At 68.1% G+C, this 44440-nt stretch carries 23 protein-coding genes and 5 pseudogenes; 13 read left to right on the top strand and 15 right to left on the bottom strand.

Annotation, left to right across the window (positions count from 1 at the left end):
- The first annotated feature begins 1056 nt into the window (after positions 1-1056).
- From AB0D85_RS49995 to AB0D85_RS49970, 6 genes and pseudogenes are all read left to right on the top strand, one after another.
- Positions 1057-1227: a BsuBI/PstI family type II restriction endonuclease gene (locus AB0D85_RS49995; RefSeq protein WP_362337574.1), complete on the top strand. Its 171-nt coding sequence runs from the start codon at positions 1057-1059 to the stop codon at positions 1225-1227.
- 290 nt (positions 1228-1517) lie between these two features.
- Positions 1518-2702: a cytochrome P450 gene (locus AB0D85_RS49990; protein ID WP_362337571.1), complete on the top strand. Its 1185-nt coding sequence runs from the start codon at positions 1518-1520 to the stop codon at positions 2700-2702.
- 412 nt (positions 2703-3114) lie between these two features.
- A pseudogene (locus AB0D85_RS49985) lies at positions 3115-3941 on the top strand (transposase family protein).
- A 393-nt stretch (positions 3942-4334) separates the two neighbouring features.
- Positions 4335-5057, top strand: coding sequence for a hypothetical protein (locus AB0D85_RS49980; RefSeq protein ID WP_362337568.1), 723 nt, complete (start codon positions 4335-4337; stop codon positions 5055-5057).
- 473 nt (positions 5058-5530) lie between these two features.
- Positions 5531-6517 (top strand): AraC family transcriptional regulator ligand-binding domain-containing protein, encoded by a 987-nt coding sequence (locus AB0D85_RS49975; protein WP_362337565.1) that lies wholly within the window; start codon positions 5531-5533, stop codon positions 6515-6517.
- 13 nt (positions 6518-6530) lie between these two features.
- On the top strand, positions 6531-7925 hold the full coding sequence (locus AB0D85_RS49970; protein ID WP_362337562.1) for a cytochrome P450: 1395 nt from the start codon (positions 6531-6533) through the stop codon (positions 7923-7925).
- Positions 7926-8192: 267 nt separating this feature from the next.
- On the opposite strand, the gene AB0D85_RS49965 is transcribed toward AB0D85_RS49970, so the two are convergent.
- Positions 8193-9767: an ISL3 family transposase gene (locus AB0D85_RS49965; RefSeq protein WP_362337559.1), complete on the bottom strand. Its 1575-nt coding sequence runs from the start codon at positions 9765-9767 to the stop codon at positions 8193-8195.
- A gap of 206 nt (positions 9768-9973) precedes the next feature.
- Here AB0D85_RS49965 and AB0D85_RS49960 point away from each other — a divergent pair, with 206 nt between their 5' ends.
- Complete coding sequence (locus tag AB0D85_RS49960; RefSeq protein WP_362337557.1) at positions 9974-11050, top strand: ISAs1 family transposase; 1077 nt, start codon at positions 9974-9976, stop codon at positions 11048-11050.
- 215 nt (positions 11051-11265) lie between these two features.
- Here AB0D85_RS49960 and AB0D85_RS49955 read toward each other — a convergent pair whose 3' ends face one another.
- The 3 genes and pseudogenes from AB0D85_RS49955 to AB0D85_RS49945 all read right to left on the bottom strand — a co-directional run.
- A complete protein-coding gene (locus tag AB0D85_RS49955; RefSeq protein WP_362337554.1) occupies positions 11266-11748 on the bottom strand; it encodes a hypothetical protein in 483 nt (160 codons plus the stop codon).
- Between the two features lie 1647 nt (positions 11749-13395).
- A pseudogene (locus AB0D85_RS49950) lies at positions 13396-13650 on the bottom strand (ATP-binding protein); the annotation flags it as partial.
- A gap of 1747 nt (positions 13651-15397) precedes the next feature.
- Positions 15398-15619 (bottom strand): annotated as a pseudogene (locus AB0D85_RS49945) (transposase family protein); the annotation flags it as partial.
- Between the two features lie 13 nt (positions 15620-15632).
- On the opposite strand from AB0D85_RS49945, the gene AB0D85_RS49940 reads away from it, so the two are divergent.
- Positions 15633-15788: a hypothetical protein gene (locus tag AB0D85_RS49940; RefSeq protein ID WP_362337551.1), complete on the top strand. Its 156-nt coding sequence runs from the start codon at positions 15633-15635 to the stop codon at positions 15786-15788.
- A 53-nt stretch (positions 15789-15841) separates the two neighbouring features.
- Here AB0D85_RS49940 and AB0D85_RS49935 read toward each other — a convergent pair whose 3' ends face one another.
- From AB0D85_RS49935 to AB0D85_RS49915, 5 genes are all read right to left on the bottom strand, one after another.
- Positions 15842-16819 carry an aldo/keto reductase gene (locus AB0D85_RS49935; protein WP_362337548.1) on the bottom strand — a complete coding sequence of 326 codons (978 nt, stop codon included), beginning with the start codon at positions 16817-16819 and terminating at the stop codon, positions 15842-15844.
- Between the two features lie 76 nt (positions 16820-16895).
- The gene (locus tag AB0D85_RS49930) at positions 16896-17816 is read right to left on the bottom strand and encodes an LLM class F420-dependent oxidoreductase (protein WP_362337545.1); all 921 of its coding nucleotides are present in this window, start codon (positions 17814-17816) and stop codon (positions 16896-16898) included.
- 135 nt (positions 17817-17951) lie between these two features.
- Entirely contained in the window at positions 17952-18713 is a 762-nt protein-coding gene (locus AB0D85_RS49925) for an alpha/beta fold hydrolase (protein ID WP_362337542.1), read from the bottom strand.
- 37 nt (positions 18714-18750) lie between these two features.
- Positions 18751-19989 carry a cytochrome P450 gene (locus AB0D85_RS49920; protein ID WP_362337577.1) on the bottom strand — a complete coding sequence of 413 codons (1239 nt, stop codon included), beginning with the start codon at positions 19987-19989 and terminating at the stop codon, positions 18751-18753.
- Between the two features lie 2 nt (positions 19990-19991).
- A complete protein-coding gene (locus tag AB0D85_RS49915; RefSeq protein ID WP_362337539.1) occupies positions 19992-25784 on the bottom strand; it encodes an acyltransferase domain-containing protein in 5793 nt (1930 codons plus the stop codon).
- A gap of 705 nt (positions 25785-26489) precedes the next feature.
- Here AB0D85_RS49915 and AB0D85_RS49910 point away from each other — a divergent pair.
- Positions 26490-26629 (top strand): annotated as a pseudogene (locus AB0D85_RS49910) (IS5/IS1182 family transposase); the annotation flags it as partial.
- 219 nt (positions 26630-26848) lie between these two features.
- Here AB0D85_RS49910 and AB0D85_RS49905 read toward each other — a convergent pair.
- Positions 26849-27263: pseudogene (locus AB0D85_RS49905) on the bottom strand (ISKra4 family transposase); the annotation flags it as partial.
- A gap of 178 nt (positions 27264-27441) precedes the next feature.
- Between AB0D85_RS49905 and AB0D85_RS49900 the strand changes: the two are divergent.
- The gene (locus AB0D85_RS49900; RefSeq protein ID WP_362337537.1) at positions 27442-28611 is read left to right on the top strand and encodes a hypothetical protein; all 1170 of its coding nucleotides are present in this window, start codon (positions 27442-27444) and stop codon (positions 28609-28611) included.
- A gap of 983 nt (positions 28612-29594) precedes the next feature.
- A complete protein-coding gene (locus AB0D85_RS49895) occupies positions 29595-29915 on the top strand; it encodes an IS30 family transposase (RefSeq protein WP_362337534.1) in 321 nt (106 codons plus the stop codon).
- A gap of 112 nt (positions 29916-30027) precedes the next feature.
- On the opposite strand, the gene AB0D85_RS49890 is transcribed toward AB0D85_RS49895, so the two are convergent.
- Positions 30028-30903 (bottom strand): 2-dehydropantoate 2-reductase N-terminal domain-containing protein, encoded by an 876-nt coding sequence (locus AB0D85_RS49890; protein ID WP_362337531.1) that lies wholly within the window; start codon positions 30901-30903, stop codon positions 30028-30030.
- Positions 30904-30967: 64 nt separating this feature from the next.
- Between AB0D85_RS49890 and AB0D85_RS49885 the strand changes: the two genes are divergently transcribed.
- Both AB0D85_RS49885 and AB0D85_RS49880 read left to right on the top strand, forming a co-directional pair.
- Positions 30968-31603, top strand: coding sequence for a TetR family transcriptional regulator (locus AB0D85_RS49885; RefSeq protein ID WP_362337528.1), 636 nt, complete (start codon positions 30968-30970; stop codon positions 31601-31603).
- A 414-nt stretch (positions 31604-32017) separates the two neighbouring features.
- Positions 32018-32974: an SDR family oxidoreductase gene (locus AB0D85_RS49880; RefSeq protein WP_362337525.1), complete on the top strand. Its 957-nt coding sequence runs from the start codon at positions 32018-32020 to the stop codon at positions 32972-32974.
- Between the two features lie 1517 nt (positions 32975-34491).
- On the opposite strand, the gene AB0D85_RS49875 is transcribed toward AB0D85_RS49880, so the two are convergent.
- The 4 genes from AB0D85_RS49875 to AB0D85_RS49860 all read right to left on the bottom strand — a co-directional run bounded on the left by AB0D85_RS49875 (position 34492) and on the right by AB0D85_RS49860 (position 43568).
- A complete protein-coding gene (locus tag AB0D85_RS49875; RefSeq protein WP_362337522.1) occupies positions 34492-34677 on the bottom strand; it encodes a transposase in 186 nt (61 codons plus the stop codon).
- Between the two features lie 160 nt (positions 34678-34837).
- The gene (locus AB0D85_RS49870; RefSeq protein ID WP_362337519.1) at positions 34838-35890 is read right to left on the bottom strand and encodes an NAD(P)-dependent alcohol dehydrogenase; all 1053 of its coding nucleotides are present in this window, start codon (positions 35888-35890) and stop codon (positions 34838-34840) included.
- A 21-nt stretch (positions 35891-35911) separates the two neighbouring features.
- Complete coding sequence (locus tag AB0D85_RS49865; protein ID WP_362337516.1) at positions 35912-41899, bottom strand: thioester reductase domain-containing protein; 5988 nt, start codon at positions 41897-41899, stop codon at positions 35912-35914.
- Between the two features lie 88 nt (positions 41900-41987).
- Entirely contained in the window at positions 41988-43568 is a 1581-nt protein-coding gene (locus tag AB0D85_RS49860; RefSeq protein WP_362337513.1) for a methyltransferase, read from the bottom strand.
- Positions 43569-44440: the final 872 nt, after the last annotated feature.

Genomic DNA, 44440 nt, shown 5'->3' with positions numbered 1-44440 from the left:
GCCTCAACGAACTCGGCTACCGGGTCACCCTCGACCCCATGGAGGCCGCCGGATGAACCAACCGGAACGAAACCCGGCGGGAACGGCCCCGCTGGGATCACCGTCGTGCCCGAAATACCACCCACCTGCAGTTATTTACACGTCAGAGTCGCTCAATGGGTGACGCCTTCGGCACCGGTCACGTGGATCGGGCAAGGTCGCCGGCCGGGACGGCAGGTCGGCGATCACGCGGTGCTGACGCGAGGGCGGCGTGGTAGGCCACCGGCATCAACCGGAACTTCGTTGCACGTGTGGCGGTCCACCACCACATCGTCGTGATGCGTGACCAGCACAGGTCCTCGATCGAAAAGACTTGGAAACCGCCCTGCCCCCAGAGAGAAGACGTCGGCAGTCCCAACCGACTTTGAACCACTGAGAGGGCGAGCACGTTGTGGAGACCAAGGAGGAGGATCTAGTCAAGGCTCTCCGTCCCAAAAATCGGAGGCCGTCATACCGAAAAATTTTAAAAAATATTCCGACGAGGAAGTTCAGGATGCGCTGGAGTGGGCCGCCGAAAATCCGCAAAGTAGTGCACGGCAAATTGCGGAACATGCAAGGGAAGTCGAAAACAAGTCGACGAGCCTATAGGGGTCCGAGTGAAGGTCAAATTCAAAATCTACAACTTCGCTTCAGTAATTATGCCACAGAAGAATTGAATAGGAGGCGGCAGGGCGCAACGGAGCCCGAGCGAACAACGCAAGACATACACGGTCAATATGACACGCAGGCAAAAACCACTTCCTACAGATATCAGGATCAGCAAATAAAAGAGCTTCTGAGGAACCTTGCCGACAGTGAACTAGAAACTATGGAATTCTGTTCCCGAAATGCTGTCACTGACAGGACCGTTCGAGGTTGGCTGAAGGGGGGCCCGAAGAGCAAGGATATTCTGGATGGTATGGATTATGTTACCCTAGATAAACTGGGCAAAAGTTTCGAGGGAAATAACATTACTCTTACCTAAGGGGGTATCGGAGAAGAGGCAGGCGTCCGGGGAGAGTCTTGGGTCAGTCGTGCATGGGGCGGGGGCTTCACAGTCGGGACCGGACCATAGTGGGGCTATCTACCCACCTCAGGGTTCGGCGGACGACTAAGGACATCGCATGGGAGACGGACGTGTGGTGTGCGGACAATCCCACCCACTTGATCCACTTCAATGGCGAGCGGTTCCTTGGCCCTTACAACTGAGACGGCGGGCAATTGAACGGCACGGTCCGTCCGATCATTTGACTGGGCGGACCCTTGAGTGTAGAGCTCGGCGGCGCCCGAACGGAAGCGGGGAATCGTTGTATTGTGCGTATTTACTGTTCGCGGAAGGTGGGACGGCCTGCCCTGTGGAACGCCGGCGGAATCGATCTTGTCGACGTGATACCTTTTTTGAGAACGCGTGACCTTGGCTTTGCCTTACCCGGTCATGGCGAAGGTCCTGCCTTTTGTGACGGCATATCTGGTAATTCACCAGAAAGGATTGGGGCATTATGAACCCGGCCCGGGAAACGATCCGACTCGACACTGAGTTCCTGCACGAGCCGAACACCCGTCTCGACCGGCTGGGCGTGAGCGCCCCGGTCGCCCGTGCGGTCCTCCCCGACGGTTCGCCGGGATGGTTCGTCACCGGCTACGCCGAAGCCAAGGCGCTGCTGGCGGACCCGCGACTGCGGCACAACTCCCCAGTGCCCCGGCAGGACGAGGCCGGTGACGGCGGTCCCAAGCTCCCCGAGGGGCTCGTGTCGAGCATGATCACTATGGACCCGCCCCAGCACACGCGGTTACGGAAGCTGGTGAACAAGGCGTTCACCACGCGCACGGTGGCGGCACTGCGGCCGCGCATCCGGCAGGTGGCCGATGAACTGCTGGATGCGATCCCCGTGCCGGGGCAGGTGGACCTGCTGACGGCATTCGCGTCTCCGCTGCCGATCACCGTGATCTGCGAACTGCTCGGCGTGCCCGCCGAAGACCGGGCCGACTTCCGCAGGTGGTCCCTCTCGGTCACCTCGGCGTTCTCGGCGCGGACGATAACGGATGCGCACGCCCTGCTCGGCTATCTGGCCGACCTGGTGGCGCACAAGCGCGCGCACCCCACCGGAGACCCGCTTTCGGACCTGGTGCATGTGTCCGACGGCGACGACCAGCTGACCGGGGCCGAGCTGACCTCGATGGCGGCCCTGCTGCTCGTGGCCGGGCATGAGTCGACGGTGAACCTGATCGGGAACGGGATGCTGGCCCTGCTGAAGCACCCCGACCAGTTCGAGGTCCTGCGCCGCGACCCGTCACTGATCCCGGACGCGGTCGAGGAGTTCCTGCGGGTCGCCAGCCCGGCACACATAACGACGACGCGTTTCGCCGCTGAAGCCATACGGGTGGGCGACGTCGAGATCCCCGCCGGCGAGTCGGTCATGGTGTCGCTCCTGGGCGCGAACCACGATCCGGAGCGGTTCGCCGAGCCGCACAGGCTCGATGTCACCCGCGCCGCGGCCGGCCATCTGGCGTTCGGGCACGGCATCCACCACTGCCTGGGCGCGCCGCTGGCCCGCCTCGAAGGCGAGATCGCGTTCCGTGGGCTGCTCGGGAAGTTCCACTCGGTCGAACTCGCCGAGCAGCCGCGGTGGCGGGACACCATGATGATGCACGGTCTCGAGTCGCTGCTGGTCCAGCTGAGCTGAGCCCGCCGTCGCCTCGGATATCCATCGTCCGCGAGCGAGCCGATCGGCGGTCTCGGTGCCGGGACCGAAATAGACAAATAGTTGGGAACCGTCAAATTCTTTGAGGTGGCAGGCTTCAAATGGCTCACCGACCTGGGTCGCTGAACCATCCTCTTGATCAAGAGCTGCTGTCGTTGCGGTGTGCTGGGACGAAATTGATGCGTCCGCGCCCCGATTGAACTTGCTCGCCTGTATCGCCAGCTGCGAGTATCCGCAGGCCCCTGCTGCCACCGAGTCTTTCCCCGTAAGCGCCGGTCGCTCTCTGTGATCGCGATGTTTCCGCTACGGCCCGTGCGGTCCCCAAGTCCGGGCAGGCGTAAGGCCCCTGGTAGGAACGATCTTGCGACGGATTGTTCTGACCGAGGGGCCTCACGTGTCGACCAGCGTCGCATACACCGCGGTGCTCGATGCGAAGCGGTCCACCGCCGAGCACCTGGCCCGGCTGCTGCGCGACCACCGCATCGCGGCCGGAACCCGCAGGGGCAGGCGGGCGCTGGGTCGCTTCCGGCAGGCAGCGCTCGTCCTGCGCTGGTTCATCGACAACGCCCGCCTTTCCCAACTCGCCCGCGACAATGGCCTGTCGGTCTCCACCGCATACCGCTGCCTCCATGAGGGACTGACCGTTCTGGCGGCCGGGGCGCCGGATTCTGCGACTGCGCTGGAACGCGCGAAGGCGGCCGGCTTGACGCACCTGAACCTCGACGGCACCGTCATCCGCACCGATCGCGTCGCCGCTCCCGGTCCCAACGGCGCGGACCTGTGGTGGTCCGGGAAACACCGGCATCACGGTGGGAACGTGCAGGTCATCTCCACCCCGGACGGCTGGCCGATCCGGGTCTCACCGGTCCGTCCGGGCAGGGAGCACGACACCACCTGCGCCCGCCACCATGGTCTGATCGGCGCCCTCAACCGGATCGCCGCCGAGCTGGACATGCCGACCCTGGTCGACCTCGGCCACGAGAGCGCCGGCGACGGCTTCCGCCACCCGCACAAGAAGCCCGCCGGAGGCAAGCCGACGAGGCCCAGCAGACCTACAACAAGGTCATCCGCGGCATCCACGGCGTCTGCGAGCGCGCCAACTCCCTGCTCAAGACCACCTTCCAAGCCCTGCGCAGAGTCAGCCTCGACCCCAGCCGCATCACGAAGATCGCCACCGCAGCCCTCGTCCTGCTCCAGCTCGAGTACGACCGCACCATCTGAACGATCACACAACGTCATGATCCGTTACTGGGAAAGACTCAGTGGGCCGGGGAGGTCATCGGCGGGTGACCGGTGCGACGTCGGTGAGTTGGCCCAGAGGGCCTGGGATGAGCGAGGATGAGCGGGCGGGCACGGTCATCCGTCGTGGTGATCAGGGACTCGACACCTCATGATCACCGGAAGTCCTGCCTGCCTCCGCGTCAGCCCCCGGCGACCACCCCGCGGCCCTGCCTCCCATATGGGATCCATGCGCGGTTCGCGACAGTCAGTTCGACAACGAACGGCACCATTTACCGCGTTCGGTCGCTTGCCCCCGATTCACAGCGGCAAGCGAGATCTTGAACCATTCAGCCAGGCAGCACGTTGCAAGGTGGGAAGAGGAGGATACCCGCTATGACCTCACCGGTGGAACATGACAGGATTCAAGCACGCCAGCGCCTGAAAGGCGTTTTAGGCGAGCTGGAGAAGTGTCTAGAGCAACGCGAGAAACACTTGAAGGAGCGAGCGAAACCTGCGGATTCCCAGCTACGGAGAGAGCAGCGCAATCTCCAGCTGGGAATGGCGGCGCTGACCGACAATCTCATAGAATATGGTGAGCTGTTGGTGAAGCTGACATCGTCGGATGTTTCTCGCCGATTGTTGGAGAGCTTCAGGGATTGGTCACACGATGTAGAGCTACGCGAGTCGCTCTGGCGACTGTGGGAAGAGCAGATGGATCCGGCTCTGCGTGAAGTACGCCCTCCGATACAAATGGGGACGGAGCTGCTACAGGAGGCGGAGAGCCTTCGCCCGTCCATCAGCGGCCTGCAGTGGCAACTGGCTCCGCTGCTGCATTACGAGCGAGAGCTCATCGCGGCCCGGCAGGACAAGGAGGCGCAGGCCGAGGCCATCGCCATGGCCAAAAAAGTCGGCTACGAGCCCTCACGGCTGGCCGCCGCGATCCAGGGCTACAGCGGTCCCGGCTCCACCACCGTTGCCGCAGCGGCCTCTCTTCAACCGCCCGGATCGGAGGGCAGGAAATCCGTTTCGGCAACGTCAGTACCACGGGCGTCCGCCTCGACCAATGCCGCCATGGCGCTCCCTGTCAGCGCAGGCAGCAGTCGACGCCGACGCTGAGCCGAGTGAAGTGACGGTCTTGATCATGCAGTCAGTCTGCGTTCGGTCCAGTAGGTCGTCGGCCGCAAGCGGAACATCGTGACCGACACGCTCGGCCTCCTGCTCGCAGCCCTGGTCACCGCCGACCGCCCCACGGCCCGAATGGACGGCGGTGACCGCAAGCGCCTCGTCGAACACGCCGCCGCCCTCCGCAACGACATGAATATCACCACCCGACCCCCGGGACCAATGAATTCACCCCGATATCAAACACTGGCGATGGAGAGGAATTCGGCGTGCATCACCGCTCGAAACTCTCCGACGGGACGATGGCGGGAACTGCCACAACTGTGGCGCCCTCTGCTACTACCAGGAGTGCGCGCCGCTCATGACTTGGCAAGCACTCCCGAGAAAGGACGGAGTATGTCCTCGCTGACAGGCGACATTCCAGGTCCGAGCGCTCTCGGCGCGGTGACCTGTGTGGGTGTCCGCACGTGACCAACGGCCTCTGCACGGTCAATTCGACGACGGGGGCGTCCCTGGCTGACATCGGCCTGTCGGCCGGGCCGGTGCTACGCGCGGCGGAGCTGCCCGAAGATCTGCTGCTGAGTCCGCAGGCACCCCTCACTCCCGAGCAGTTATACAGGTGCTGGAGCGCCGCTGAGTCGGTTGCCGGGGACCCTGCACTCGGTGTTTCGCCGGCCTCGAAGTTGAGCGTCGAGTCGTTCCAGGCTCCTATCTTCGCCGCGTTGTGCAGTCCCGACCTCAAGCATGCCGCTCGGCGAATGCCCACGGACAAACGCCGGCCCGGTCCGCGGACGCTCGTCGTCGAGGCCGACGGCGTCGGCCTGCATGTGCCGACTGTGATGCCGCCGGAGCCCGAACCGCCGACCAGCCTGGTCGCCTACGGGCTCGCCTGCTGGGTGGCGCTCGCGCGGCTGGGTACCCGTACCCGGGTGATCCCGGCGAGGCTGACCATGCCGAATCCGCCGCGCACCGAGGTGTATGCGGATTACCTGGGAAAGCACATTGATCACGCCCCTTCAGTGACCGTGACCTTCACACCGCCCGGCGCCCAGCACCCCTTCCTGACCGCGAACGATGCCATGTGGCAGGTCTTTGATGCCGATCCGCGGCGACGTCTTTCCGACCTGGATCAGGCGGGGGCAACCGCGGCCCGGGTCCGCGCCGCGCCGTTGGAACTCCTGCCCGCCGGCGCCACCGCTGCGCCGGATGCGTCACGGCGTCTGGCGATGAGCAGTCGGACCCCGCAGCGTCGACTGGCGAAGGAGGGCACAACGTTCCACGCCGTCCTTGAGGACGTGCGGTACAGCCTCGCCCGGCACTACCTGGCGCGGCCCGAGGTCTCGATCACCGAGATCGCGCCCTTGCCGGGATACGACGAGCCAAGCTCGTTCTACCGCACATTCCACAGGTGGTCGGGAACAACGCCGAAGCACGCCCGGACCGAGACGGCTTGACGAGAGGTTTGCGTTGCTCACTTTGACAGGGCCCCGTCCCATTCCGGTCCTCGGCAATCTGCCGGAGTTCGTTCGAGGTGGTGCTCCCCACCGGGTGCTCGAGCGCTGGGCCGACGAGTACGGGCCGACCTACCGCATACGGCTCGGCTCGAGACCCGTGGTCGTCACCGCCGAACAGGCACACGTCGATTACATCTTGCGCCACCGCCCGCACGATTTCCGGCGGTCCCGATCTACCTCAAGCATCATTGACGAGATCGTTCGGCGCGGCGTCTTCACCGCCGAGGGCGAGGAATGGCGCCGTCTGCGCAAGCTGGCCACCCAGTCGCTGCGCATGACCTACCTACAAGAATACTTCACCACGATCACGACAGTGACTGAACGGTTGCTGCGCGGCTGGAACGCTTTCTCCGTGTCCGGTGAACGGATCGACGTTCTCGACCAGATGACCCGATACACCCTGGACGTGACTGCAGGGCTGGCCATGGGCCACGATCTCAACTCGCTGGAAAGCAGCGGGGACGGCCTGCATCGCCGATTGCCGACGCTGCTGTCGGCAATCGCCCAGCGCGCGATGACGCCGATTCCGTACTGGAGATATGTGAAACTCCCACGGGATCGACGGCTGGACGCGACCCTCCGCGAGGTGGAAACGGTGGTGAGAAGAAATTTCGACTCCGCACGAGCCCGCATGAGCGGGGGCGACCAGCCGTCGAACTTCCTCGAAGCGTTGGTGACACCGTTGGAGGACGAGCCAGGAAGCACCGACGAGGAGGTGCTCGGCCATGTCCTCACCATGCTGCTGGCGGGTGAGGACACCACATCGTCCGCGGCCGCGTGGGCCCTGCACTTCCTTGCCGAGCATCCGGACGATCACGAACGGGTCCGCGCGGAGGCCGACGAGGTGCTCGGCGACTGCCGACTGCCCGGTGATGCCGCGATGATGGGGCGGCTGACCTACGCCGAGGCCGTTGTCAAGGAAGCCTTGCGGCTTCGGCCGGTCGTGCCGATGCTCGGCTTCCAGCCGACGCGGAGGTTGACGCTCGACAGCGGCGACGGGCACGAACTGAGCCTGGCCGAAGGCACCGAAGTGATATTGCTGCTGTCCTACGGCGCACGCCGGGACATCGACAGATTCCCGCAGCCTGCCGAGTTCCGTCCGGAGCGGTGGCTACAGGGCGGGCTTCCGGAGGAGACGCTGCCGTTCGTCCCGTTCGGCAGTGGCCCCCGCTTCTGCCCGGGCCGCAATCTGGCCATGATCGAGACCGCCATGGTGACGTCGGTTCTGGCTCGCTCCTTCGACTTTACGCCGGACCGATCCGCCGGTCCTGTAACGGAAGGTTTGAGCTTCGCCGTGGTTCCGAAAAATCTCTACCTCAAAGTCGAGTCGCGCACCGCCCGGAAATGAGCCATGACTCAATTCGAATTCGGTGAACTACGCCCGTGGGGGGGGCAGCAGGCGCTGCGGCAGGGCTGATTCAAAGTCCTGGGGGTCGTGGAAACGTGCAGGTGGCTGGGGTGTGACGATCCGGAGGAAGGCCGTCACGGACACAACGAAGCTCCGGTTGACGGGGTGACCTTGCCAAGTCGCCCTGCTGTCGGCGTACACCTGAACGTGGCCCTGGCATGATTTTCGTGAAGCGGGGGTGTGCTCCCGTGCGCCGATGACGCTCCGTCACGGGTGACGGCGTCGGAGGTGGGCCATGAGGACGACGCGGTGACGCAGGAGCGGGACGCCGGCGCGGCCAGCCATGATTCGTTTCTGGAGCTTCAGGTCCGTGATGCGGCCTTCGTTGACGCCCGAGTTGAACGAGGTGGTGATCCCGTGTACGACTGCCAGCTGGTCTTCGCGAATGGCGTTGGCCAGGCTCGCCAAGGCAGACAGGCCAGAAGCAGCGAGTTGGTCGAGCCAGGCTGACAGCGGGGCGGCGTCGCGGGCATTGAGCATGGCCGCGAACTGCCGTACCAAAGTGTGGGTTCGGTCGAGCTCCGGGCAGTGTTCAAGCAGTCGACGGAGTGCCTCGGTAGGGTGCAGGCCGCGCTTCTGCGGTGTGGTGGTGATCCACCGGGCGACCTGGCGGGGCGATGGTGGCCGCTCGCGCGGTGTGTCGATCGGCAGACCGCGGCGTAGCGGCGCGATGGCCATCTTGACCCGCTGGTAGTGACCGCGGTAGCCCTTGGCGGTGATCTCCTGGTGCAGCACGGTCGCGGTGTGCTCGCCCTCGTCCCACCGTTGCTGCAGGTACTCCAGGTAGGGATCGAGGCTGGTGCTTCGCCGTGGCGGGGTTCGGCGTACGCATTCCTGCCAGGTGGTGGCGCGGGCGTACTTAGCGACCGTGCGCCGGTTCAGGCCAAGCTCGCGGGCTATGGCGCTGCTTGAGCGGCCGGGGCCCGTCGCCGCGTGCACCGCCTCGAACAACCGCTTCGCGTGCCGCCGGGCCGGAGTGTCGGCCTGCTCCGGCGATGCAGCCGGGCTCGCCGGAGCCGGTTCAGGATCGGGAACCGAGGCGGGCAGGCACCGACGATGAGCAGCGGCCACGTCCGACACCCGCTTGGAAAGTCCCTGCCACAAATGAAAACGATCACTGACCTGTACCGCGTCCGGAGCGCCCTCAGTGATGCCCTGCCGGTAGACCAGCGAGCCGTCCCTGCACACCACGCGGACGCCGGGATGCGCCCGCAGCCAGGAGGCTAACTGCCCGGCATCGCGGCCCGCCCACAACTCGATCGGCAGCCGGGACTCAGCGTCCACCAACAGCGTGCCGTAGGTGTTCGCGTACAGCGCGAAGTCGTCCACACCCAGCACCTGCGGCGTCGGTGCCGGCGGAAGCGGCATGCGCATCAACTGGAACAGCACACTCGTCCGCGACAACGGCGCCTTCAGGATCCGCAGAAGCCGGGCACCACCACGGCCCGCCAGCAGCACCCCGGCCATCTCCACCAGGTGCTGCAACAGCGGACTGCGACGCTGATAACGCACAGTCAGCCCCTCGACCTGCTCGGCGAACGTCCGCCGACCACAGCCAGGAGCGTCACAGAACAGCCGCCGCACCGACAGCCCGATCAGCACCGGACGCCCACCGACCGCAACGTCGGCAAGCGTGCGGCAGTAACGACTGTGCACGCGCGTCGACCCGCGACTGCAGTCCGGGCACGCCACCGGCAACTCACGGGTGCGAGCCGCGATGCGGACCACGCCGCCCGTCGACCACACGCGTTCCACCCGCACCACATCCAGATGCGGAGACACAGTTCGTACGAGGTCATCACACTCGCCGACCATGCCGTCACCCGTGACGGAGCGTCATCGGCGCACGGGAGCACACCCCCGCTTCACGAAAATCATGCCAGGGCCAGAGAAGCCCGTACGCCGACACATGCCCGTCCGGAGCTTCGATGTGCCGCCAGTCTGCCACTGTCTGCCTGACCAAGTCGCCCACTGCCGCCCAGCGGAGCGTGAGCGGTGTCGCGGAACGGCTGGCCATTCTTCGCGATCCGCGGGATCGACGGGGACGGCGCCATTCGCTGGTATCGGTCCTGCTCACCGCCTGCTGCGCGGTGCTGGCCGGGGCTCGCTCCTATCTGGCCGTGGGCCAGTGGGCCCGCCACGCGCCCCTGGACGCACTTGCCCGCCTCGGCGTGCACGCCGCCGGCCCGCTGGGTGTGCGCCGCGCGCCGTCGAGCTCCACCATCCGCCGCCTCCTGATCCTGGTGTGTCCTGGCGGGCTTGCCGACCTGCTCGGATGCGACCCCGCGGGCGCCCGGCACCTGGCGGTGGACGGCAAGGCCGCCCGCGGCTCGCGCACGGACACCGGCCCGGCCGCACATCTGCTCTCCGCCGTCCTGGAAGACGGACGCACCGTCAGCCGGCTGCGGGTCCCGGACAAGACCATCGAGGTCACCGGCTTCACGAAGCTGCTGGCCCCCTTCGACCCGGCCGGGGTCGTGGTGACCGCCGACGCCCTGCACACCCACCGTGACCACGCCAGATGGTTGGTAGAGGCGAAGAAGGCGCACTACCTGCTCATCGTCAAGCGGAACCAGCCGACGCTGCACGACGCATTGCGCTCACTGCCGTGGAATGAGGTGACCGCACGCCGCTACGACCGCGAGGCAGGGCACGGGCGGCGTGAGACCCGCTCGGTGCGCACGCTCACCGTCACCGGTCTCGGGCTGGACTTCCCGTACCTGACACAGGCCGCGAAAATCCACCGGCACCGCACCGACCTCAAGACCGGCAAGATCACCCGTGAGACCGTCCACGCCATCACCGACCTGACGGCCCGTGCACCATCTCCCCAGGCCATCGGCCAACTCGCCCGCGCACAATGGGGCATCGAGGCCGTGCACCACGTCAGAGACACCACGCTCGGCGAGGACGCCTCGAAGACCCGCACCGGACAGCGACCGGAGAGCACGGCCACACCGCGCAGCACCCCGCGCACCGCCGGACACCACAGCACCGCCGCCGGCCTGCGCGAGGCCCCCTACCTGCCCATCACTCGTCCGCTGGACCTGATCGGTTTGCTCTGACCAGCGACGCCACATGATCGGCAGGACTCCGAACCAGCCCCGCAGGTCTTGACGACTGCTGTGTGCCGGTGTTCTCAACCAACCGCGTCGGCAGCGGCATCGAAGCCGTGTGTCACGCAGGCCGGTCGGCTCCGGAGCGAGCCGACCCGACCCGAACCAACACCGTTGCGAGCGCATGCGGCCCAGATCGCCGCAGGGTGCCGGGGCGCATCCGCTCACCCGCGCCGTCGTTGTCTCTGCTGGCCGCTGTGCTGGTCGGGGCGCCGCTGCAGATGCGAGGATTCCCCCCCGTGGGCCCGCCGGGACGACGCGGGCGGAGCACCGCCTGGCTGCATGGCCGCATACTGCGCCGCAGAATCTCCCTGCGGAGTCTGCCCGGTCCACGGTTCAGCGAGCCCCAGCTCAGAGATCGACGGAAGATGGCCGGCCTGCTGGGACAACGCGGCCAGAGCATCGCTCTGCGCGTACGACGAATCGTGAGCAGGGTTCAGCGACATGGGCGGATACGACGCGGCCGACGCACCGACTGGCTGCATGGCCGCATACTGCGCCGCAGGATGGTCCTGCGGAATCTCCTCGGTCCGCAGTCCAGCGAGCCCCTGCTCAGAGATCGACGGAAGATGGCCGGCCTGCTGGGACAACGCGGCCGGAACATCGCTCTGCGCGTACGACGAATCGAGCGCATGGTCCGGCGGCATGGGCGGATACGACGCGGCCGGAGCATCTCCCTGCGGCCCAGACGGGTACAGGTAGGAAGGCGTCGGACCATAACCCTCCGGCGCAGGCCCAGACGAGGGCACCACGGACCAAGCCGGTACGGCAGACGAATCGGCAACCTCAGACGGCGCCGAACCATAACCCTGCGCCTGGGGAAGGCTGGAATAACCGTAGCCGTACGACGGATTCTGTCCGTAGCCGCCGGACGCCGCGGCAGACGACACACCATACGGCGTCACGGCGGACAGACCGCTGTCGCCGTACACCGAACCCTGAGATGGATAGACGGTCCCACTATGGTCCGGTCCCGACTGTGAAGCCGCCGCCCCCTGCACGACCGACTCAAGATCCGCCCCGGCCCCCGGTCTCCTCGCCCATACCTCTCTTAGATAAGGGTATGTTTTCCCGAAACGTCTGTTCAGTTCACCTACGGTAGCGTCGTCCAATTCATTCAGAATATCCCTGCCCTTCCCATTCCCCCTCAGCCAATTCCGAAGGGCCGCTCCATTGACAGGATTTCGAGCAGCGAATTCCTCAATCCTTAGATTGTCGTCGGCGAGGTTCCCTAAAATCATCTTTATGTGCCAATCCTCATACCGGAAGTTGGCGCCCTCTTCCCCCATTACAGCATATAGACTCTGCAGGTCTTGCACTGTTTGCCCAGGCCCTGATGCATCCTGCCGCCTCCTATCCAATTCCGTTGTGGAAAAATTCGGATAGGCGCGGCGTTGTAGAGCTTCAAGTTGCTCTACATCCAGACTCCTGTAGGCTCGTTCACTTGTTCGCGTACCTCCTCGCAACCATGCACCTACATTACTTTCGGTAATTCCATCAGCCCTAAAACGTGCCGCAATTTCCGACGTCACACTTTCCGGATTTCTACCGGCCCATATCAATACGTCCCGCACTTTCTCCGCGGAGAAATTTCTGATATTACTTCTCGGCATGGCGCCCTCCGATGTTTGGGATTGAGAGCCTTGGCTGGATCCTTCTTCTTGGTCTCCACAACGTGCTCGCCCTCTCAGTGGTTCAAAGTCGGTTGGGACCGCCGGCGTCTTCTCTCTGGGGGCAGGGCGGTTTCCAAGTCTTTTCGATCGAGGGCCTGTGCGGGTCACGGCATCACGGCGAGGTGGTAGTGGACCGCCACACGTGCAACGAAGTTCCGGTTGATGCCGGTGGCCTACCGCGTCGCCCTCGCGTCAGCACCGCGTGATCGCCGACCCGCCGTCCCGGCCGGCCACCTTGCCCGATCCACGTGACCGGCGCCGAAGGCGTCACCCCTTGGTGAGCGTCGTGCCGATGGCCTGCTCCGCGGCTATCGGCGGGGCCCGGTCCTTCGCCGTGATCGGCCGGCGCGCCGTGTAGCGCTCCGCGGGACACCCTGACCCGGCTCGACCGGCTCCGCCCAGGTGGCCTCGCCGACCTGCTCGGCACCGACCCGTCCGGTGCCGGCACTCTGGCCGCCGACGGCAAGAGCCCCCTCGGCCAGTGTTTCGTGATCCTGGTTGTGTCACTTCGAGTTGTTATTGACAAGTTTCTTCGCGTTGGTCTGGACGAGTCGGACCTTGGCGAGGATCTCGTCGGCGGTGGCGGGCCGGGTGAAGGGCTTCGTGGGTTCTCGTTCCAGGAGCGTTGGCCCTGGCGTCGACGAAGGAGAGGGTGGCGAGGTCCTTGACCTTGCGCGGGTCCAGTTCGGGCTGGAAGGAGAAGTCATATTCGTCGAGTGTCTTGTGGTGCGGCAGCTTCGACAGCCGCAGGCCCTGGCGGAAGCGGCGATCGTCGCGGACGGCCAGTTCCTCCGACAGCACCAGGTCGAGAAAGTCGAGGTAGCCCAGCTTCGCCTCGCCCGCCCGGCGGGTGTACTCGTTGATGGCCTCCACCACCGCGGAGGTGTGCGCGAGTCAGGGCTCGGACGGTCACTAGGCGGCGTTGGTCATCGGGTCGGGAGCCGCGCCGCGACGGCGGCTGTGAGTTCGTCCTGTCCGGTGGATATGGGTCTGTTCATGCCGTTGGCCTGCGCCCAGAGAGCGTTCCCGTTCGCCCTGGCAATACCGGCTGCGGTGAACCGAGGGGCGGTGCGCGCCGTTGAGAGGCGTGTAGTGGATCGTCTCCAGATCGATTGGACGCACACCTTATGGCAGACGTCGGAGAACAGCAGAGCGAGAAGCCGAGGAAGAAGAGAGACCGCACGCAGGAGTATGAGAAGCAGCGGCGTCGGATGCGGGAGGAATCGGAATACCGCGCGCGCAGGCAGCAAACGAATCGGGATTCGTATGCGAGGAGGATGGAGATCCAGGAGAAGCGGGAAACAAAGAAGAGGAGCGATCTGAGTTCGTATGCGAGGCGGGTGCAAGACGAGAAGAATCGGAACCACATCCGATGGCTACAGCGGCTGGCTTACGCGAGGCGGAGGGCTGCCGAGCAGGTGTATCAGAAGTATCGGCTGGGGGCACAGACCTGGCCGGAGGTGCCGCCGGAGGGTTTGAAGGTTGCGGTGCATCCGGGATCGGCCGGGCTGGAGGACCAGACACTGCGGGTGGTAACACTGCGTTCAAGGCAGCCGTCCGCCGGACCGTGGTCGTCACCGGTGCCCCCTTTCCTCGCTGATCCCTCGCTCGACCTCACCGATCCCCAAGTCCGGCAGGCGATCTGCCAGGAAAGGGGACTGGATGCCCAGATGTACGTGACAGCCCAACAGCGGCAGGCCAGCTACCGGGACGCGCAAGGCGCCGACCTGCCCTCCGACCTCCCCACCCGGCCCGGCCCCCCACGGGCAGTGGATACGCTCAACGACCTCGATCCCGCCTGGCTGAAAGATTGGGCCGCAGAGTGGGACCACCTCGACATCGACGCCCAGGACGCTCCCGCCCCCCCTCCCCACCCGACCCGGCCCCCCACCGACAGCCGATACGCTCAACGACCTCGATCCCGCCTGGCTGAAAGATTGGGCCGCAGAGTGGGACCACCTCGACATCGACGCCCAGGACGCTCCCGCCCCCCTCCCCAACCCTGTCCTCGCCTCCGCCCCGGCCCCCGGCCCGTTCAACCCCCTGGCACCGACCGCCAACCCCGCCGACATGACACTCTCGGCGTCACTGGCAAATATGTCACTGACGGCAACCACTGACCCGTTCCCGGGCAGCGCCACGATCAATCCGGCAGGCGCCTACTACGGGATGAACGCGTCGGCGTACCTGCCACCAGCCGGCCACACCACGGCACCCGACTGGACACCAGACACGGGACACACAACCCCATCGTCCGCCGCGTACAAAGGCAAGGGCAAAGCCCCCGCACCCCGCAGGTGACACTTCAGCACATGCCCGCCGCGAGACCAGAACTCACGCGCGTTCCCACACCACGAGACAGCCCACTCATGCCCGTACACACCCCGATGCCCCGACCACCCGACCACGAAGCACCCCATACCCGAAAGGAAACCAGGGAGTGCCAACTTACCGGCTGATGATGGTTGTCGAGGTGTCAGTGGCTGGTGATGGGGGGGGTGAGACGTCCTTCGAAGGCGATGTGGAAGGCGTTCAGCGGCGCCTTCCGACGCATCGTCCAGCGGCGTCGGCCCTTGTCGGTCGGGTCCAGGCTCATCACCGCGGGGGCCCTCAGGGCCTTGCGGATTCGGTCAGTGGGGATCAGCGTCCCGTCAATGATGAGGTGATCGCTCCCCCGGCCGAGGCCCACCAGGAACTCGTGCAGGCCCGGCGCCCAGGCGGCCAGGACCTCGATGGTCTCGTCCACGTACCGCCCAGCCGTCGCCTCCGAAACCCCGAACCCGGCCGCCACCCGGGCGAGAGTCTCGTTCCCGCACAGGTGAGCGAGGGCGAGCAGGGTCTGTTCTATCGACCCGGCGGTGGGCTGCCAGGAACGCAAGGCCCGCCGGACTCATGTCGAACGCCGCATCCGCGCCGTCGGCCGCAGGCTCGCGGACGTGACGGTGCGCCTGGACGACGACGTCGACGCCCAGCTGTCCGCGTACTGCGTCATACCCGGAGCGCGGCCCGCATAAGGGCCCCCGCCGGGCGGCAGCCCGTCCGGCGGGTCGGCCGGGACCCGGTCGGTTCACATGACGATCTGCTCCGGGTAACCGAGCACGGGAGCGGACACCTCGTCCAGGTGTGCGCGGATGTCGTCGGGCAGTACGAGGTCGAGTACGTCGTCGGCCAGCGACTCCCGCAGCTGGTCGACCGTGCGGGCGCCCACCAAGGGGGCGGCCACCAAGGGCCGTTCCCGTACCCAGGCGAGCGACACGGCGAGCGGCGAGGCACCGAGCCGCTCCGCGACGGAGACGACCTCGGCGACGATGCCGGCACTGCGCTCGTCCAGAAAGCGGCCCACGTAGGCCTGGAAGAACGGGCTCCTCATACGCTGTTTCGGGACCCCGCCCTGATACTTGCCGGTCAGCACACCGCGGCCCAACGGCGCCCAGGGCAGGAGACACAGCCCGGCGTCCGCGGCAGCGGGGATGGCCTCCCGTTCTATGCCGCGCTCCAGCAGCGAGTACTCCAGTTGCACGGACACCAGCGGTGTCCGACCGTCGGCGGACTGGAGTACTGCGGCCTTCGCGGTCTGCCAGCCCGAGTAGTTGCAGATTCCGGCATGCCGCACCCGCCCGCTGGCGACCGCCTCGTCGACGGCGCGCAGTGTCTCGTCCAGCGGCGTGTCGGCGTCCCAGGCGTGTAGTTGCCACAGGTCGACGTGGTCGGTGTTCAGCCTTGCCAACGAGCTGTCGAGGGCCTTCAGCAGGTGGGAATAGGACGCGTTCTGCCGACGGGCCGGATCGTTCAGCACCCCGACGGCCTTGGTCGCCAGCACGATCTCCGACCGGGGCACCACCCGCCCCAACAGCCCGCCGATGATCTCCTCGCTCACCCCGTCGGCGTATACGTCGGCGGTGTCCAGAAGGTTTCCGCCCGCGTCGACGAACGCCCTCAGCTGCCGAGCGGCATCCTCCGGCACGGTCGCGGCACCCCAGGTCGCGGTGCCCAGCCCCATGGACGACACCGGGATTCCGGTCCGGCCGAGTGTGCGACGTTTCATGACCGACATGGTGGGAGACTCCCTTTCGGTAGGAAGGTTTTGCCGCGGCACCCGGGTCTGTTCCGGGTGGCGGAGTTCACAGCCCGGGCAGGACCTCGGCGCCCAGCAGCCTCACGTGATCGCTGTCCTCGGTGTCGTAGAGGTGGAAGTACACCGTGTCCACGCCGCCCTCGTGGCGCAGCTCGGCCAGCCGCTCCAGCACGTCCTCCGGGCGGCCGACGACGGCCTCGGCGCGCAGCGGACCGGCCGGCAGCGATGCCTCCCTGGCCTTGATCTCGGCGGGCGACGTGCCGCACGCCACCGGGAGGATGACCGACTTGCGCACGGTGGACGGATCACGGCCGGTCTCCTCGCATATCCGGTCGAAGTTCTCCCGGCGCTCCCGGATGCCGTGGGGGAAGGCGAGATTGAACTCGTCGGCGAACCGGGCGGCGAGGGCGGGGGTCCGGCGGGCGCCGGTGCCGCCGATGATGAGGGGCGGGTGCGGGCGCTGTGCGGTACGCGGCAGGACTCCCGGGTTGGACACCTGGTAGTGCTTCCCGTCGAAGGAGAACGGCTGGCCGTCGGGGGTGTCCCACAGGCCGGTGATGATGGTGAGTTGTTCTTCCAGGCGGTCGAACCGCTCGCCGGTGCCCGGGAATCCGATGCCGAACGCCCGGTGCTCCTCGCCGTACCAGCCCGCGCCGATCCCCAGCTCGACACGCCCGCCGCTCATCGCGTCCACCACGGCGACCGTGGTGGCCAGTAGGCCCGGTGCCCGGAAGGTACCGGCTGTGACCAGCGTGCCCAGGCGGATGCGCCGCGTCTCGCGGGCGAGCCCGGCCAGCGTGGCCCAGGAGTCGGTGGGCTGGTAGGTCCGGTCCTCGGGATCGACGCCGAGGAGGTGGTCCGACCGGAAGAATCCGTCGAGTCCCGACTCCTCCGTCGCCCTGGCCAGGGCCAGGATGTTGTCGTAGCTTCCGGCCCGGCACGGCTCCAGCAGCGCCCTCAGCTTCATCAGTGGTCCTCAACTCTCGTGCGCTTGCGGTGCCTTGGCCTGCTTCTGGTCCTGCTTCTGGTCCTGCCTCTGGCCCTGCCTCTGGGACGGCGGTCCCCGAGGAGCGTCCGGGAACGACCGGGGGACGCGGTGCGCTCACACCTCGGCCTCGACGCGCTCTCTGATCGCCTCGGCCACCTCGGTCCACCGCTCCGCGAGGTAGAAGTGCCCGCCGTGGAACGCGCGCTGGGAGAAGCCGCCCGAGGTGTGCTCGGCCCACGCGGTGACGTCGTCGGGCGCGGTGGTCGGGTCGCCCTCCCCGGTCAGTGCCATCACCGCGCCCCGCACCCGGGGGCTGGGCCGCGGTTGGAACCGGTAGCTCTCGACCGCCTGGTAGTCGCCCCGCACGGCGGGCAGGACCATCTCCCGGACGTCTCCGTCGTCCAGCACCCGGGCCTGGGCGCCGCCGAGGACCGCCATCTCGCGCAACAGCCGCTCGTCGGAGAACCCCTCCGGCGTCCACCTGCCGCGGCCGCGTGAGGGCGCCCTTCTGGCGGAGGCGAAGAGGACCGGCACCCGGACGCCGGACGTCTCCAGTCGACGCACCACCTCGAAGCCCAGTGTGGCGCCCATGCTGTGTCCGAAGACGGCCGTGGGCAGGCTGGTCGGCTGCGTCAGGAGTGCCTGCACCACGTGGTCGGCCATGGCGAGCAGATCGGTCTCAGCCGACTCCCTGCGGCGCTCGTGACGGCCCGGGTACTGGACGACGAGCACATCCAGGGAGGACGCGAGGCGGGTGGACAGCGGATGGTAGAAACTCGCCGAACCCCCGGCGTGGGGAAGGACGACCAGGCGGCAGGCCGCCGCGTCGGCGCTGTGGTACCGGCGCAACCACCGCTTCGCTTCGCCTGACTTCATCACCGGTGTCCCCCCGTCCTGCGGGCGGCGCCGACGGTCACGGCGACTCCGGCGCCGCGGGCCGCTCGCCGCCCAGGACCACCGGCAGGCGGTGCAGACGGCGCATGAAGATGCCGGGCTGCCAGACCGGTGTGTCCGCCTCCTCGGCCGGTCGCAGTCCTGGCCGGCGGGACAGCAGGAGGGAGAGCCCCGTCTCCACTTCGAGGCGCCCGAGGTGCGCCCCCAAGCAGCGGTGTATACCGCGGCCGAACCCCAGGTGTCCCCCGGCGTTGCGCTCGATGTCGAAGGTGTCCGGGTCGTCGAAGCGGTGGGGATCGCGGCCGGCGGCGGCGACCGAGATCAGGATCATCTCGTTGGCCGGGATGGTGGTGCTGCCGACCCGCACCGGTACACGCGAGTAGCGGGGGGTGAGCATCCGGAACGGGCTCTCGTACCGCAGCGTCTCCTCCACACAGTTCGGTATGCGCGACAAGTCGTCTGTCAGCAGGGTGAGTTGCTCCGGGTGGCGCAGGAGTGAGTGGACGGCGTTCGCGATCCCGTTGAGCGGCTCCATGCCGCCGGTCAGCAGGACGTGCACCGATGCGACGGCTTCGTTCCTGGTCAGTTTCTTCGCCAGGACGGCCTCGGACAGCGCGGTCGCGATGTCGGGGCCCGGCTTGTCGGCCTTGCCGTCGACCAGGGCGCCGATGAACTCGACCAGCGATTCCGCGGAAGCCTTGAGGATGCTCCTGTCCGGCGCGGTGAGCAGGTCGTTCACCCATTCCGGGAAGGGCGCCGGGTCGTCCGGCGGGATACCGATCAGCTTCGATATCACGGTCCGTGCGAGCGGCCGGCAGAAGCGTTCGATGAGATCGACGGGTTGTTCCGCCGGCAGGCCGTCCAGGAGTGCTCCGGCCGTGGCGGCGATCTCCGCCCGCATGCTCTCGACGGTGCTTCCGGTGAAGTGGCCGCTGACGATGCTCCGGAGGCGGGTGTGGTCCGGCTCGTCGCGGTCGAGCATGTGCCGGCGCAATGCCAGCGGGACTCCGCGGAGTTTCTCCGGCCGCACCACGGAACTGCGCAGGATCGCTTCGCCGTTGGCCACCATGTCCTTGCAGATGTCGGGGTCCGCGAGCAGCCGACGGGCGTCCTCGTAGCGGGTGACGACCCACATCCGCATGCCGCTGCTGTCGATCGGGACGGCCTCGCCCTCTTCCCGGGCCTCGCGCAGCGCGGGGTACGGGTCCTGCATGAAGTCACGGGTGACGAGTCTGACCAGCTCCGGGGCGCTTTCCATGGTCACGCGTCCTCATTTCCGACGCCGAGTCCGGACAGCCATTCCTCGACCACCGCGGCGGTCTCCCCGGCGTCCGCGTCCATGACGCTGAAGTGGTCGGCCGGCACGCGTACCTCGGTGTGCGGCAGTTGCCAGCCGCCACTGCGCAGATGCTGTTCGATGGACGTCTCGTCCTCCGGGATCAGATAGAGCGTGGGAAGGCCGCTGGGCTCCGGACACCACTCGCGGAGCATGCGCAGGTACCATCCGATGGCGGTAAGGCGGCTCACCCCGAGTTCCGTGCCGAGTTCCCGCTGGCGATCCACGAGTCGGCGCAGGGTGCGGGGGACGAACTTGGTGACGAACTCCTCACCGGGCCAGAAGGTGTCGATCAGCACCACGCCCACGGGTGGCCTCCCCAGTTCGACCAGCCGGGCCCCGACGCGATGCGCGATCCAGCCGCCGAAGGAACGTCCGCACAGTGCGATCGGTCCGTCGCCGGTGTGGCGGTGGATGGCCTCCGTGTAGGCGGCCACCAGGGCGTCGAGGTCCTGGGGCAGTTCCTCGCCGTCGCTGAAGCCGGGCTCGCTCAGCTGAACGACGTCCCGCATGCCGTTGAACGGAGCGGCGAACTTCTTGTACTCGGCGCGGCCCGCCAGGGCGACCACCGAGGGGATGCACACCAGCGTGGGGTCCTGCCGGCCGGTGGCATGCCGGAAGGCGGCGAGGTTCAGCCCGCCGAGGTCGTCCTTGGCGTGGAACGTGGTGCGGAGCCTGGCCGCGCTGAGGACCATGTCCCAGGCCGCCTCAGGCTCCCCCTTCGCCGTGAGGCCGCGGTAGACGGCCTCGAAGCCGGTGGGAAGCGCCCGGTGCTCCTCCGCCGGTGTGCCGGCGTGCGGTTCGACCGCGGCGGCCGGCTCGGGCGGCGCCTCCGCCGTGTGATTGACCTGGAGGTAGTCGAGGAGGTAGTCGGCCAGGCTGAGCGGGCCGTCGTAGTCGAAGACGACGGTGGCCGGCAGGCTCGCCCCCAGCGCCTGGGCGATCAGGTTGCGGGCCTCGACCGCGGCCAGGGAGCTGAGGCCGAGTGCCTCGAACTCGGCCTCCGCCACCACCAGCGCGGCGGCCGGCGCCTCCAGCACGGACGCCACACTGGTACAGATCAGCTCGACCAGCCGAGCGCGACACTCCTCCGGCGGCAGCCGCAGCAGTACGGACCGCAGTGGCTCGGCGGTCGCGGCTCCGACGGACTCGGCTGTCACGGCCTCGGCAGGGGCGGCCGGTTCCGCACCGGAGGGCACCGGGGCGTGCCAGAACGTCCTGCGGCGGTACGGGTAGGTCGGCAGGGCGCTCGCGTCCACCGACGGCACAGCGAAGACCTTCCGCCAGTCGACCTCGGCGCCGTGCGCATGGGCCTCGGCGAGAGACCGCAGGAAGCGGCTCAGCCCGGGGTCGTCCTCGTGCAGGCTTCCTGTGCACCCCACCGGGGTGTCCACCGCCGCGGCGGTCTCCGCCACGGCGGTGCCGAGCACGTGGTGGGGGCTGATCTCCACGAAGCGCCGGTGGCCGCGGCCGATGAGGTCCTCGACGGCGGCGCGGAAGTCGACGCGGTCGCGCATGTTCCGGCGCCAGTGGGCGCCGTCGAGCCGCTCGGTCGGGACCCGCCCGCCCGTCGTCGCGGAGACGAACGGTACCGCGCCGGGCATCGGCGTCAAGTCCGCGAGGCCGCCTTGCAGTTCGTCAAGGAGCGCATCGGCCTGCGGGCTGTGGAACGCCACGTCCCCGGCAAGCCGGCGCACTCGGATGCCTTCCTGCTCGGCGCGGGCGACCGCTTCCGCCACCGCCGCGGCGGTTCCGCTGATCACCACGCTGCGGGGGCTGTTGACGACCGCGACGCACACGTCGTCCGCCCAGCGGGCGATCCACCGCTCCGCCTCGTCCGGTCCGAGCCGGAGCGAGGCCATGGCCCCCCGGCCGGCGATCCGGTCCATCAGCCGTCCTCGCAACGCCACGATCCGTGCCGCGTCCGCCCGAGTCAGCCCGCCGGCCACGTGCGCGGCGGCGATCTCACCCTGGCTGTGTCCCACGACGACGTCGGGCCGCACACCGTACGAACGCCACAGCTCGGCGAGGGAGACCATGACGGTGAAGGTCACCGGCTGGACGACCTGCGGGCTCTCCAGCGCGGGAGCGTCCGGCTCGGCCCGCAGGACGCCCGCCACCGACCAGGGCAGCAGGGCCCCGAACTCCTCGTCCCATTCCGCCACGGCGCGGGCGAACACCTCCGACTCGGCCATCAGCGCGGCGGCCATGCCGGTCCAGTGGGAGCCGTGCCCCGGGAAGACGAAGACGGTCGGGCCCGGTGCCGCGGCGCCGGTCACGATGTCGACGGAGGCGGTGGCGCCTGCCAGGGCCCGCAGCGCCGGGCGGTGGTCGCCGTGCCGGTCGGGCAGGACCGCGGCCCGGTGGGTGAAGAGGGTCCGGCCGAGTGCGAGCGCGGGTCCGACGTCGTCGCTCCCGGCCCCGTTCAGGTCGGTGAGCACCGAGTCCAGCCGACCGGCCATGACGGGCAGCAGGTCCGGGTCGGGCGCCGACAGCAGCCACGGCGCCCCGGCCGGTACGGGTTTCGGTGCCGTGCCGCGGGGCGTCCGGGGCGGCTCCTGGAGGATCAGGTGCGCGTTGGTGCCGCTGATACCGAACGACGAGACGGCCGCCCGCCGGGTCCGCTCCTCGGCGGGCCAGGGCACGGCGCCTGCCGCCAGGCGGATCGCTCCCGAGGACCAGTCCTCCGCGCGCCTGGGCTCAGCCGCGTGCAGCGTCGCCGGGATGACCTCGTGTTCCAGCGAGAGGAGCATCTTGATGAGGGAGACCAGTCCGGCGGCCGCCTGTGTGTGGCCGAGGTTGGACTTCACCGAGCCGAGCCACAGCGGCCGGTCCTGGGACCGGCCGGCGCCGTAGGTGTTGCGCAGTGCCTGGAGCTCGACGGCGTCGCCGAGCGAGGTGCCGGTGCCGTGCGCCTCGACCACGTCGACGTCGCCGGCCGCCAGGCCCGCCGCCCGCAGCGCCCGGCCGATCGCCTGCTCCTGGGCGTACGGGTTCGGGGCGGTCAGGCCGTTGGAGGCACCGTCCTGGGTGACCGCGCTCCCCCGGACGATCCCCAGCACCTTGTGCCCGTTGCGCTGGGCGTCGGACAACCGCTCCAGCACCAGGGCGCCGGCGCCCTCGGCGAGGCCGACGCCGTCGGCGCCCTCGGCGAACGCCTTGCAGCGGCCGTCGGGTGCCAGCAGGCCCTGGCGGCTGAACTCCACCATGTTGGCGGGCGTGGACATCACCGTGACGCCGCCGACGATCGCCAGCCCGGTGGTGCCCCTGCGTAGTTCCTCGCACGCCAGGTGGACCGCCACGAGGGAGGAGGAGCAGGCGGTGTCCACGGTGAGCGCGGTGCCGTGGGTTCCCAGGATGTAGGAGATCCGTCCGGACGCCACACTGCCGGCGACACCGAGGCCCAGGGTCCCGTCGTAGCTCTCCGGTGACTCGAACCAGCGCGGCGCGTAGTCCGAGGGCATCATCCCGACGAACACACTCGCGTCGCTGCCCCGCAGCGCCCCGGCGGGGATGCCGGCCCGCTCCAGCGCTTCCCAGACCGTCTCCAGCAGTACCCGCTGCTGGGGATCGAGGGAGGCGGCCTCACGTTCCTCGACCGAGAAGAATCGCGCGTCGAACTCACCGATGCCGGACAGGAACCCGCCGTGCCGCGAGACGGTGGTGCCGGCCTTCGCGGGTTCCGGCGAATAGACCCGCTCCAGCGGCCAGCCCCGGTCCTCGGGGAGCTCCGACCGCACCTCCCGCCCGGTCCGCAGCACTTCCCAGAACTCGTCCGGCGAACTGACGCCCCCCGGCAGGCGGCAGCCCACGCCGACGATGGCGATCGGCTCCCCGGGCGGCGCGGGCTCCCGCGGCGTCCGCGGAAGCCCGCTCGCGGCAGGGTCGCTCTCCTGACCGGCCAGGAAGTGCGCCACCCGCAGCGGTGTGGGGTGGTCGAAGAGCAGGCCGACCGGCAGGTCGAGTCCCGTCCGGTGGGCGAGCACGCTCCGCAGCCTCGACCCCATCAGGGAGTCGAATCCCATGTCCTTGAAGGTGCCGGCGGCGTCCACAGCGGACCCCAGGATCTCCGCGGCCGCGTCGCAGACCATGGCGAGGACGGCGGCACGCAGCTCACCCGGCGAGGAGTCGGGTGAGCTGAGCCGCTGCCGCGCCCGGCGCTCGGCGGTCAGCGAGCGGCCCAGGTCGGTGGCCCGGCGCCGGGCCACCTTGCCTGTCGGGGTGCGCGGCAGCCGCTCCACCACGTGCAGCGAGGTGGGGAGTTTGTACGGGGCGACGCCCTTGAGGGCCAGGTGATCGGCCACCTCCTGGAGCGTCGGCCGCCGGTCGTCCCGGACCGTGCACAGCAGCACCGGGGTCTCGCCCAGCCGCTCGTCGTCGCATCCGACGAGGACGGCGTCGTGGACGGCGGTGAAGTCCTGGAGGAGTTCCTCGATCTCGGTGGCGTTGACCTTACGGCCGCCCACGTTGATGAGCCCCGCGGAGCGGCCCCGGAAGGCCACCGAGCCGTCAGGGGTCAGGCACGCCAGGTCGCCGGTCCGCAACCAGCCGTCGGCAGTCATCGCCTGCCGGGTGAGTTCGGGCTCCCCCAGGTATCCGTGGAACATCGAGGCGCTGCGGAACTGGAGTTCGCCGACCAGGCCTGGCTCGCAGGGCCGGCCGTCCTCGTCCACGACGCGCACACGCGCCCCGTCGGCGGGGCGGCCGATGGTGCGGGCGGCCTGTTCCGGTTTGTCGGCCGGCCGGGTGTAGGTGCCCGCCCCGATCTCCGACATGCCCCACTGGACGACGACCCGGTCGGTCAGCAGCCGGGTCAGCGAGGTGGCCAGTTCCTCCGGCACCGGCGCCCCGCCGGTGCGTATCTCGCTCAACCTCGGCAGCCGCAGGCCGTCCGGTGCGGTGATCTCCGCCAGGATGTCGCGCAGTTGGGTCGGCACGGCGTAGAGGAAGGTCGGCGGTGCCGACTCGGCCGCGGCGACCAACCGGCCGGTGTCCCAGCCTCGCAGGATGACCTGACGAGTGGCGCACAGGACGCTCAGGTGGATCGACAGCATGCCGAACAGGAAGCTGAAAGGGCTGGCGCTGAGGACGACGTCCGACGGCCCGGGGCCACCGCCGTCGGCGATGACGCTCAACGCGTTGGTCAGCAGGCTGCGGTGCGAGTGCATGCAGATCTTGGGCCGACGCGAGGTGGTTCCGGAGGAGGGCACCAGAACGAACGGCATGTCCGGCGTCACGTCGACGGGAAGCGGGCAAGCCCCTTCCCAGGAGGCCGCCAGGTGCTCCAGGGAGTCCGGCTCGTGCGCCGGGCCGCCGCCCGCCGTCAGCACCCGGCGCAGGTCTGGGATCGCCTCCTGCATCGCCCTGCCGAGCGTCTGACCGTCGCCGTGCTTGGAGGCGTCCGCCAGGATCAGCACCACGGGGCTGGCCCTGCGCAGCAGGGACTCCGTCTCACGTGGCACGCAGTCGGTGTGGACGGGCAGGAGGACACCGCCGACCATGGCGACGGCCACGTGCAGGGCCAGGAAGTCCATGCCGTTGGGCAGTTGGACGGCGACCACATCGCCGCCGGCCACCCCGAGGTCCTGCAAACCACGTGCCAGCGCATGGGCACGGGCCTGCCAGTCACGCCAGGTGTACCGGTCTCCCCCGTCGCAGACGGCGAGCGCCTCCGGGGCGGTCGCCACCGCGGCCTCGAACACGGCCCGGAAGTGCATCGGTGACGACCCCTCGGTTCTCGGAGGGTCGAGCAAGTAGTCATCCATCGTCAAGGTCATCGCGAGCCCCCATTGGAGCGGTCGGAATCATTCCGCCCGGCGCCTCGGCACGGGCGGGCGGGTGTGAGGCTCAGGCCCGGGTCTGGCCGGCCACAGGAACACGAGCGGCCTGCCGCCCGGCACTTCGGATGGCCCCGGGGCGCGGCCGGGACGGGACCCCGGCCACCGGTACATGGCACTCGGCGCTACTCAGAGACCCTGCCCGGGACGAGGGGGGAACCGGCCCCTCACGGAACCTCTGACACGGGCTGCCGCCTGTCGCCTCACGGCATCCAGGACGCTCCCGCCGCTCACCGCTCGTGCTCGGCCGAGCCGATTCCTGCGCCCCGATGGTCGTTCAACACGACGAATCTGTTGGACGCATCGGTGAGAGTGCCGGCCTCGGTCTCGTTGCAATTGATATCAAGGTGTCTTTGTGTCACGTCCATTTCCTCCGGCGCTCTCAGCATCGCCTCCTGTCGAAATCGGCTCTCGCGCAGACACTACGAGTGGAGGCTCCCGGCGGTTCACCCTCCGCTCGGCGAGGCCCACCGGAGGTACACCGTGGAGGTGATGTCCGACGGCGGCGCCGGGCCCCGTGTTCAACAAGCGCACGATCGCGGGTCCTTGGCAGCGCCCTGGCCACCGCCGCCACCAACTGTCCAGGGCCGCCCGTACCAGGCCGTGCTGCATCGCCTGGACGACGGTGGCCTCGTCGATCCCACCCTCGCCGTCCTGGACACCGCACGCATCGGCGCCAAACAGAAGGGGGCGCCCACACAGGCCCGAGCCCCGTAGACCGGGGCAACCTTGCTATCAGAGTGTTCCGCCAGGACAACCACATCGACATCGCCGGGCCTGGCGCTGCACGGTCCGCGACCCGCGACCGCTCCTCATGGCTCCGGACAACACACCATCCCTGCCGCCGGTCAGCCACCACAGCTGGAACCCAAACCGGGGGCAGGTCAAGATGTCACCCGATCGCGTAGCAGACTCGAAAGAGGTTGGGTGTGGTGACGTCCGGTTTCGGCGTGGATGAGGTCGGGCCGGTGGTGGGTGCCGTCGACGTGGACGGTCCGGGGCGCGGTGGTGGTGCTGGTCGCGTGCGTGGGCTTGGTCGAGGGCGTCGGCGATGGCCTGTTCGGGCGGGCGGATCACCGATCTGATGCACCATTTGTCCACGGTCTTCGGGCGGGGCCGGGGTGCGCGTGGTCCGGTGCGGCCGCCGGGCGGGTGGATCACGTCGTGGGGGCGGCGGGGAGCTGGGTGGGTGTCGAAGACGCAGGCGACGGCGGCCATCCGTTTCCTGCCGGGTTTCTCGCCCGGTGCGCGCCGTCCGCGTCGGCCCTGGGCCACGGTCCGGGCGGCCTTTCGGCGGGTTGCTTCGTGCAGGGCCTCGGGCCGCATGACGATGCCTTTTTGGCCGGCCCGGACGATCAGGATCACATCACCGGAAGGTGCTCCCGCTCAACCTGGCAACGCTGGCTGCTGTGAACCAAATGACGGCACAAGCCGTTGACAGTGGCGTCATGGCTCGTCGCCGGATCGATTGGACACAAACCTTATGCCGAGGAGCGAAGAGTCAAAGGCGCGGAAGCGGGACCGGGACCGGGTCCGGATGCAGAAGAAGAGGGAGAACGCAGACTTCCGCACGCAGGAGGCGGTGCAGAGGGAGAGGCAGAAGCGGGATGGCCCGGACCACCTCGCCAAGGAGAGGGACAAGTACCGGATGCGGAGGGAGAAGTCGGCCGAGCGCGACAAGGATGCGGCGAAGCAAAGGGCGCGGTATCACCGGCGGAAGGCGGAGGCGGGGTCTCCGATGCTGGAGGTCGGAGCCGGGTGGGTGTATGACGACTATCAGCAGTGGAAGACGGACTGGCCGGTGGTGCCGCCGACGGGTTTGAAGATTGCGTTGCATCCGCAATCGGCCGGGCTGGGGGGCGAGAAACCGTGGGTGGTAACGCTGGATATGAAGCAGCCGTCCGCCGGACCGTCGGCGGAGTCGCCGGTTCCCTCGTTCCTCGCTGATCCCTCACTCGACCTCACGGCTAAGTACGTTCGGATGTCGCTCGCCAAGTCGGGAGTGAGCGAGGAGGAATACAAGGCAGCCGAAAAGTGGCAGGCCGCCTACCTGGACGCGCGACGCGCTGACCTCGCGCCCGAGAGCCCGTCCATGCGGTCCGGGGACGGCGCATCCTCCGACCTGCTCTCCGACCTCCCCACCCGACCCGGCCCCCCACGGGCAGTGGATACGCTCAATGACCTCGATCCCGCCTGGCTGAAAGATTGGGCCGCAGAGTGGGACCACCTCGACATCGACGCCCAGGACGCTCCCGCCCCCCTCCCCATCCGACCCGGCCCCCCACCGGCAGCGGATACGCTCAACGACCTCGATCCCGCCTGGCTGAAAGATTGGGCCGCACAGTGGGACCACCTCGACATCGACGCCCAGGACGCTCCCGCCCCCCTCCCCAACCCTGTCCTCGCCTCCGCCCCGGCCCCCGGCCCGTTCAACCCCCTGGCACCGACCGCCAACCCCGTCGACATGACACTCTCGGCGTCACTGGAATATGTGTCACTGACGTCAACCACTGGCCTGTTCCCGGGTAGTGCCGCAACCAATCCGGCAGGCGCCTACGGGATGACCGCGTCAGCGTACCTGCCACCAGCCGGCAATACCACGGCACACGACTGGGGGCCAGGCACGGGACACACAGCCCCACCGCCCGCCACTTACCAAGGCAAAGGCAAAGCCCCCGACACCACCCAGAACGCACCCCGCAGGTGACAGTTCAGCACATGCCCGCGGCGACCAGAACTCACGCGCGTTCCCACCGCGAGACAGCCCACTCGTGCCCGTACACACCCCGATGCCCTGATCACCCGACCACGAAGCACCCCATACCCGAAAGGAAACCAGGGAGTGCCAACTTAGCGGCCCTGTTCCGCACGAGTTCATGGGTTTGCTCCGGCTCCGGGCAGGTGTCAAGCACCGCCTTGAGCTGTCAGTTCTCGTCCTCGGTGAGCGTGTCGGGGTGCCGGGTGATCCAGCCGCCGACGGCCCGGACCGAGGGCGCCACGACGGCCGGGGCGGATACCTCGGGCCGCTGCAGGGCACCGGATGACCACGGCGGGCGAGTTCCTCGCGTAACGCGATGATGGTGATCGCGCCGTCGGTCTCGTCGATGCGTCGCGGCAGGTAGGGCTGGTGCGGGAACTGCGTCCGGTGACCATGTCCTGCCATCGGACGGCGCGCGCATACCGCTGGACGGTGTGCCGCCCCAAGCCCAGGTGGCGGCCGAGCGGCTGGGCCGATCGCCTTCGACCGACTCCCGCGAGATCCCCCGCCATGGAGGCCGGGACCGCTACCGTGCCGCATCCGCCGATGAGGCCGCCTACCCGCGCGGGCGCCGGCCCCAGCAGGCCAAGCTCGCCCAACGACCGGCTCTGCGCGCCTTGGTGGAGGCGAAGCCGGCTCTGTGCTGGTCTCCCGATCAGATCGCAGAATGACTGCGACGCCAGTTCCCTGGTTACTGCGCCATGCAGATCTCTCACGGGGCGGTCTGCCTCTCGCTCTACGCCCCCGTCGCCGTCGCCGTCAGGCAATCGACCGCAGCCTCACCCAGCGCCTGCGGTCAGCCCGGCCCATGCGCCGCCGAAGATCGCCCGTCGGCCCACCGGGCGGGGCATCATTCGCGGCATGGTGTCCATCGCCTCCGCACCCTGCCGAGGTCGAGGACCGGAAGGTCCCCGGTCATCGGGAGGGCGACCTTGCGATGGGCGCCAGGCCCTCGGCCGCCGGACGGCATCAAGGCCGAGCAGGTCACCCCGCGCCTCGCCAGGAGCCTCCTCGGCATCCCGCCCCATCCGCGGCGGACGCTCACCTGGGACCGCGGCCGGGAGACCGCCGAGCACCACGCCGTCGCTATCGAGGCCAAGACGCCGATCTACCTCTGCAAACCGCGGAGCCCATGGCAGCGCGGCACCAGCGAGAACACCGACCGGCTGCTTCTGCAGTACCTCCCCAAGGGCGCCGACCTCCACACGTTCAGTCAGGCCGACCTGGACGCCATCGCTCACGAACTCGCTTGAGCTCGCCGTTTCGCCAGTCGTCGATCGAGGCGGAGGGCGCAGATGGGTCGGCGGGAGATCCCGGCTGCGTACCCGGCTGCGATGCGGCCGAGGAGCCACTGCCGCCGCCGGCCTACCGGACCTTCGCATGGGCACGCATCTGCTGGGCCAGCCGCCCGAGTTCGGCCGCCGTCGCGGGGGAAGCGTCGCTGAGCCCGCTGTATACGGCCGTCGGGCTGCGCAGGAACCGCCGCAGCAGGGCCACGAGCAACCCTTCCGGCAGGGTCCGCAGCGCTGCGAACGCGCGGGGGACCGGCGGCCCCGGCATGGCGGCCAGGTTCTGCCGCATGAGGTGAAGCATGCCGCGGACGGCGTCGGGATCGTCGGCCAGCGCTACCGGGCCGCCCGCCGCGTGCACCGCTTGTCCGAGTGGCGCCTCGAACGCGGCGTGTGTCTTGAGCCAGGCGTCCATCCGCGGCTCGGCCTTGGCGTTGATCCCGGCGGTGCGGAACCCCCGGACGATCCGTTCCAGTCGCGGGGTGGTTCGGCCGTCGGGTTCGCCGATCGGCATCGGGACCCGGCTGGTCATGAAGGTGGTCGCGCGGTAGCGGACCACGTCCCCGTCCATCGTGCCGCCGGCCAGTGCCGGGGGGAAGCCGAGCAATACTCGTTCGTGGCCGATCGCCGCGCCCAGCGGCTCCGCGCCGGCCGCCCAGTTGTGCAGGAACAGCACGTCGCCTTCAAGGCCGGCGAGTGACTCCAGCACCGAGTCGACTTGATGGGTGCGGACGAGGACGGCGGTCAGGTCGTACCCGCCAGCCGGGTTCTCGACCACCGGTACTGGTACCCGCCTGACAGGGCTGTCTTCCTCGGCGAGCTGCACGCCGTACCGGCGCAGGGATGCCAGACGCTCGCCCCGGGCGAGGAGCGAGACGTCGAGCCCGGCCTCGTGCAAGTGGGCGGAGAACAGGCTGCCGCAGACCCCGGCACCGTACACGAGCAGTTTCATGGACAACCTTTCCCGCATATGAGTCAAACGTTCGTTTCAATCGAACGTCTGTATAGTACGGCACATGGCGCTACCCGATACCCGGACCAAGATCCTCGACGCGGCCGAACGCCTCTTCGCCGAGCACGGCTACAGCGGCACCTCGGTCCGCGCGATCACCGACCTCGCCGGAGTGAACCTGGCCGCCGTCGGCTATCACTTCGGCTCGAAGGCGGAACTTTTGGCCGCGGTCGCCCGCCGCGTGACCGAGCCCATCACTGCCGCCCAGAACGCCGGGCTCGACGAACTGCTCGCCCGGACTCCGGACCCGTCGGTCGCCGAACTGGTGGAAGCATTCGCAGGGCCGTTCTTCGACGAGATGCCCGCCGCCAATGAGAGCGGAGCCCGGACATCCCGGCTGATCGTGACGATCCTCAGCGACCCGGCCGAGGAGGCGCGCAGCTGGACCGGCCCGGACGAGGACATGGTCCGCGAGCGCTACCTGGCGGCTTTCGCGCGCGCAGTGCCCGGTCTTGCCCCAGAGGAGCTGGGGTTCCGGATGCGGGGGATCCTCGCCGTGACGGCCGTGGACCGCGTCGAGGTCTACAACCGGCCCTCCCCTGGCTGTCCGACGGAGATGGCAGGCGAGGAGGCCCGGCGCTTGGCGATCACGTTCCTGACGGCAGCAATGAGCGCGCCACCGACCCAGACCTGGCGATAAGCCCGGGGCAGCTCACTCACCGCCCTCGTCGCCGTCCTCATGCACGTTCGGGTCGCGCAGCGGGCGCAGGCCCTGGCCGGGCCCGCTGGATGCTCGCCGAGGCCGCTCGGCAGATGATGCTGGAACGCGGCCGCCGTTGGCCCGAGTGGCGGGGCTGGGAAGCCCAGCAACGCGTTGACAGTCACACACGCTCAACTCGACACCCCACGGCGGCGTCGACCCCCACGGCAGGTCCATCCGTCAGCGTGATTCCAGGTGGCTTGAGTTGACACATCCGTGGATCGTGAACCACTCGACCGTCCGCCCCGTTGATGTGGCGAGTGAGGCCGGTCACGGGGGCGATCGTGCAGAGGGAGCCGCAGCGAACCGGTGCCGGCCTTCACGTCACCTCGGCCCGAAGGCCAGGTGAACCGGATGAAGAAGGATCCCGTGAAGCCCGTGAAGAAGGACGAGTTGACGATGAGCCCCCTCACCACCGCCGCCACCGCTTCCCCCACTCCCCGGCCGACCATCTCGCCGCGGCTCCTGGAAGGCCGTACCGTCCTCGTCACCGGCGGAGGACGCGGCCTGGGCCGCCTTTTCGCGGCGACGCTCGCGGAGGCGGGTGCTCAGCTGGTACTGACCGGCCGTGACCCCCGGGCGCTCAGGGAGACGGCCGAACTGCTCCAGGTCCGGAACACCCGGGTGCTGGCCGTACCGGCCGACGTCACCGATCCCGCCGCGATGCCCAAGGTCGTCGAAGAGGCCGTGGACAGCTTCGGGACAATCGACGTCCTGGTCAACAACGCCGGGGTGACCGGCCCCATCGGACCGTTCTGGGAACTGGACCGGGACGAGTGGCAGGACACCGTCGACGTCAACCTCATGGGAACGGTACGGACCTGTCATGCCGTCCTCCCCGTGATGACCGCACGCCGCGCGGGCCGCGTCATCAATATCACCAGCGAGGCCGGCCGACACCGCTGGCCACACTTGTCCGCCTACTCGGTCTCCAAGGCGGCAGTGAACAAGCTCACCGAGAACCTCGCCCGCGAACTGCGTCCCCATGGCGTCACCATGCTGAGCTACCACCCGGGCCTGCTGGAACTCGGGCTCACCAAGGACGGCATGGACACGTACCCCACCGGCGACGTGTGGCGCGACCGCAGTATCGAGTGGTTCATGGCCCAGCGCCGGGAGGGCCGTTTCACCGATGCCGAGCACTCAGCGCGGACCCTGCTGAGGCTCGCGGCCGGAGAGGCGGACCATCTCTCGGGCCAGTACCTCACCCCGGACTCCGACCTCGCTGTTCCTTCCGGCCTTTCCGACCCCTCCGACTCCTCTGATCGTCCCGGCCGTTCCGACGGTAGTGGAGCGCTCGCCGCGTCGTGACCGGACCGGTCGTCGGCCGGGCCGGTGGCGGGCGCGCGACACGGGTCGCCGCGCGCCCGCCACGTGAGGGCGAAGACATGGGGAAGAGCCATGGGAAACGGCCGAGAGAAAATATCCACAGGCCGAGGACATCCCCAGAAGGCCCAGAACTACAACGTCCACACCACCGTCGCGTTCTTCACCCACGGCCTCATAGCCGCGCACGGCGTAACGCAACGGTGTCGAGCTCAGCCCACGTTCGGTTCCGGCCGCGGTTCACCTCGCCGGAACGGTCACTCAGCGGCCTGAACGCCGACTTCCGCGCGGGCGGTCCCGCGTCGCACGTCGAGAGGAGGACCCAGCGCCTCCGGAGGAACGGGACGATGACTCACCTGTCCCACGCCCGAGGTACTGCTGGCTCGCGGTCACAGCAGCGGTCACCTGCCTCGGGTCGAACTGAGGCCGCGCCTGCGGCTGGTACGCACCCGGGTCCACCATCACGTGTGTGTCCCCCTCGATCGTCGCTATCCCATGACGCTCAAACGCCTGACGCAGGGCCGGCATTTGATTCCAGACCGAACGGCTCAGCCCCATGCGTGCCAACTGCTCCAGCCTGGCGCCGGCACGGGTGCCGAGTGGGTCGGGATATATGCCGGGATAATCCTGGAAATGGGAATCAAGATTTCGGATGAACAGCCGTTCCCAGTTGACGGAACGCAACTCAGAATCCAGGGTCATGGCGACGTACTGGACACCGTTGGCGTCTCGCACGTCATACAATGACACCCCGTGGTAGTCGAACGTGTTCCGCATGTCCTGCGTCACCCACTCCGATGGCACCGTACGGCCATCCTGCAGGCAGTTCAGCAGATCACCGATCGGGACGTCTCTCCCGCCGACCGGCGCGGTATCCCCAGGCTCAGGGAAGCTGATCCATGGGCTTTCCCTGCACCATGTACGGAGAGCCTGGACGTACTCTCCCTGAGAGAACTCATCTCCCTCTCCCTCTCCCTCTCCCTCTCCCGTTTCCGTACCCTCAGTCCGAGGCATCCGAGACTCCCTTCGTTTTTTCTTTTTCGGAAGTGGAGGCCTCAACGCAGGCCCCTCGGGACCGATAACGGATCTACACAACAGGCGGTTCAACCTGGCCGAAGCCGCTCAGATCCTCCCTCCGGCGGATAGCATCTCACCGGAATCACTGGTAAAGCAGCGGAGATCACAGCACCGGTTCCGGTCGGCCATCGAGCCGACCACGCGGTGTAGCAGAATCCTGCGGGCGCGTCCTCGGCGGCCTGCCGGGCACGGCGGGCCGCCTCGCCCTCTTGCCAGGCGAAGCGGGAGGAGCACGCGACCTTCAGTACCCGGCGCAGCAGGACGATCGGATAGGTCGCCTTCTCCGCATGCATCAACCGGTACAGCTCATTCACCGGTCGTGTTCCTCCACGAAGAAGGCTGTCGCTGTTATCAGGACCTCGATCCCTGCTGAAGTTCGCGGACCTCCTTGTCCAGCCGCTTGAACTCCTCGCGCTCGGCGCTGGTCAGCTCACCGGACCCGCCCCCTCACCCCGGTCCGCCTTCGCCCGGCGGTACCAGCCGCGCAGGGACTCTGACCTGATGCCGAGTTCCCTGGCGACTGAAGTGAGCGTTCGGCCCGAGGAATCGACGAGCGCGATCGCGTCCCGCTTCAACTCCTCGGTGTACCGCTTCGTGTACTCGCATCCCACCTGGCGCTGCTTCCTCCGGAATCCCAAGATCCCAGGTGTCCACGATCACGGGGAGGCCTCAGGTTCGTCCTCCCCCGCCACCGCGTCCCGCTCCGGCGGCCGCCATGGGGTGCTACCACCGATTACGGGACAGAGCACTGAATTGGCACACCTCATGCCCTCAAGGTCGGACCATGGTGGTCGCGTCGATGACGAACCGGTAGCGCACGTCGGACGCGAGCATGCGCTCGTATGCCTCGTTGATCCTCTCGGCGGCTACGATCTCGACCTCGGACGCGATGCCGCGCTCCGCGCAGAAGTCCAGCATCTCCTGAGTCTGCCGCAACCCCCCGATGAGGGAGGCTCCGATCGACACGTCCCGCTTCAGCAGGGAGAAGGCGTACATCTGCAACGGCTGAGCCGGCGCGCCGAGGTTGACCAAGGTGCCATGGGTCGCCACCAGGCCAAGGTAGGCGTCGAGGTCGAGTGGGGCGCTGGCGGTGATGATGAGCAGGGGGAAACTACCGGCGAGTTGTTCGAACACCGCCGGATCACTGGTGGCGTGGTAGTGGTCGGCCCCGAGAGCGAGAGCGTCCTCTCGCTTGGCGGGTGAGTGCGACAGAACAGTGACCTCCGCGCCCATCGCGTGGGCGAGTTTCACCGTGACATGGCCGAGTCCACCGAGTCCGACCACGCCGATGCGGGAGTTCTGGCCGACGTCTTGCCGCCGCAAGACGGAGTAGGCGGTGACACCGGAGCACAGGAGTGGAGCACTGGCGGCGAGATCCAGCCCATCGGGCAGCCGGAGGACGAAATCCTCGGTCACCACGATATGAGTGGAATATCCGCCTTGGGTCACCTCGCCGTCGGCGTCAACGGATCCGAAGGTGAGGGTCCCCCCGTCCTTGACACAGTGGTTCTCCTCACCGGCGCGGCAGTAGGCGCATTCCCGGCAGGAGTCGACCAGACAGCCGACGGCAACTCGGTCTCCTACGGCGTGACGAGTGACCGCGGACCCGATCTCCGCGACGACTCCGGTGATTTCGTGGCCGGGTACCGCAGGGTAGCTCGCCGGTCCCCACTCACTACGGGTGTAGTGGATGTCGGAGTGGCAGATGCCGGTGTATCGGATCTCCACCAGTACGTCGTGGGGCTTCAGATCCCGGCGCTTGACGGTCATCGTGGTCAGTGGCGCGGTGGGGGAGACTGCTCCATAGGCCTGTGCGTCCAGCATGGTGGTCCTTTCTCTGACCTGTCAGGTCAACTTTTTGCGGGGGTTGGGAAGGAAGCCTGTTTCCTCGAAGAAGGCGAGATGCCTCTTCAGGAGATCCGGGGTGATGACGGGGCAGTCGATCCCGCTCGCGACGTTCGTGGAAGTGGTGTCGAGACGAGGAAACGCCCGACCCCCGAAGACAATTGCCTCGAAGTCGTCCAGTAGAGGGTTGAGCGCGTTGTCCCGGTCCGCCTGTACGCGCCTGATCCACTCGGGGGTGTCCAGCACGTCCAGCTCGTGGCCGGAGTCCCGCATGCTGCGCACGATCTCCGCGAACGACACGGAGGTTTGGTTGTGCAAGTGGAACGTACCGCCCGCCGAACTCAGGGACAGGGCGGTGACGACCTGGCTGACGTAGTCGACCGGAACCATGTGGAAGGCTCCGCCGAGTTCCCGCGGGACCGCGCCGGCCTGCGCGATTCCTTTGGTCGCCAACCATACGAAGTCCCGTGTCTGGCACGCGCCTTTGACCCGGTCGCCGCATACTGTGTCCACTCGGTAGACCGTGACCGGCAGTCCTCGGGAACGGGCGGTGTCAATCATGGCTTCGGCCACCCATTTGCTCTGGCGGTAGCCGCTGGACAGGTTTTCCGGGGGGCCCGTGAGGTCTTCGGGCCGCAGGGCGGCGGGGGACGCCTTCTCGAACACGCCGACCGTGGAGATGTAGTGGACCGGCACACTGCGATGCCGTGCGGCCAGTCGGAGGATCTCCTCCGTTCCCGACACGTTGGCCGGCGCCAGGTTTCGGTACGGCTGCAACCAGTTGACAGTACTGCCCGCGTGGTAGACGCAGTCCATGTCGGACGCGAGCAGGTCGAATGCCTCGGGGGTGAGACCCAGCCGGGGCTGGGAAAGATCTCCGCGGAGGACCTTGACCCGTTCCGGGTCCACGTCGATCCCGTAGCAGGCCAGGTTCTCCCGAAGCCGCGCTCGGCAGCTCTCGTCGTCGGCACCGCGCACCAGGCAGTGCACGACTGCGTTCGTCTGCCTGACGAGATCGCGAAGGAGGAAAGCCCCCAGGAAGCCGGTCGCGCCGGTGAGGAGAACCTGCCGGGGGTCGCCGGGAGGCCGGGTGTCCTGCGCCGGCACGATGTCGTCGGCGAGTCGGGCTTCGGCCTCGAAGTCGACCGTGTCGGCGTCAGTACGGCTGAGGAGGGATTCCGCCAGCGACCGCACCGTGGGGTGATCGAACACCAGGCTCACCGGCAGCGGCATCCCGGTCGCCGTGACGATCCGGTTGCGCAGTTCCGCGGCGGCGAGGGACTGCAGCCCCAGATCGACGAAAGATCTGTCGACGTCGATCGAGGCCGGCGGCTTGCCCAGAACGGCCGATACCTGCAGCCGTAGGAGGGCGACCATGTCCACTCGGGTAGCGGGTGGCTCGACCGCCTGCGCAGTGGTCTCGCGAGGCGTGACAGGTACGGCTCCGGGAAGCCCCCGAAGCCAGTGCGGGCGGCGTCGGAAGGGATACGGCGGCAGGCTGACAGCCTCTCCCGCGGACGGCGGCAGCAGAGAGTCCCAGTCGACATCGGTACCGTGCACGTAGGCCCGCGCAAGCGACCGTTGGAATCTTCGCCCGCCTCCGTCCCCACGTCGCAGGGTGCCCGTGACGACGGAACCTTCGGGCGCCGACTGTTCTATGGCTCCGGCGAGTACGGGGTGCGTGCTGACCTCGATGAACCGCCGACACCCCAGATCACCCAACTTCGCGATCGCCTGACGCAGTTTCACCTGACCGCGGATGTTGCGGCACCAGTGCTCGGCAGTGAGCGAGCGGGTGTCCATCTCGTCCCCGGTCACGGTGGAGACGAGCGGCATGGTGCCAGGTCCCGGTGCGAGGTCGGCCAGTTGGTCGCGCACCAGGGGGAGCAGCGGCTCCACTTGGGTGCTGTGACTGGCCCAGCCGATCGCGACCGAGTGGACGGTCACTCCCTTGGACCGCAGCTTCTCCACGGCACGGCTCAGGTCCGCTGTGTCACCGCTGATGACGACGGAGCGAGGACCGTTGACAGCCGCGAGGGAGAGGCCGCTCCCCGTGGTCCGGAGAAATTCGTGCATCTCCTCCGGCGACATCCTGACCGCCGCCATGGTTCCCTTGCCGTCCAGTTCCCGGGCCACGTGGCCGCGGGCCGCGATGATCTCGGCCGCGTCCTCCAGACTCAGCGCTCCGGCCACGTGGGCGGCGACGATCTCGCCCACGCTGTGGCCGGTGACGGCGTCCGGTGTGACACCCGACGAACGCCACTGCGCTGCGAGGGCGGTCATTGTCGCGAACAGCATGCTCTGCACGACATCGGCGCGATCGGCGGGCGGGGCGGCGATCATGCCGAGCGCCATCTCGCTGACCGACCAGCCGAGATGTGGCCGCAGTGCGAGGTCGCACTTCTCGAAGGCTTCCGCGAACGGGGTGGAGTTGCGGAGAAGATCAGAGGCCATCCCTTGCCATTGCTGGCCGTGCCCGGCGAACACGAAGGCCGTACGGCCTTCGTGACGGCGGCCGGTGACGGCGTCGTCGTGGTACTCACCCGTCGCGAGAGCGGCGAGGGCCGGTGCGTGGTCACCGTGATCGTCGGGCAGTGCGACCGCACGGATCCCGAGTGAGGACCGGCCCCGCACGAGAGTGCGCGCGACGTCCTCGGGATGCGATCGCTCGCCGTCGGCCTTCCCCATCGCGTGCATGCGGGCGGCCCAGGCTTGTAGGGCGTCCGGCGATGCTGCGGAGAGAATCCAAGGGGCCGGGATGGTCGCGGGAAGCCGCGTCGAACTCCTGTGCGGCGGCTCCTCGATGATCACGTGGACATTCGTGCCGCTGATTCCGAAGGACGAGATACCGGCGCGCCGCGTTCCGGCGGGCCACGGAACGGCGCGGTCGAGGACGCGGACGGACGCGTCCGACCAGTCGACCTGCTTGTTGGGCGGGTGGCCGTGCAAGGACTTGGGCAACATGCGGTGCTGGATGGCGAGCACCATCTTGATGACGCCCACCAGACCTGACGCGGCCTGGGTGTGGCCGAGGTTGGACTTCACGGAGCCGACCCAGACACCCGGAGTACGTCGTGCCCCGTAGACATCGAGCAGCGCCTGAGCTTCGACGAGGTCGCCGAGTGGTGTGCCGGTGCCGTGGGCCTCGACGGCCTGGACATCGTCGACGGTGAGACCCGCGTTGGCGAGGGCTTTCCTGATGACGGCACGCTGGGCGGTGCCGTTCGGGGCGCTCAGCCCGTTGCTGGTGCCGTCGGAATTGATCGCCGACCCACGGAGCACGGCGAGCACCCGGTGCCCGTCACGACGGGCGGCTGACAGCGGTTCCACCACGAGCGCGGCGACCCCTTCCGCCCAGCCGACCCCGTCGGCCTCGGAGGCGAAGGCCTTGCAGCGGCCGTCCGAGGCGATGAGATCGTGCCGGCTGAAGTCGATGAAGGTCGCCGGGGTGGACATGACCGTCGCGCCGGCGACGATGGCACGGTCGCACTCCCCCGCACGGATCGCGTTCACTGCCTGATGCAGGGCGACGAGAGAAGACGAGCACGCGGTGTCGACCGTGATGGCCGGTCCGTGAAGTCCCAGAACGTAGGCGACTCGTCCTGAGGCGACGCTGGCGGCGTTGCCGATCAGCAGACTGCCGTCGTAGCAGTCCGCGGCTTCGGTGACGCGCGGAGCGTAGTCGGAATCGAACATGCCGACGAAAACGCCGGTGTCGCTGCCTCGCAGCGATGCCGGGTCGATTCCTGCGTCTTCCAGGGCATGCCAGGCCGCTTCGAGCACGAGCCTCTGCTGGGGATCCATGGAGTCGGCCTCGGCCGGCCGGATACCGAAGAACTCCGCGTCGAACCCTGCGATGTCGTCGAGGTAGCCCCCCAGCAACGGGAGTCGGGTGGAGAGGTGTGGGTCCCAGCCGCGCTGTGCGGGGACGCGGCCGACGGCGTCACGCTCCTCCGACAGCAGCTTCCACAGGTCGTCAGGGCCGTCTATGCCGCCGGGCAGCCGGCAGCTCATGCCGACGATCACCAGGGGATCGTCCGTATCGGAGTCGAACGGCTGCCGCGCGGACGCCCGTGCGGCGAGTTGACGAACAGTGGCCCGAGCGTCGGTCGTGGGTCGAAGCAGCTCGGCGAGGTGACCGGCGAGATCACCGGGGGTGGGGTGGTCGAAGAGCAGGTTGCTGGCCAGTGGCAGGCCGGTCGCGTCCCTCAGGGAGTGTGCCAACCGAACGGCGCCCAGAGAATTCAGGCCGTGGCCTCGGAATGTCTCCTGCGAGCCTATGTCCGCCGGTGTGGTGTCGCCGCTCAATTCCTTGAGCACCGTACGGGTGTGTGCGACCACCATGTCCAGCAGCGCTTCGGTGGACGCATCGGGCTTCTGGTCGAGGCCAAGCGACCGCTCTTCGGGCCCGACGGGCACGCCGACGCGGTCGGCCACCGCGTCCCGTAGCCGGTGCCGGGCGATCTTCCCGGACGCGGTATAGGGGATCTCGGGGACTTCGACCAGCTCGACCGGGGTCTTGTACGGTGCCAGGCCCTTTGCCCGCAAGTGGGCGCTCACCTCGTGGAGACTGACCGGCGAACCCTGGGTGACGGCGAGGCAGGGGTACTCGCCGAGCCGCGGGTCGGACCTCCCGAGTACCGCGAGCGGGCCGGCACCGGGGAGGTCCGCGAGCAGTGACTCGACCTCCGAGGCACTGAACTTCTGTCCTCCGACGTCGATCAGCTCTGCCGTGCGCCCGTGGAAGGCGACGAGACCATCGCGAGTCATGCTGGCGAGGTCACCCGTGCGCAACCAGCGTCCGTCCGGGAGCGCCTGCGCGGTCAGGTCCGCATCGTCGAGATAACCCCGGAAGGCATAAGGGCTGCTCACCCAGAGCTCCCCCACCTCCTCGGGTGGGCTCTCCGCCCCGTCACGCATGATCCGGACCCGGGCGCCGGGTATCGGGCGGCCGATACTGGCCGTAGCCACCTCAGCGGGGTCGTCGGCACTGGTGAACATTCCGGCGCCCAGCTCGGACATCCCCCACTGCACGACCACCGAGGCGCCGAAGTCCTCGCGCAGACCCGCCACGAGCGAGGCGGGCACATGAGAACCGCCGGTGCGTACCTCGCGCAGCCGGACGGAGCGGTCGCGGGTGCGCATACGGCCGAGGAGATCATGGAGCTGGGTCGGTACGGCGAAGAGGACGATCGGGCGGTCGACCGTGCCTGCGGCGTCGACGAACCGGTCGGTGTCCCAGCCCGGGATCAGGAGCTGCGTGGTCCTGGCGAACAGAGAGGTGTGCAGTGAGAGCAGTCCGAAAAGGTGAGTGAACGCGCTCGCGCTGACGAGGACGTCATCAGGTCGGAATCCTCCGCCGGTGACGACCGCAGCGGCGTTGGAGAGGAGCCCGTCGTGGCTGTGCATGGAGATCTTCGGGCGGGCGGAGGTCGTCGCGGAGGAGGGAATCAGCATGAACGGGTCATGGGGGCGCACTCGTACCGGGTGCGGCCGGGTGCCGGTGAACTCCCGGACGATCTCGCGCACGGTGGGATGTGGAGTGTGGCCGACGCCTTCGTCGCCGGCGATCAGGAGATCAGCACCCAGCTCCGACAGACCGGGAGCGACACGCCCGGCCGGGAGAACCACGACACGCGGTTTGGCCCGCACGGCGAGACCTATCAGGTCTTGAGAGCTGTTACCCGCGTGCACCGGCAGGAGCACGCCTCCGGCGAGGGCCACCGCGGCGTGCAGCACGAGGAATTCCCAGCTGTTGGGCACCTGCGCGACCACGACGTCGTGTGGCTCCAGTCCACGCTCCTGAAGACCTCGTGCCAGGGCCTCGGCGGACTCCCCCCACTGCCGCCAGGTCCAGTCCTGCTGTCCGTCCCTGAACGCCACGGCTTCCGGGTCCGCTTGCACTGCTGTCCGCAGCAGATTCGGGAATGTCTGCCCCAACAGCGCGGTGTCGGGCAGGAGATGGTAGTCGGATGCTGTCAAGGGCACCGTGTGCCTCCCAGATGTGACCGTGCGGAACCGTGTGACAGGAAGGCCGGGGCGGGAGCAGCGCGGAGCAAGGCCGTGAATCCCGTTCTCATGCCGATTCGGCCACGATCAGGTTCATGTCCACGCCCAGCGTCCGGAGCTCGGCCAGACGGAACCCGGCCGTTCGCAGAAGCCTTTCGTAGTGCTCGAGGTCCCGCTCCTGGCCGCCGGTGATCGCGAGCATCTGCAGGTCCCACAGAGCGGCCAGTTCTCCGCTGCCCGGAGTCGACCACTCATCCGGCAGCAGACGTTCGAGAACAAGCAGCGTCGCGTCGGGCCCACACGCCCGACGGCAGGAACTCAGGATTCGCACGCAGTCGTCGTCGTTCCAGTCGTGCAGCACACGCGACAGCACGTAGACGTCCGCGCCAGAAGGCACCTCGGCGAAGAAGTCGCCGGGTACGTGCTGCAGCCGGTCGCCGAGTTCCGGATCAGCCGGGGTCTTCCCGACAACATGTTCACGGTCGAATACGGTGCCGTGCACGGTCTCGTGACTACGCAGGAGCGTTCGCAGCAGCGTGCCGTTGCCCCCGCCTATGTCGACGATGCGGGACCCGGGCGCGAAGTCGTACGTCTTGGCCAGATCCACTGCTATCACGCTGGTGATCGACTGCATGGCGCGGTCGAACACCTGAGCACTGTCGGAGTGAGCTGCGAAGTGGTCGAAGTGCTCTGCCCCGAACCGGTGACGGAAAGCGGTTCCGCCCGTACGCAAGGCTGTGGGGAACTCGCCCCAAGCGTCGTAGAACTCGCCGCCGTATATCTTGACCAGGTCGGCGAAGGGGTTGTCGGCGCACAGGAGATCACCTGCGGGCGTGTTGAGGTAGCGGGAGTCCCCGACTTCGCGCACGATGCCCGCCCCGGACAGATAGCGCAGCAGCCGGGCGACAGCCTTCTCGTCGCAGTTCAGGCGTTGCGCGAGCTGGCCCACGGTGCGGGGTCCGTCCCGCAGATGCTCGTTCAGGTTCAGCTCGGTCGCGACGTGTACGGCTCTGGCCGCCCAGTGCCCTGCGAGGAGTCCCAGCAACTGGCGATACGGCTCCTGGGCCCCCGCACCAGCCGCCTTGTGTGCCGCGAGAACGTCCGGCCAGTGACCGTCGGCCTTGAGTTCCAGGCGCCGTGGCTCGCCCGCGAGATGGGTCGGCAGATGGAAGTAGAGCACCGTCCGGCCACCGCTCGACTTCCCTTCGTGGGGATTGAACCCCCCGCCGTCGGGGGTCATCCCAAGCCGGTCGAGGCAGACACGCCGCACTTCGGCGAGGCTGGCACCGTCGACCAGCCAAGCCTCGTGCCTCTCCGCCTCGGTCGCGCGCTCCCGGGCGGGCATGTCGCTGTGTGCCGCCACGGCACTTCCGCTCGGGAGGATGAAGACCTCGACCCCGGCCTGAGCCGGCTCGGGCAGACGTCCATACAGGATGGTCACCTCAAGGCTCTGTTCGTTCACCCCGTACCGCTGGGCCAGCCTGGACCGCACCACCACGCTCTCGATCGGATCTGCCACCTCGACCTGGCGCTTCTGCAGAAAGGTCGAGACGTCGTCAACGGCATCGGGGAAGACAAGAAGGGCAACGTGGTCGAAAACGAAATCCCTGCGCGTGAGCGTGGGGCTCGCCTCCACAACAGCCGTCACCAGTCCATCGTCACGGGCAACATGGGCCGCCCTGCCAAGGGCTGTGAGCAGTCGCTGCTCATCGCGGCGATTCAACACCTCGTCAGCCTTTCGGGAGTGCCGGAAACCGTGAGAACGATGTACCTACCAGGCGTGGAGTGAAATAACGACACGCAAATCCCTTTCTCGGCTGACTCACGCATTAGAGTTTCGAGAAGTAGGCCGCCGAAGCAGTGTCAGCACCCTGTGCCGCCGCCCACTGGTCAATTCGAAGACCACAACGCACCACCATCCGCCCCGGTTCAAGTCCGCCGCGGGGGCGTTCGATCCGAGTGGGCGCTTGGCGTTGACGCACAGGGGTTGATCCAAGGATGTACCGGACATGCGGGCCGTCGAAGCATCGGCAGGCAACGCGCGACTGCCGTGGACGGGAGTCGAGCCCGGTCACGGGCCGGGGTGCGTGCGAGCAGATTGCGTCTGAGGCCGGCGTCGACCAGCTCGTCGGGGTTGGGCTCCGGCGCAAAGCAGGCGACTCGCCGTCCGCGCGGCCGGGGGTGACGGCCTCACGCTCACCCGCAAGCCACTTCGCCCATCAGCCGTCCACAGCCTTGGGCAATGCCTGGAACACCACTGCGGCATCTTCGCGAGTCCGGGCCGCCGCCAGCGCGGTCACCCTGAGCAGCGGCCTCCCGCCCCGACAGTGACAACTACCCTGCGGTCCGCACCAGTTCACTCACGCAAGCAACAGTTGCTGAACGAGCTGCACCTGCAGACCATCTGACGTGACACTGAGGGGCCTGGTAGAGGGGTTGTCGACCAAGAGCAACCTGTCCGTCCGGAGCTTCATGTGCTTGTCCACCCATCGGGGATCGATCTGTCCGGCTCGGGCCTTC

The organism is Streptomyces sp. NPDC048277 (assembly GCF_040652235.1).
Lineage (GTDB): Bacteria > Actinomycetota > Actinomycetes > Streptomycetales > Streptomycetaceae > Streptomyces.
The sequence above is the reverse complement of the archived record's forward strand: the minus strand, read 5'-3'. Positions and strand labels throughout refer to the sequence as shown.

Excerpts from the sequence above, each read along its gene's own strand:
- AB0D85_RS49915 (WP_362337539.1), bottom strand. The coding sequence starts at position 25,784 with ATGCACTTCCGGGCCGTGTTCGAGGCCGCGGTGGCGACCGCCCCGGAG.
- AB0D85_RS49995 (WP_362337574.1), top strand. The coding sequence starts at position 1,057 with ATGGGGCGGGGGCTTCACAGTCGGGACCGGACCATAGTGGGGCTATCT.
- AB0D85_RS49990 (WP_362337571.1), top strand. The coding sequence starts at position 1,518 with ATGAACCCGGCCCGGGAAACGATCCGACTCGACACTGAGTTCCTGCAC.
- AB0D85_RS49920 (WP_362337577.1), bottom strand. The coding sequence starts at position 19,989 with ATGGAAAGCGCCCCGGAGCTGGTCAGACTCGTCACCCGTGACTTCATG.
- AB0D85_RS49930 (WP_362337545.1), bottom strand. The coding sequence starts at position 17,816 with ATGAAGCTGAGGGCGCTGCTGGAGCCGTGCCGGGCCGGAAGCTACGAC.
- AB0D85_RS49925 (WP_362337542.1), bottom strand. The coding sequence starts at position 18,713 with ATGAAGTCAGGCGAAGCGAAGCGGTGGTTGCGCCGGTACCACAGCGCC.
- AB0D85_RS49880 (WP_362337525.1), top strand. The coding sequence starts at position 32,018 with ATGAAGAAGGATCCCGTGAAGCCCGTGAAGAAGGACGAGTTGACGATG.
- AB0D85_RS49870 (WP_362337519.1), bottom strand. The coding sequence starts at position 35,890 with ATGCTGGACGCACAGGCCTATGGAGCAGTCTCCCCCACCGCGCCACTG.
- AB0D85_RS49885 (WP_362337528.1), top strand. The coding sequence starts at position 30,968 with ATGGCGCTACCCGATACCCGGACCAAGATCCTCGACGCGGCCGAACGC.
- AB0D85_RS49900 (WP_362337537.1), top strand. The coding sequence starts at position 27,442 with ATGCAGAAGAAGAGGGAGAACGCAGACTTCCGCACGCAGGAGGCGGTG.
- AB0D85_RS49980 (WP_362337568.1), top strand. The coding sequence starts at position 4,335 with ATGACCTCACCGGTGGAACATGACAGGATTCAAGCACGCCAGCGCCTG.
- AB0D85_RS49935 (WP_362337548.1), bottom strand. The coding sequence starts at position 16,819 with ATGAAACGTCGCACACTCGGCCGGACCGGAATCCCGGTGTCGTCCATG.
- AB0D85_RS49955 (WP_362337554.1), bottom strand. The coding sequence starts at position 11,748 with ATGCCGCCGGACCATGCGCTCGATTCGTCGTACGCGCAGAGCGATGTT.
- AB0D85_RS49890 (WP_362337531.1), bottom strand. The coding sequence starts at position 30,903 with ATGAAACTGCTCGTGTACGGTGCCGGGGTCTGCGGCAGCCTGTTCTCC.